Here is a 57149-nt window from a genome sequence, read left to right as displayed (position 1 = left end):
TTAGTTGATTTTCAAAATATAGCTACTGATGTCAAATTGTGATCTTTAATGAATAAAGGAAAGGACCTACTACGATATCTAAATCGTGATAGGTCCTTCTTTATTTATATGATTCTCCCACTCTTTTAGCTAGTCTATGAGTTGAAACATCAAGATCCCAGCAGCAACAGCTACATTTAGCGATTCGGCATGACCCTTGATCGGGATATAGAGATTGAGTGAAGTTTGTTGTAATAGTTCTGCACTCATACCGTTACCTTCATTGCCCATGATCAAAGCAAAATTTTGGTGTTGGCCAACTTCTTGATAGGAACGAGCGTCTTTGTTTAGTTCGCTTCCAAAAACAGGATAATTTTTGGCTTTGAAAGCTTGGACCCAAGTGGTCAGATCGGCTGTAATTAATTGAAGATGGAATTGGCTACCTTGCATTGAGCGGACGACTTTAGGTTGATACATATCAGCTGTCTTAGAGCCAAAAACGACACCTGAAAAGCCAGCTGCGTCAGCGGTACGCACCATAGTTCCGATATTTCCTGGATCTTGGACACCATCAAGTAATAGCCATGCTCCAGAAGCGGTAGTCGGATCGAGTTTTGTTTGCTCAAATGCTACTTCAGCAAAGATACCTTGTGGTGATTTAGTTTCGCTGAGTTGTTTGGCGATCGACTCACTGATCGAAAAATATTGGATCTCGGGCAAGATCTCTAAGTCAGCTAAATGTTTGAAACTCGGTGTGACTAGAATCTTTTGGATTGGCTTGTCAGAATTTAGTGCCTCTTTGACTAAATGCCAACCATCGAGCAGATAAGTTTGACTTTGTTGACGCCCTTTTTTAGTGGCAAGTTTTTTCCAAGCCTTGACTTGAGGATTGGAGACCGATGTAATTTCTTTCATTATCCGTGACCTCGTTTTCTAATTTACATAAAATTCAGTATAACATATTAACTATAACAAGGAGGAATGTTTTTAAAAACGATAGCTTATTATAAATTGATTATATAAGTTGTGGTTGATGGAATTTTTGCTTACTAAGGAATATAATACGGATAAAAAGTAAATGGGGGCGGTAGTTTGCCAACCTTATTAGAAAAGATCTACTTTGAAGAACAAGATCAAACAATGTTAGTTCTTAGTACAAAACAAAACTTTAAGGGCGCAACAGCGATCGTTGATGGAACAGACAAGTGTTTTATGATCGTTCGAGTTCATTTTCGAAGTCTCAAAAGTTATCGAGCTAATCGGATCATTGTGGTGGTCAAGGGAAACTATATCGCTGATAAGATCAAGGAGATCGTTTAGATTTTCTAGCGCACATAGGTGTGTTATTATGAGATAAATATGAATCAAGGAAGGTAACAGCGATGAATGAATTCGACCAACGTTGTCAACACTTACGTCAAAAAATGCAAGAAGCTAGTGTAGATGCTTATTTGGTGACTTCACCAGATAATATCTATTATTTAAGTGGTTTTACAGGGGATGCGGGAGTTCTGCTAGTAACAGAACAAGAACGCTATTTGATCACTGACGCACGTTTTGAGACGCAAATAGCTCAAACTAATCCGTGGTTAGAAGCTGTGATCACACGGGATTATTTTGGACAAGCCTTAGAGTTATGCGAACGTGAGCATGTTGTTGCTTTAGCTTTTGAGGAAAGTTTGAGCTATCAAGTTTATGATCAGTTAGATGAATATGCTCCGTGTGATCTAGTCGCATTGAGTGGCTTGATCGAAGTATTGCGCTCACAAAAATCTGCTGCTGAGATCGAAAAGATAAAAGCGAGTTGTCGCTTAGCTAAAGCTGGGTTTGAATATGTTTTAAAGACCGCTAGACCAGGCCTTGAAGAACGAGACCTAGCCTTGGAATTGGATCATTACATGCGAAAAAACGGAGCTAGTCAAGCCTCCTTTGAAACTATCGTAGCTTCAGGAACTCGTTCGGCTTTACCACATGGTGTCGCAAGTAACAAAAAATTAGCCTCAGGGGACTTGGTGACGCTTGATTATGGTTATTTTTTAGAGCATTATACTTCAGATGTGACCAGAACCTTTGCACTAGGTAAGGTCGAGCCTAGACTAGAAGAGATATATCATATCGTTTCTGAAGCTAAGCAATTGACGATCGAAGCAGTCAGACCTGGGATCACCGGAAAAGAACTTGATCGAGTCGGTCGTGAATATATCACCCAAAAAGGCTACGATAAATATTTTGAACATGGCATGGGACATGGGATCGGGTTAAATGTTCATGAAGGACCTTATATCGGCAAAACAAGCACAGAAGTTTTACAGCCAGGGCAAGTGATCACCATCGAGCCTGGGATCTATTTGCCTGATCTAGGGGGAGTACGTTTGGAAGATGATATTTTAGTCACTGAAACAGGCTATGAGAATTTGACCGATTTTTACCAAGAATATTATGAGATTTAAGCGAGATAGCGGGGATTAACTTGCATTTACAGCTGTTCTTTTGATATTATAAAGTGTATGAATTATATTTGGATAAGTGTGCTACTAATGAGATAGTGGGACTTATGTAATTATTTTAGGAGGACTAATATGATTTCAGTAAATGATTTTAAAAATGGCTTAACGATCACAGTTGATGGTGAATTATGGCGTGTGGTCGAATTTCAACATGTGAAGCCAGGCAAGGGTTCAGCTTTTGTCCGTTCTAAATTAAAAAACTTACGTAATGGTGCTGTTCAAGAAAAAACATTCCGTGCTGGTGAAAAAGTAGAACAAGCACAGATCGATCGCAAGAAGATGCAATACTTATACGCTGATGGTAATAACTATGTCTTCATGGATACAGATACTTATGAACAATTAGAATTACCAGGTGAAAGCTTGACAGAAGAATTGAAGTACTTGAAAGAAAACATGGTCGTTAGTGTTATCATGTACGGTTCTGAAACATTAGGGGTCGAACTGCCAAATACGGTCGATCTAACAGTTGCTGAAACTGAACCAGGTATCAAAGGTGATACAGCTTCTGGTGGTTCTAAACCAGCTACAATGGAAACAGGTGTTGTGGTCCAAGTTCCATTCTTCGTTAATGAAGGTGATGTATTAACGATCAACACAACTGACGGCACATATATCTCACGTGCTTGATCTGGTCAATTGAACGTTATTTTCGCCAAAAATCAACCATTTAGCAATTTTAGCTATTTTTTGTGACAGTGACCGTAAGAAAGATAATATGGGATCGGGATTGTCCTGGCATAAAAACTTGAAGACAGGTAAATTTTTAAAAAAGGATTTCTTGGTTGAATATTGGAAGTAAAAAAATTTAAGAAAGGAAATATATAATCTTTCTTGAGATATAGGGGAGTCCCTATATTTTTCCATATTTTATATAGCAGGTTTTAGATATGTCTGAAGATAATAATATTGTTTTAACAAGTAAAGAACCCAGCTTAGGTGAAGTTCGGTTAGCACCAGAAGTGATCGAAGTGATCATTGGGATCGCGGCAAGTCAAGTCGATGGTGTGTATTCGATGCGTGGTTCGATCGCCAACAGCTTTTCAGAACTCTTAGGCCGTCAAATTCGAGGGAAAGGTGTCAAAGTCAACAAAGATGAAGATCAATTGAAAGTTGATGTCTATGTCTTTTTGAACTATGGCGTCTCAGTTCCTAAAGTTGCAGCCCAGATCCAAGAAAAGGTTCGCCAACAAGTTCTCTTTATGACGGGAATTGAAATTTTAGGCGTTGATGTGCACGTTCAAGGGGTAATTCCTGAAAAACAAGAACAAACAATTGACCCAAACAATCTATTTGGGGAAGAGAATGGTGAAGAATAGTGAGTATTAGTAGACATGATACGCGTAAACTGGCTTTTCAAGCACTTTTTGCGTTGAATAGCAACCCAGATGCCTTACCACAAGACGTTTACGAAGCTTTGTTGGAAGATGAGGCGACAACTACAGTACCAGCCTACTTGCCTGAATTGGTAGAAGGCGTACTTACACACCAATCTGAATTAGACGCAAAGATCGATCAATATTTAAGCTCAAACTGGACGCTTGCACGCTTGAACAAGACAGATCTCTTGGTCTTGCGCTTAGCGATCTATGAAATGCTTTATGTTGATGATGTTCCAGCTAAAGTAGCTTTAGATGAAGCTTTGCAATTAGCAAAGGAATTTAGTGATGATAAATCACGGCGTTTTATCAATGGTGTTTTATCAAATCTACTTTAAAGATGAAAATGTCTGTACTAAAGTTTAGTGCAGGCATTTTATTTTTGAAAAAAATGTAGCTGAATGTGCTAAAATATTAGGTATACACTAAAGTTAAGGTTGTGATTTATATGACAGTGATGATAGACGGACGCGGAACTGCTGAAAAAATCCGCAGCCAATTAAAGCAAAAGACAGAACAGTTAAAACAACAAGGACTAGAGCCATGTTTGGCTGTTGTTTTAGTGGGAGATGATCCGGCTAGTCAGGTGTATGTCCGTAATAAAAAACGGGCCGCTGAAAAGATCGGGATCAAAACTAAAGATATCACTTTGCCAGCTAACACAACACAAACAGAGTTATTACAATTGATCGATGAGTTAAATGATGATGTAACAGTCCATGCGATCTTAGTGCAGATGCCGTTACCGACGCAGCTTGATGAAAATGCGGTGATCGAACGGATCGATCCTAAAAAGGATGCTGATGGTTTACATCCTGAAAACTTAGGGCATCTTTTTATGGGGCAACCTAAAGCCTTGCCATGTACTCCGCGTGGGATCATGGTCTTATTAGAAGAGTATCAGATCCCTGTAGCCGGTAAAAATGTTGTGATCATCGGACGCAGTAATTTAGTTGGACGTCCTTTAGCAGCTTTAATGATAAATGCAGATGCTACGGTCACTGTGGCACATAGTAAGACTAAAGAGCTTTCAAGCGTTGCTAGCCAAGCTGATATTTTAGTCGTTGCAACTGGGCGAGCTGAAATGGTCGATGAGACTTATATCAAGGAAGGCGCAACTGTGATCGATGTCGGGATCAATCGTTTGGCTAACGGTAAATTAGTCGGTGATGTCAAACAAGCCAGTGCTGAAACTAAGGCAACCTATTTGACGCCAGTTCCTGGTGGTGTGGGTCCGATGACGATCGCAATGTTGATGCAACAAACGCTTGAATTGGCAGAAAAGAGCAATAACTAATGGAAAAAGATCAATATTTAACTGTCACAGCACTAACTAAGTATCTACATCGAAAATTCAGTGCCGATCCATATTTGAATCGTGTCTATCTGACTGGTGAGATCTCAAATTTCCGTTTGCGTCCACGCCATCAATATTTTAGTTTAAAAGACGATGGTGCTAAAATAGATGCGGTCATGTTTCAATCAGCATTTAACAAATTGAAATTCAATGTTGAAGATGGAATGAAAGTCTTAGTGGTCGGAAGAGTAGATCTGTATGAACCTAGTGGGAATTACCAAATAACGATCGAAAAGATGGAACCAGATGGTGTTGGTGCTTTGTATCAAGCGTTTGAACAATTAAAAGCTAAATTAGCCACAGAGGGCTTGTTTAGCGCACCTAAGCGACCTTTAGTCCACTTTCCTAAACGGATCGCGGTCATCACTAGTCCATCTGGAGCAGTTATTCGTGATATCATCACGACTACTAGACGGCGGTATCCGATCGCGCAGCTAGTTTTATTTCCTGCAGTCGTTCAAGGCGAGAAAGCAGCTGATTCATTAGTAGGGCGATTAAAAGAGGTCAATGCCCGTGGCGATTTTGATACGATCATCATCGGTCGTGGTGGGGGATCGATCGAGGATCTGTGGCCTTTTAACGAAGAAAAAGTTGCTCGAGCGATCTTTGACAGTCAGATCCCGATCATTTCTTCGGTTGGACACGAAACGGATACGACGATCGCTGACCTAGTGGCTGATGTCAGGGCAGCAACCCCTACCGCAGCGGCTGAATTAGCGACGCCGGTTTTAGAAGACGAGATCTTGCGGATCAAACAAGATAAATTGCGCTTGATCCAAAGCTATCAAGCTATGCTAAAGTTACGGCGCCAACAGCTACAAAAATTGCAAAATTCTTACGTTTTTATGCAACCAAATCGTTTGTATGAAGGCTACCTTCAAAAACTTGATGGTTACCAGAATCGACTCAAACAGGCTTACCGTGAACAGTTGTACCAAAAAGAAAAGGTATTTTCAGAGCTGACGATGCGTTTGCAACGCTCTTCGCCAAAAGATACGATCAACTTGCATAAACAACAAGTGGTGCAGCTCAAAAAAGATCTATTTCGGGTGGCCGAAAAATATGTTGGTGATAGAGAGCAACGTTTGGTAAAGGCTACCGCTGCTTTAGATATGTTGAGTCCGTTGCGTGTTATGGGACGCGGTTTTTCTTACGTCACGGCAGATGAAAAGATCATCAAAAAGACATCTGATCTGTCAGTGGGGTCTGAGATCAAATTGCATTTAAGCGATGGTAGTGCTAAAGCTAAAATTACTAAAATTGATGGGATGAAGAAAAAATGACAGAAAATAATTTAACCTTTGAACAAGAATTACAAATGTTAGAAGCGATCGTAGGCAAACTTGAGCAAGGTGATGTTCCTTTGGAAGAAGCGTTAGCACAATTTCAAAAAGGGGTAGCTTTAAGTAAAAAATTGCAAGAGACCCTCCAAAATGCCGAGGATACTTTGACTAAAGTCATCAATGAAGAAGGACAAGAAGTCATCTTTGAAGCAAATAATGACTAATATTTAGTTGTGTATTGTGAGAAATTTAATGGGAGCAATACTGTTAAAGTAAACAAGGAAGGAATCTAGGGTTTCTTGATGATCCCATACCTAGAAAGTGAAAAATGCAGTTAGCAACTTTTCAAAATAAAATGATCCCATTACTTGAACAGCACATGCGACATTACTTGGCGCAATTTACTGAGAATAAGACTCTTCAAGCGGCAATGCAATATTCGCTTGAAGCAGGTGGTAAACGGATCAGACCTCTTTTGATCATGTTGATCTGTCAAAGCTTAGAAAAAAAGATCGATACAGATGTTTTGAGTGTGGCGGGAAGTCTAGAATTTCTTCACACATACTCTTTGATCCATGATGATCTACCTGAGATGGATAATGATGATCTACGGCGGGGAAAACCGACGAATCATAAAGTTTTTGGTCAAGATATAGCGGTTTTAGCGGGGGATGCCCTCTTAACTGAGGCTTTTGGCTGGTTAGCTAAAACAAAGCTTACGCCCAAAAAACGTATTACTTTGGTAGCTGCACTTGCAAAAGCTGCGGGAGCAAATGGGATGGTCGCAGGCCAAACCGGTGATATCTTAGGTGAAAAGACAACTTTGACCTTGTCAGAGTTGATGCAAGTCCATAAAAATAAGACAGGACAATTGTTGGAATATGCTTGTTTTGCTGGAGCTATTTTAGGTGAAGCAACACCAAAACAAGAACAGGCTTTAGTTACTTTTGGGCAAAAATTTGGTCTAGCCTTTCAGATCTATGACGATATTTTAGATGTGACGTCAACAACAGCCGAATTAGGTAAAACAGCTAATAAGGATGTGGCGGAAAATAAAAATACTTATCCGCTCCTTTTAGGGCTAAAAGGAGCCAAGCAAGCGCTAGTTGATACGTTGAAGCAAGCAAAAGATCAACTTGAGTTTTTGGATAAAAGTGGACTTGAGACTTCTCTTTTGCGTCAAGTGCTAGAGTATTTTAAATTATAAGTAAGGATGTAAGTATGAAAAAAGAACGTGTAGATGTATTATTGGTCAAGCAGGGGCTATTCGAGACACGCGAACAAGCAAAACGTGCAGTTATGGCAGGCGAGATCTTAGGTGAAAATGAGGAACGATTAGATAAACCAGGTGAAAAGATCGATCCAAGTGTCAAATTACATTTTAAGGGTAAAAAGATGCCTTATGTTAGTCGTGGTGGTTTAAAACTTGAAAAAGCGCTCAAAGTCTTTAAACTAAGTACCAAAAATAAGACAGTCCTTGATATCGGTTCATCTACTGGTGGCTTTACTGATGTTGCCTTACAAAAAGGGGCCAAGTTGAGTTATGCCCTTGATGTGGGAACTAATCAATTAGCTTGGAAGTTGCGTCAAGATCCGCGAGTCGTTGTGATGGAGAATACTAACTTTCGCTACAGTAAATTAGAAGATTTTACTGCTGGACGCCCTGATTTTGCGACAATTGATGTTTCTTTTATTTCATTGCAACTTATCTTACCGACTTTACATGCGATCTTAGTGCCAGGTGGAGACGTGGTGGCTTTGATCAAACCTCAATTTGAAGCAGGACGTGAAAAAGTCGGTAAGCATGGGATCGTTCGGGATGAAAAAGTCCATTTAGAAGTGGTCCAAGAGTTGATCGCTTTTGCTGTCAAAGCAGGATATGATGTCTTAGACCTTGATTTTTCACCGATCACGGGTGGGGAAGGAAATATTGAATTTTTAGTCCATTTGCGTGCAACATCAAAGAGTGCAACGATCAACGCTAATGTCGATCCAAGTATGGTGATCAAACAAGCCCATCAAACATTACTTCATCAAAAAGATAAGTAGGTAGGAAGGATGATTTCTCAGTGAGAAAACAAGATAGACAACGAATTATTAAAAAAATGATCCAGGATAATGCGATTTATCGGCAAGAAGACTTTGTTAGTCTCCTTTCAGTTAAAGGAATTGAAGTGACTCAAGCCACTATCTCACGTGATGTAAAAGAGATGCGGCTGATCAAAGTACCGACGCCAGATGGGTCGTATCGGTATAGTTTACCGACGACCAAGAAGGATAATACCGAAAAAAAACTAAGGAAAGTTTTGCGTGACGCCTATCTTGTTTCTGACTGTCATCGTGATCTATGTATGGTCAAAGTTTTGCCTGGTAATGGGCCCGCGCTTTCGAGTTTGATCTCGCAAATGAACTATGATGAAGTTTTTGCTACTTTAGGTGATGATGATACGATCATGCTTTTTGCACGCTCAAATGAAGATGCGTTGCAGATCGAGCGTAAATTATTGGCTTTGATCGATGATAAATAGGACTTTTAGATTTTGGGAAAGGAAAAACTGTTACTCTTAGCAACAGCAGGAAAGTACTTTGTTACAAGAATTAATGATCCGTGATTTTGCAATTATTGATCAGTTGACCGTCGATTTTGGAACGAATATGACGGTCTTGACTGGTGAAACTGGGGCTGGTAAGTCCATCATTATTGATGCTTTAGGTCTACTAGCAGGTGGACGCGGCTCGAGTGATTTTATCCGCAAGGGAGCTAATAAATCATTGCTCCAAGGACAATTTACTATCCCTAAAGCAACTCGAACATATGAGCTTTTAGATGAATTTGGGATCGAATGTGAAGATGATATTTTGATCTTACAACGCGATATTTATCGCAGTGGCAAAAATGTTTGCCGAATAAATGGCGTTTTGGTCAATCTAGGCACACTTCGGCAGGTGGGGCAAACATTGATCGATATCCATGGGCAAAATGAGCATCAAGAATTGATGGATCCTGAGCGTCATTTAGCTCTAGTCGATAATTATCAGCCTGAGATCTTAGCTAAATTAGCACAATATCAGATACTTTATGCCAATTATCGCCGTCTTTCTCAGGCACTAGAGCAACGTGAGAAAAATGCACATGAGTGGGCGCAAAGACTTGATATGTTACAATTTCAAGTTAATGAGATCAGTGAGGCGCAGCTGCATGAGGGTGAAGAAGAAGAGCTCCAAGAACAAAAACGTCAATTAGATAATTATCAAACGATCCATCACGCGTTAGAGATGAGTTATCAAGCACTGAATGGTGAAGAATTAGATGTGATGAGTGTTCTAGGAAATGTCATGAGTGAGTTAGAAGACGTGGCTGAGTTCAATTCTGAATTAGCTACGATCTACGAAAAGGTCTCTGATGCTTTCTATAATCTACAAGATGTAGCGCATGAAGTTTCAGGGCAATTAAGTGATCTGGAGTGGGATGAAGAATTGTTAAATTCCATCGAAGCACGGCTTGAAACGATCCATCAACTCAAGCGTAAATATGGTGATTCGATCGAAACGATCTTGGCTTATTACGATAAGATAAAACGCGAACTTGAAACGATGCAACAAAGCGATGAAAACTTAGAACAGCAAGTCGAGCAGGTCAAAGAAGCTCATAGCAAGGCAAAAAAATTAGCGTTAGAGATCAGTGAGTTGCGTAAGCAGACTGCTAAACGGCTTGAAGCTGAGATCCATCAGCAGTTGAGTGCACTATATATGGATAAAGCTGTTTTTGAAGTGCGATTTTTACCGGCGAATGGACAATTGACTGAAACTGGCCTTGATCGGGTCGAATTTTATATTCAAACTAATCCCGGAGAAGAAATGGGGGCTTTAGCAAGGATCGCTTCTGGTGGTGAATTATCGCGGATCATGCTCGCGCTAAAGACGATCTTTGCTCAAAATAAAGGTGTGACGAGTATTATTTTCGATGAGGTCGATACTGGGGTCAGTGGACGTGTCGCACAAGCGATCGCTGAAAAGATCAGCCAGATCGCAACTAATTCGCAGGTGCTGTGTATCACCCACTTGCCACAGGTCGCAGCTGTGGCAGACCACCATTATTTTATTGCTAAACATGTAGCCAATGGGCGGACTGAAACTTCGCTTACGATCTTAAATGATAAAGAACGGATCGAAGAACTAGCCCGGATGCTGTCAGGTTCTTCGATCACGACTTTGACACTAGAACATGCAGAAGAACTGCTAAAAATGGCTAAGGAAGGTAAATAGTTCTAAAAGATGCACTTTGAGGCATCTTTTTTTTGGAATTAAAAAAACTAGAAGTCTTTAAACTCCTAGTTACTAAAATACCGACTTTAGATCATATCACGGTAGAGTCCGATGACTTTGCCTAAAATTACGACATTATCCAAGATGATCGGATCCATCGTTTCATTTTCAGGTTGTAATCTAAAATACCCGTCTTCTTTGTAGAATCGCTTGCATGTTGCCTCATCGTCTTCGGTCATGGCGATCACGATATCACCATTGTCAGCAGCAGACTGTTTTCTAACGATAACTTGATCACCATCTAAGATCCCAGCATCGATCATGCTTTCACCACGGATGTTCAACATGAACAAATCATTGGCATCACTTAAATTAGGTGGTAATGGAAAGTAATCAGTTGTTTCTTCAACAGTTAAGATCGGCATCCCTGCGGTCACAGTTCCGATGACTGGGATCTCATTTAAAGTAGTTTTGATCCCTAGAGCTTCTAGACCAGCAAGGGTAACTTCCATTGCCCGTGGCTTAGTAGGATCTTTTTTGAGAAAACCTTTCTTAGTTAAGCGTGCTAAATGACCGTGTACAGTTGAGGTCGAAGAAAGTGAGACTGCTTGACAGATCTCGCGCACAGTCGGTGGATAACCTTTGCTCTCAACTGTATTGTAGATAAAACGCAAAATATTTAGCTGTCTTTTTTCGGATGCTTTTGTCATTTTGAACACCTCAATACATTTCTATAGGGTAATTATAACATAGAAAATCAGCAGTTACAAACAAGCGTTTGCTTTATCGAAAAGAAAGCGACTAAACTAATGACTTTCTTAAAATTTTGAGCTAGAATATAGAAGATAGATCATCTTGGAAAAGAGGAATTTAATATGGAAAAAGACGAAACATTAGAACAAACGTCAGAAAAGACGGAAGCAAAAAAAAGTGCGATCCCACAAGAGCTGATCGATCGTATCAATGAATTGTCTAAAAAGAAAAAAGAAGGCACACTAACAGAAGCTGAAAAAGAAGAGCAACAAGAATTGCGTAAGACTTACTTAGCGATGTTTAGAGAAAACTTCCGTAGCCACGTAGAAATGTTACAAGTCTACGATAAAGATGGCAATGAAGTTACTCCAGAAAAGGTGAAAAAGATCCAACGTGAACGTGGTTTGCGTGATAATTAAAGCTGTTTAGCGCTTTATTTTTAAGGATAATTTGTGTAGAATAAGTAGTTGAATGAATATAATGAGAAGGGGGTGCTGGAATGTCTACTGGAATTTGGATCGTACTTGTAGTCTTAGCGCTTATCCTTGGCTTTGTTGGTGGTTTCTTTGCTGCTCGTAAGTACATGGAAGACTATTTGAAGAAAAATCCGCCGATCAATGAACAGATGTTGCGGACGATGATGATTCAGATGGGGCAAAAGCCTTCTGAAAAGAAACTTCATCAAATGATGGCTTCAATGAAGCAAAATATGTCTAAAAAATAATTTAAAACTAAAAATAGGTTGTGACTTATGTGTCCAACCTATTTTTAGTTATTTTTTTGTTGCAGGATCGATGTAGTGGAAGCTTGGATCGATCGCTTTGTCCAGTTTGGTAAAGGCTTGTTCCATTTCATTGATGATCGCTGCTTGGGTCTCATCGGTCAACTTAGTTTTGCGATCAACATAGATCGGTCCACCAAAGCGAACAGTTGTCTTTTTACGGCTAAATAAAGCTTTTAAAGTCAAAGGGCCTTGATAAACAGCGGGAATGATCGGGACCCCAGTCATTTTAGCGATCAAAACGACGCCCCCTTTCATTTCCTGTGAATGCCTAGTCCCAGAAGGAAACATGATCAAAGAAAGATCACTTTTTTTTAGTAACTTAACTGGCGTCTTGATCACAGAGGGACCAGGATTTTTTCGGTCGACCGGAAAAGCGTTGGCATGTTTTAAGATAAACCGCAAAATTGGATTTTTGAAAAGTTCTTCTTTTGCCATGAAGCTAAACTTTTTGGGAGAAGCTGCTAGGGCAAAATACAAGGGATCAAACCAAGTGCGGTGTGGGCCAACCAAAATATAATTTCCTGAAGGTAAGTTTTCCTTGCCCTCAAAGTTTGGTTTACCGTTGATCAGATAAACAAGAAACCTAACCAGGCCTCGAATAAATGAATAAAACATGGTGTTTACTACTATAGATTGTGAGATATTTGAAAGTTCTATAGTCTTCCTTTCTTAGATAGTACTGCTGCTAGCCTGTTCACAGTTTAACTTTCAAGGGGCTTTAATACTTGGACAGTACTATTTATTTATTATATATTTTTTAGTATGCTAAATTTAGCTTAAAATTGCAAGTCACGTTAAGAGTAAAAGAAGGTGTTTTGATTTGAATAAAATCGAATTGAAAGAAGATGAACGGATCGACCAGCTATATGCTAACGATATCAAAATAATTCAAAGTTCAAAAGTTTTTTCTTTTTCTTTGGATGCAGTGTTACTAGCTCATTTTGCCGAGCCAACTAAAAAAGAAAATGGCAAGGTAGTCGATCTTTGCGCGGGCAATGGAGCAGTTGGTCTATTTTTAACAAGTAAAACTAAGGCTTCGATCGCGGCTGTTGAGATCCAACCTAAATTAGCTGAAATGGCTAAACGTAGTGTCAAATTAAATTCTTTAGAACAACAGGTGACCGTTTTGAATCTTGATTTAAATGACTCGTTGAAATATTTGAAAAAAGATAGCTTTGATACGGTCACATGTAATCCACCATACTTTTCAGATCTTCCGACTAGTAAAAAAAATCCTAATCCATATCTGGCGTTGGCTCGGCATGAGATCACGGTGACTTTAGCTCAAACGATCGAGATGAGTAGTGCGCTTTTAAAAACTAAAGGTAAAGCTTATTTTGTTCATCGTCCAGACAGGCTTTTTGAGATCTTTGAATGTATGCAAAAAAATCGGTTAGCCCCAAAGAAAGTCCAGCTAGTCTATCCTAAAGAAGGGCGTGAAGCTAATATGGTCTTAGTCGAAGCGATCAAGGATGGACGTAAAGGTGGTTTGCGCTTTTTACCTCCGATCACAGTTTATCAAGCAAATGATGAATATACACCTGAGATGAGAGGGATTTTATATGGAACAGCGGGCTAAACAGTATTTTTTCTATGTTTTACGCTGTGCTGATGCCACTTTTTATACGGGCTTTACGACTGACCTCAAGCAGCGTTTAATGACGCATAATAGTGGACGAGGAGCTAAATATACCCGCGTTCGGCGTCCTGTGAAAATGATCTATCATGAACAATTGGCGACTAAAAGTTTGGCACTGAAAAAAGAATACGCGTTCAAACAACTAACACGCCAGCAAAAGGAATGCTACTTACGCGAACATGGAGTTGCTGAGAAATATTTGTTAAAATAGACTTATGCTATAGTAAAAGTTGAAGTGCTAGCTTTAGATTTGAAGTTAAAATGTGAGATCATCAAGAAAAAGCTAGCTAAAATTCAAGAAAGGAATGCTGCATTTCTTCATTTAGATCCACATTTGGTGCAGCAGTTCGTTATGAAGTTTATTGCTTATAATGTACGTCAAGATGAACGTGCTTATTTTGAAAATTGGTCTCAAGAAAATAATATTGAAATAAAATTAGTTGCAGATGAAGTTACATCTAAAAACTTGAGCTTGTCTAAGGGGTACGATGCTGTCATCAGCTTTCAAACTGGTACCTATCCCGCTGAGTTTTTTGAGACTCTAGCTAGCTATGGCATCAAAGATGTTTCGATCAGAAATGTTGGGGTCGATAATTTAGACCTAGCTGAAGCTAAAAAATATGAGATCGCTGTAACTAATGTGCCGGCCTATTCGCCCAATGCGATCGCTGAATTTTCAGTAGCGATCTTGCTCCAATTGTTGCGTAATCAAAATATTTTCCGCAAGCGAATGGCTGCTAATGATTATCGCTGGGCTCCTTTTGTTGGTAAAGAGATCAGAGCTTTGACGATCGGGATCGTTGGAACAGGACGGATCGGTAAAGTAGCGATCGATATTTATAAGGGCTTTGGAGCTAAGATCTTGGCTTTTGACCCGTATCATGATCCTAAATTGGAAAGTGAAGGTATCTATATTGATACGCTAGAAGATCTAGTAGCTAAAGTGGATGTGTTGACCTTGCATATGCCAGGTTCTGACAAAGATGGCCATTTGATTGATGCTAAAATGATCGAAAAAATGAAAGATGGTGCTTATATCATCAATACGGCTCGCGGCTCTTTGATCGATGCTAAAGCTTTACTTACTGCTTTAAAGAGTGGCAAGTTAGGTGGTGCTGGTTTAGATACGTATGAATTTGAGACACCGATCTTTAACCATGATTTAAATGAAACGGGTGTTAAAGATGAGCTGTTCAAAGAGTTAGTTGCTTTAGATAACGTTGTGATGACGCCACACATTGCTTTTTACACTGAAACAGCTGTTGAAAATATGGTAAATATCGCATTAGATTCAGCTAAATCAGTGATCGAGACCGGAACAGCTCCGACCTTAGTTCAAACAAAATAAGCTTGATTTTTTAACAGAAACAATTGCAATTGCTCTAGGAGTAGGTTATAATATCAAAAGTGCCTATAAAGGTACAATTCACACCTTATGCGATGGTCAAAAGAGTGCTCATTTGAGTTTTTTGATCGTTGAACATAGGGGAGGATAATAAAAACTATTTTGGAGGTTAATTGTAATGGCTGTTATTTCCATGAAACAATTACTTGAAGCTGGTGTACATTTTGGTCACCAAACACGTCGTTGGAACCCTAAGATGAAGAAGTACATCTTCACAGAACGTAATGGTATCTACATCATCGACTTACAAAAAACGGTTAAGTTGATCGATGATGCTTACGATTTTATGAAAGATGCTGCTGCTAACGATGGTGTTATCTTGTTTGTTGGTACAAAGAAACAAGCACAAGATGCGATCGAAGAAGAAGCAAAACGTGCAGGTCAATACTACGTGAACCATCGTTGGTTAGGTGGTACTTTGACAAACTGGAACACGATCCAAAAACGTATCAAACGTCTAAAAGAGATCAAAGCAATGGAAGAAGATGGCACATTTGAAGTGTTACCTAAGAAAGAAGTTGCTTTATTGATCAAAGAACGCGATCGTCTTCAAAAATTCCTTGGTGGTATTGAAGATATGCCACGTATCCCTGATGTATTGTTCATCGTGGATCCTCGCAAGGAACGTATCGCTGTTAAGGAAGCACAAAAGCTTAACATTCCTATCGTTGCTATGGTCGACACAAATGCTGATCCAGATGAAATCGATGTTAAGATCCCATCAAACGACGATGCTATCCGTGCCGTACGTTTGATCACATCTAAGATGGCAGATGCAATTATCGAAGGTCGTCAAGGCGAAGATGATGCACCTGTTTCAGAAGAAACTTTCCAAGCTGCTAACGGCGAAGAAGTTGAATCCATCGAAGAAATCGTTGAAGTTGTTGAAGGCAACAACGATACAGATGCTGAATAGTTAATAAACTTAGGCTGTCTCAGGTTTTAGGTAGGCATTTTGGCCTTAGTCTTGAGATGGCCTTTTTTTAAAATTATGGTTTGAATACACCATGGTGTTTATACCACAAAAGTATTTTAAATTAATCACTCTAAGGAGGCCACTAGGCTATGGCAAAAGTTACTGCTGCTCAAGTAAAAGAATTACGCGAAAAAACTGGCGTAGGTATGATGGATGCTAAGAAAGCTTTAGTTGCTGTTGATGGCGACATGGACAAAGCTATTGATTTCTTGCGTGAAAAAGGTATGGCAAAGGCTGCTAAGAAGAGCGACCGTGTTGCTGCTGAAGGTTTAGCTGATGTTGAAGTTGTAGGTAACACAGCTGCAGTTGTTGAAATCAACGCTGAAACAGACTTTGTTGCTCAAAACCAACAATTCAAGGACCTTGTAAAACGTGTTGCAGGTTTGATCGCAGAAAATAAACCAGCTGACTTAGAAGCTGCTTTGGCTATCAAGACTGACAAAGGTACGATCAACGAAGAAATCATCGAAGCTACACAAGTTATCGGTGAAAAGATCACATTGCGTCGTTTTGAATTAGTTGAAAAAGCTGACAATGAAAACTTCGGTGCTTACCTACACATGGGTGGTAAGATCGCTGTTTTAACTGTGGTTGAAGGTGCTGATGAAGTGGCTGCTAAAGACGTTGCAATGCACGTTGCAGCTATCAATCCTAAGTACGTGAACCGCGACCAAGTGCCTGCTAGTGAAGTAGAACACGAAAAAGCAGTTTTAACTGAAGAAGCTAAGAACGAAGGCAAGCCTGAAAATATCATCGAAAAGATGGTTGCAGGTCGCTTGAACAAGTTCTTTGCTGAAGTTGCTTTGGATGATCAAGCATTTGTTAAGGACCCAGACTTGACAGTTGCTAAATTCATGGCTTCTAAAGACGGAAAGGTCAAAGCCTTTGTTCGTTACGAAGTTGGTGAAGGTATCGAAAAGAAAGCTGATAACTTTGTAGAAGAAGTTATGAGCCAAGTTAAATAACACACGCTTATTTTAACGCCAGGACCCTTGATATATCAGGGGTCCTTTTTTTGTACTTATGGGAAAAATACATTCAGTGGGCAAATGGTGGGCAGAAAAAAATGATCACGTTATGTGTGATGCCACCCGAATAAGTATGCGTGCTGTTTTTAATTATTGCGCGCAGTAAAGAAAACGAGAAGCTTAGCATAGTACTTGACAGTAGTAGCTTTTCGGAAGAAAATTTAGTTAGTTTTAGTATAATGGACATCTATGGACAATAATATTTTTAGAGAAAGTATTGATATTTTAGATAAGTGTTGGAAATAAAAAAATTAGATTTAAATAAATAGGGCAAGATTTTTAAAAAGATGAAGTAATGACCAATTTGATCTAGCAGCTATTGTTTAAAACTAAGACCGGTTATGTAATTATGGAATGAACTTATTAAGCTATTTAATAATAATTTATTTCTAGTGTGGTATTACTCAAATTCTGGATCATTTCGTTCTTCCTCGAGCTTGTTGCCTATCTTCTAGGTGCTTTAGTCTTTTGCGCTGTTTTTATAGAGCACTATTTTCTGAGAACATAATGATAATTTGTGATGTATTTAACACAACGGTTCGCAATTCATAGTATTTTTAGGTAAAATAGAAAAAGAAGTTTTTAGTCAGAATAGTTAGGGGTCATAATAATAATGTTAAAAGATTTAATTGGACGCACTATCACTGCCATGGTCATTGATGAAAATGCAGACTATGTTTTTGCTCAAAAAGAAGGAATGACATTTAAGATCGCCAAAAGTGAACTTTTGAAGTTACCGAAACCAGGAGCTATGATCTCAGGCTTTGCTTATGAAAATGAAGCTCATGAATTACAGTTAACTAAAAATGAGCCTAAGAGTGGTTTTGATCGTTATGCCTGGGGAGAAGTAAAAAAGGTCCAACGTGGCTTAGGGGTTTTCGTTGATATTGGTTTACCTAACAAAGATATTGTAGTTTCGACCGATGCTTTACCTGAATTGCAAAATCTTTGGCCTAAAGCAGGTGACCGTTTGATGATCGCTTTACGTGTAGATGATAAGGGACGGCTCTGGGGCGAATTAGCTACAATGGAGATGTTTAAAGCTGTAAGTGATGTTGCAAGTCAAAAGATGATGAATAAAGATGTGATCGCAACGATCTATCGTTTGAAGATGGTGGGTTCATATGTTATCACTAAAGATTATCAATTAGGCTTTATTCATCCGTCAGAACGTGATCAAGAACCACGTTTAGGCCAAGTAGTCAAGGCCAGAGTGATCGGAATAAGACCAGACGGGACATTGAATCTTTCATTGCGTCCCCGTGCTTATGAAGCTATCAGTGATGATGCCCAAATGCTTTTAGCCGCTTTACAACATAATGCAGATGGGCGTTTGCCATTTACAGATAAGAGTGATCCGGCTGAGATCAAAGTCTATTTTGGGATCAGTAAAGGTCAATTTAAACGCGCAGTCGGACATTTGATGAAAGCTGGTTTAGTTGTGCAACGAGATGGATATTTGATTTTAGTCAAATAGAGGATAGAAAGGAAGATGACCTTGGATCAGTTAGCAAAGATCGAACAAAAGTTACATGCACAAGGCTTTAAGTTAACGCCTCAAAGAAAGGCAACGATCGCGGTGTTACTTGAGCATCAAACTAGGCATCTTTCGGCCGAAGAGGTTTATTCTTTACTCCATCAAAAACATCCTGAAGTTGGTTTAGCAACTGTATATCGTACATTGGACGTTTTAGCCGAGATCCAGATCGTCAATAAGATCAGTTTTGAAGATGGGATCGCTCGCTTTGACCTAAAAACAAGTGATAAGGGACACTTTCATCATCATCTTGTCTGTAGTGTTTGTGGTAATGTAACTGAGATCTATGAAGATATGTTGATCGACGTTGAAGAACGGCTCGCACGGCAATATCATTTTGAAGTTACAGATCATCGGCTGACTTTTTTGGGTATTTGTCAAGATTGTCAACGAAAACAAGTGATCAAGGAAGTGAAAGACGATGCCACCAACAGCTGAAGTGATAGCTGATTATTTACACTATCTTAGGGTCGAACGTGGTTTATCTAAAAATACACTTTTGAGTTATGGACAAGATCTGCGCCAGTTTGCGGCATTTTTAGAACAAAAAAAAATTACGCTGACTCAGGTCGATCGTGATCTGATCATGTTGTATCTAGAGAGCCAACTACAACATCAAAAAGCCAGAACTTCGCTCAGTCGTTGTATTACGAGTTTAAGACGCTTTTTTCGTTATTTGATGCAAGAAAAACTCGTCACTAAAGATCCGATGCAACTGATCGAATTGCCTAAAAAAGAAAGCCATCTACCAGAAGTATTGTCAATGTCTGAAGTTGAAATGTTGCTTCAAACACCAGATGTAAAAAAGCCGTTGGGGTTACGTGACCGTGCGATCTTAGAATTGATGTATGCGACTGGTTTGCGAGTCAGTGAAGTCATCAACTTAAAATTAGCTGATCTGCATTTAGAATTAGGGATCGTCCAAACGTTAGGTAAGGGGCAAAAAGAACGACTCGTTCCGATCGGAGATACAGCTGTAATGTGGGTCCAGCGCTATTTAAAAACGGCGCGTCCTAAGTTATTGAGAACACCAAATGATTATTTATTTGTAAATTTTCATGGAAATCAATTAACTCGTCAGGGGATCTGGAAAAATTTGAAACAGCAGGTCAAATTGGCGGGGATCAAGAAAAATGTGACACCACACACGTTGCGACATTCATTTGCGACCCATATTTTAGAAAATGGAGCTGATCTGCGGATCGTCCAAGAACTATTAGGCCATGCAGATATTTCAACAACGCAACTCTATACGCACTTATCTAAGAAGCGCTTAGCTAAGATCTATAATGAAGCTCATCCGCATGCGTGATTGTCTTTCGCATGAATTTGTGGTAATCTAGCATAATCAGAAGAGCAATTGGCTATTGGAGGAAAAAATGCTTTATAAATATAAAAGCGACTATGAAAAAATCGCAATGGGATTATTATCGTTTATCCCTGATTTAAAAGAGTTCGCTAATTTGAAGACGGAAATTGAATGGTACGAAGCTGACAGTTCCCATGTGCTATATTTATGGAAGAATGAGAATCGTGATTTTGTTGGTGTTTTAGGGACCGAAATAAATGAAGATTTTATCATGATACGTCAAATAGCAGTAACACCAACGGAAAGAAGTCAAGGGTTGTGTTTTTTGATGCTAGATGACTTAGCCGAACTTTATCCAGATAAGAAAATCATGGGTAATATTGAAGCTTCAGCCTTGATAGCTAAATGGGAGCACCATAATGAAAAATGAAGCGACGCCAAATGTAAAAGGATTACTATTTAAAGTTCCTGATTTTGAAGGACCTTTAGATCTATTGTTGCATTTGATCAAGAAAAATCAAATGGATATCTATGATATTCCAATGGCTGAAATAACTACCCAGTATATTGACTATTTGCACCAGTTAAAGGAAATGCAATTAGATGTTGCTGGGGAGTATTTGGTTACAGCTTCAATGCTGGTCAATATCAAAAGTAAAATGCTTTTACCAAATGAGCAAGCTAGCTTACAAACCGATGATGAAATCGAAGATCCACGTGAAGGTTTAGTACAACAATTGTTATTACATCAAACATTTCAAACGGCTGCTCAAAATATGCGTGGCTATGCTGATGAAAGAATGAAGCTGTATCCGCGTGAACAAGCACTTGTACCAGCTGATGCTAGTTTAGGTAAACTTGACCCTGATAGTTGTGATATAACCGCATTGCAAAAAGCTTTTGCGCGCTTGATACTCAAACGTAAGGTCCAAAAACCCGTCATGCGCAAGATCGAATCCGAACGTTATTTTTTAAAAGATCAGATCTCGCGGGTCGAAAAATTGGTCAAACAAGCAAAAGAGCCACTCGAATTTGATGATCTATTTGCAGCAAACGCAGCCTTAGAGTTAGTGGTGACGACCTTTTTAGCACTTCTTGAATTGGTCAAACAAGGAGTGATCAAAGCCACGCAAGAAGATATTTTAGGACCAATAAAGTTAGTAAGTGGTGAAGTAAATGCTATCTAATCAAGCTAAAATAGAAAGTTTGCTGTTTGTAAGTGGAAATGAGGGAATAACAGCGCGCGAGCTTTCCCAGTTGACGGGGATCATGAAGCCGGCTGTCTTAGAGCAGTTAGCTTTGATCGAAAAAAAATATAAACAGGACGCCAATACTGCCCTAAAGTTGATCCATGCAGAAGAGCGTTATCGGTTGGTGACCAAGAAAGCTGTAACTGAGCTAGTTAAACAGTATTTTGAATCACCAGCAATGACGGAATTATCATCAGCTGCCTTAGAAACGCTGGCTGTAGTGGCTTATAAGCAGCCTGTGACTCGGATCCAGATCGATGAGATCCGGGGAGTGCAATCAAGTGGAATGTTACAAAAGTTGTTGGTGTTAGATCTGATCAAAGAAGCTGGACGGATGGATGCTCCTGGGCGTCCGATCATGTATGCAACGACGGAAAATTTCCTTAATTATTTTGGGATCGAGTCACTAGCACAGTTACCCGAATTACCACAAGACGACGAAAAAAATGAAGCTACTTCAGATGATCTGATGTCATTATTTAACGACGCATTAGATGACGAAGAGTAGTTGAAAGTGAAAGGAAAAAAACTGCAGTTGTTGCAGTAGGTGACTAAAAATGGCAGAACGACTGCAAAAAGTAATGGCAAACGCTGGGGTAGCTTCTCGGCGTGCCAGTGAAAAAATGATCTTGGCTGGACGAGTTCGAGTTAATGGGAAGGTCATCAAAGAATTAGGTCAAAAAGTTGACGGAAATGATGTGATCGAGGTCGATGGACACTTGATCGAACGAGAAGAAAAGGTCTATTACCTTTTCTATAAGCCACGTGGTGTCATCAGCGCGGCTAAAGATGATAAGGGCCGTAAAGTGGTGACGGATTACTTTACTGATCATAGCGAACGCGTTTATCCCATTGGCCGGTTAGATTATGACACTTCTGGTCTGCTTTTATTGACCAATGATGGAGAACTTGCTAATCGTTTGATGCATCCGCGTTATAAAGTTAATAAGACCTATGTAGCTAAGGTCAAGGGGCTCGTTCAAAATGAGGCTTTAAAGCAATTACGCGTAGGTGTACGTTTAAAAGATGGCAAAAAGAGTGCTCGGGCTAAGGCTAAGCTTTTGTCTTTAGATAAAAAAAATGATACATCGATCGTATCATTGACGATCCATGAAGGGCGAAATCATCAGGTCAAGAACATGCTTCAAGCTGTCGGGCATCCGGTCAAGAAACTCAAACGTGAAACATACGGCTTTTTGACTCTAGCTGGGTTGACCTCAGGACAATATCGTGAGTTGACACGTGAAGAAGTAAAAGCCCTTTATGAGCTGGGAAATAAGTAAGTTACTTGTTTTTTAAAAGGTAGTATGTTAAACTAGCTGTGAAAATATTTTAGGTTTATCTTCAGGGCAGGGTGTAAATCCCGACCGGCGGTAAAAGTCCGCGACTCCTCGTTTATTGCGGGGACTGAACTGGTGTGATCCCAGTACCGACAGTTAAAGTCTGGATGAGAGGAGATAGGGTTTTATATACATGGGTGGAGTGGATACTTTACCGATGAAATAGGCCGCTGTTGCTCAAGATGAACAACAACGGTCTATTTTTGATATAGGATCTACTGTGAGATGGACCTCTTAGGAGGAATTAGTTTTGACAGTAAAACGTTGGGTAGTAGCAGCATGCTTGGCTGCTATTTCGTATCTTTTGATGTTTCTATCATTTGTGATAGTTCCGATCGTACCGTTTATGAAGTTAGATTTTTCGGATATTCCGATCTTACTAGCTTTCTTCATTTTGGGACCATTAGGTGGGCTACAGGTCGCATTTTTACGCTCCTTGTTGTATTTTATGATCTCAGGACCGTCATTACCGCAATTGATCGGAGTCAGCCTGAGTTTTGTGGCTACGTTAGCGTTTTGTTTACCACTTTACTATTTGCTTAAAAACAAGTCATTAATATGGCAAAGTGTTGTGAGAGCTATTTTAGGGGCAACATTGAGCTTAACAGTTATGTTAGCTTTACTTAACTGGCTCGTGACGATCCCGCTATATATGAGCTTGTTAGGGATGAAATTAAATATTCCTTTGGGACAGATGATCTTATTTGGGGTCGTACCATTTAACTTGATCAAGGGGATCGTGATCGGTACAACTTTTATTTTGATCTATAAAAAGTTAAGTGTTTGGATCGAACATAAAAAATATCTTCATCCATAGTAAAAGATCACATAGCGAAATCATTTTGGTATGGGTCTATTCAGTTAGAGAATATAAAATCTAAACAGTATAAAAATATCCGATCAAATTTCATTTTTGGGAAATTTGATCGGATATTTTTAATCTAAGCTAGTAGCTTTTCAGCCTACTTATTAAGAATTAGTCGTTATTATTTGCTTGGTGAGCAGCTAATTTTTCAGCATAGCGCTTATTACCTTTGTATAGTTCATACATGGTCCAGATCAAAAGCGCTGCGATCACAACGGTCAAAGCATAGGCGATCCCGTTAGCTAATTGAAGTTGAGCAGCCGATGGATCATCACCGAAGAAACCAGCTACCGCATCTGGTAAGCCCTTGAAATCAAGGATCGTTAATACTAATACGGAGAGCCACCCAAGAACTTTGACCCAAAGTGAGTTTTTGAAACGTTCGCCCATTTCAGCTTTACTATTTGTCATCATCAATAATGGTAACATTGAAAATGGTAAGGCTAAGGACAAGAATACTTGAGAATTGATCATCAAGTTGTTGAGCGCTTCATGTTCTTGTTCAGCGCTTTGACCAGCTGAAAGTGAAACACAGATCAAAACTGGGATAACGGAGATCAAGCGTGTGATCAAACGACGTGCCCAAAGTGGCATCTTCAAATGAACAAAACCTTCCATGATAACTTGACCAGTCAATGTACCTGTGATAGTTGAGTTTTGACCAGAAGCAAGCAAGGCAACGGCAAAGAGCACAGAAAGGATCCCAGATTTAGCGACCGAGATCAAGAGTCCGTTGCTAAGCATTGATGTATCAGATAAAGCTTCGTAAAGACCAAAGAATGATGGATCATCTACGGCACCGCTTTTGAAGACCGCAACCCCCATGATCAAAAGTAATGAGTTAACGACAAAAGCAGCACTTAATTGGATGTTAGAATCCCAAGCTGAGAAACGTACGGCTTCGGCAACGTCTTCTTCATTGTTGTGATCGATCTGACGAGTTTGGGAAACAGCAGAGTGCAAGTACAAGTTATGAGGCATAACTGTCGCACCGATGATCCCTAAAGCACCGTTCAATGGTGTCATACCATGAACTTCAGGAGAAGTTGCAAAAGTCTGTGAAGTAGGGATGAAACCTGCAAAGACCGCACCCCAATCAGGATTAGATAGTGCAACTTGGTAGGTGAAGACGAACAAGATAACTAAAATTAAAGCAACAACGATCGCTTCGATTTTTCTAAAACCGATTTTTGTCAATAAAAGCAAAAGTAAAACGTCAAATACGGTAATAAATACAGCAAATACTAGTGGGATACCAAATAAAAGATATAAAGCGATCGCAGCCCCGATAACTTCAGCGATATCAGTAGCCATGATAGCTAACTCAGTCAAGATCCATAAAATGATCCCGAGCGTCTTACCTGTTCTGGCACGGATCGCTTGGGCTAAGTCCATCCGGCTCACGATACCAAGTTTGGCAGCCATGTATTGTAAAAGCATCGCGATCAAACTTGACATCAAGATAACGGACATTAATAGGTATTGGAAGTTTTGTCCACCGGTGATGGAGGTTGACCAGTTACCTGGATCCATGTAACCTACCGCAACTAAGGCACCTGGGCCAGAGTAGGCAAACAAGGTCCGCCAAAATCCTTTCCCTTTAGGCACTGTAACAGTACCATTGATTTCCTCTAATGAGGGACCATTCGCATATTCAACGAGTTTGTGTTTTTTATCCACAATAAAAACCGTCCTTCCTTTTTTAGGTACTTAGACATTGTACACCTTATTAAGTCAAATTAAAAGTATTTTTTAGGTGCACCTTACAAAAAATATTTTTAACCTAACTTATGTTGCTTGAAACAAATTTAAAAGAATTATTCAGATTTAGCAAAAAAATATCAAATTTAGCGTATATTATAAGTGAAGACTTTTAATGTGAGGTGAGTATATGGATTATGGATCAGAAAAATGGCTACTTTATTTCTCCGAGAGTCAGCCGAGACGCCCAGCTGTTATTCGCCAACTCTTGAGTAACCATTTAACAACTTCGGCTTTATTTTGGGGGAGGGCATATGGACTTTTGGATATTATCGCTTTACCACTAGATGTAAATAATTTCGAACCTACATTAGATGAGTTATGTCAAAAAAAGTTGCTATTGGAGACTTCTAAGGGGATATGCTTGACTGTTAAAGGTAGATCACGGGTCGAAGAATTGAAAAATAAGCACCAATTTTTGCGCGAACCAGCCTTTTTTAATGGGTTTGATCTTAAAGGATGGGAAAAGCAATTTTATTTATTGGTTCAAGTTGCGTCAGAATTGAGTTATCAAAACAATAAATATTTTGCGATCACCAATGATCTTAAAGCGCAGCAACTTTTCAAAAACTGGTTCAGACGATATGGAAAAACTACCTTATTAGGAGAAATAACTACATCATTGACCGATTTTTTAGCACATGAGCCTGAATTGAATGCGCAACTTTTTTGTGAGCAATTAACTGGACACGGGCGTTTAGGTCAGACTAAAGCGCAATTAGCTAAAAGCTATCAACTACAAATAGCTGAGATCGAAGTAGGATGGCGTGATCTGTGTGCCCGATATGCTAAATATTTGCTTGATCAAAACTTTGAGCTGGCAAAACTTGTTATGCCTTATAAACGTCTAACTAACTTGCCGGCTAGTACAGAAAAGACCTATTCTTTGTTTTTAGCGGGTAAAAGTATTGAAGAGATCGCAGATTTACGAAAAATACGGAAGAGTACAGTTCAAGAACATCTCTTGAATGTAGCTATTTTAGCGGATGATTTTCCAAGAGAACGGTTATTGTCACCAAAGATCAAAAAACAGATCATGGATTTTTTTGCAAGCTGTCCGGTCTTAGACTGGAAGTTTCAACAATTACATGAAAGCTACCCTGAGATCTCATTTTTTGAGTATCGTTTATGCCAAATAGAAAGGATAATTGCAAGTGAAAGAAAAGCTTGAAGCCATCTTGAAAAATGGATTTGGCTATCCAACATTTAAAACTGGCCAAAAAGAGACGATCGAGTCTTTATTGGCTGGCAAAGATACTTTAGCTATTTTGCCGACGGGAACAGGAAAATCTCTGTGCTATCAGTTTGTAGGAAAATACTTAAAGCGTTCAGTATTGATCGTTTCACCACTGATATCACTGATGCAAGATCAAGTTGAACAACTACAATTCAATGGTGAAAAAGCAGTGGTGGCTCTAAATTCACGCTTGAGTTTTGCTGAGAAGAGATTTGTATTACAAAATATTGCCAGTTTCAAGTATATCTATGTTTCACCGGAAATGTTAGGCTCGGCTGAGGTTTTGAGCGCACTTGGCCAATTAGAGCTAGGGCTATTTGTCATTGATGAAGCCCATTGTATTTCGCAATGGGGTCCTGATTTTCGACCTGAGTATTTAAATTTAGGCAAAATCAGAAAAAAGCTACATAGACCACTAACTCTAGCTTTGACTGCAACGGCAACCTCTAAAGTAGCACAAGATATAACTACAAGTCTGGGATTATCGCAAACAGGAAATGTGATCCGGTATCCCGTTGATCGCTCCAATATTTATCTAGGGGTACAAAATTTTGCAAATGAGCAAAAAAAACTTGATTATCTCCTAGCATTACTGCCTAAGCTAGCTGGGAAAGGGATCGTCTATTTTTCAAGTAAGAAGAAAGCTGATGAAATAAATGAAAAGTTGGTGACTAAGGGATTTAAGAGTGCAGTTTATCATGCTGATCTAGAGCTTACAGAACGTTTTTTGGTACAACAACAGTTTTTAAATGATCAATTAGATGTTATTTGTGCGACTAGTGCTTTTGGGATGGGGATCAATAAGCCTAATATCCGTTATGTGATCCACTACCATATACCAAATGATCTTGAAGCTTATGTACAAGAGATCGGACGTTGTTCGCGCGACGGTAGACCAGGGATCGCAGTGTTATTATATGAACCTAGCGACCTAAAACGTCAGGAATTTTTGATCGAAAAAACTTTGCCTAACTCCCAACAGATCAAGTATTTCATTAAACACCAAGAATTGCTCCAAAATTTCCCCAGTGAAGAAACACAATTGTTAGCCCGGCTGTTAGCTAATGGTTATCAAAAAGATCAGATCGAAATACTAGTGAAAAAACGTCAAACTGAGCGTAACGATGCCTTACAAAAAATGTACCAATATCTTAAAACTGGTAGCTGTAAACGTCAATTTATCGCACAATATTTTGGTGATAGAGTTGAAAACGTCCATAGCTCAGACACTTGTTGTGGAGCTGATCAACCACTTCCATTAGAAAAACTTGGTTTGTTAGGAGAGTCCGTAGTAAGAGCGGATGGAAAAAAGGAACAGGACTATCGCGAGATCTTACAGCAATTGTTTAAAGAAACCTAACTAATGAGAACTTCAAGCGATTATTTATATATTTTTAGGAGTATTTATGCTATTATATTCTGTAATATTAGTAGTTTTGTGAGTACTATGAGCTAATTATAAAAACAAGCTATAACTTATGAATGTTAGCTAAAAAGTTAGAATGTGGAACTGACATTTGATTACTTTGATATTGTTTTATATTGTTATCGGCGGTATCATAAATTTATATAGCAAACTCTAAGATATATTATGTTTTATAGTTGCTTCTAAACTATATAGTTTGCCATGCATATATGACATTAGCAGTAATAATAATTTTTAGAAAGGAAAAAACTATATTTCTTTTTGATCGTGAGACTAAGTGATCTTAGTAACATGATTCCATATTTATATAGTGGGGATTTTAATAAAAATGAGTCGAAAGAATAACGACCACACCAAAAAGCCTTGGGAAAAGACCTTTGAAGAGATAAAAGATGATAAGGGAAACTACTCGCGAAGAGCTAGTCGACAGAGCAATAGACGAAACACGATGTTGACAACGATCTTATTAGGCGTTTTTGTAGTCATCATTATCAGTACGATCGTATTTTATTTTGTTTCACAACGGGCTTCTAAGCAAACTGTAAGTAACGATGATTCGATCGAAGTGGTCTCTTCAAGCGAAAAAAAATCTGTAGCAAAGAAGAGTTCAAGTAAAAAGAAGACTACAAAGAAAAGCTCAGATACTCGGTCTGACAGCACATCACAAGCAGTAGCACCACAAGATACAACCCAAGCACAAGCAAGTAGCGAACAGCCTGCAGATCACGAAAATCAAGCCAATGCTGAACAACATGCATCCGAAAGCTCACAAGAATCGCAACATTCAGAAGAACACTCTTCAGAACAATCTTCCCAACAAGAGCAGTATATCTCTGTTCCGGCAGGTCAAGGCTTGTATCGGGTCGCGGTCAATAATGGTTTGACGCTAGATCAGTTATTACAGTTGAATCCAGGTTTAACAGCTAATTCGAGTATTTCACCAGGACAACAGATCCGTGTAAAATAAGCTTTAGAATAATAAAAGAGAGGAAAAACAATAAAAATGTGTCCTTATTTTTCTTGGGACACATTTTTATATGTTTAAATGGGATATATTATAGTATGCAAACAAAAATGCAAATTGCGATCGATGGTCCTGCTTCTGCAGGTAAAAGTACCGTTGCAAAGTTGGTCGCTAAAAAATTAAATTACATTTATTGCGATACAGGTGCAATGTATCGCGCCACAACTTGGAAGGCACTACAAATGGGTGTTTCACTAGATGACGATCAAGCTCTAGGAAAAATGCTTGAAACGATGGAATTAAGCTTTAAGCCTAACGAGCCAGAACAATTAGTATTTGTCGATGGGACAGATGTGACTACTGCGATCAGGTTGCCAGAGATCACTAATAATGTTTCACTTGTCTCAGCTCAACCTAGCGTGCGCAAAAATTTAACTGAGCGTCAGCAACAGATTGCAAGTGAAGGTGGGATCGTGATGGATGGGCGTGATATTGGTACAACTGTTTTGCCAAATGCTCAAGTAAAGATCTTTTTAGTTGCGAGTGTACACGAAAGAGCTTTACGTCGCTTTAAAGAAAATCAAGCTAAGGGTATCGATACACCATTAGCTAAACTAGAAGCTGAGATCGAAGCGCGCGATTATAAGGACTCACACCGTGAAGTTTCGCCATTGATCAAGGCAGATGATGCGATTTTATTAGATACTACTTCACTAGATATTGCGCAAGTTACCGATGAAATCATGAAAATTGTTAAAAATACAGAGAAATAGGTAATTTAACTAGCATTTTGAACTGCTTTCAGTTAAAATGGTTATTAGAGTTAGTCGTTAAGGAGGACAAAGTCCATGAGTGAATCAGAAAACAAGGATTTATTAGAAGCTTTAAACAGCGTTAAACCAGTTAAGGTTGGCGACGTTGTCAAAGGCGAAGTGTTGGCATTTGATGATAAAAAGCAAGTTATCGTAGGGATCGAAGGCACCGGTGTTGAAGGTGTTGTTCCTGCACGCGAATTGAGCGTTAAAGCAGACGAGATCGAAGATAACATCAAAGTTGGCGATGTGCTTGACTTGGTTGTTATCTCTAAGATCGGTTCTGACAAAGAAGGCGGTAGCTACTTATTATCACAACGTCGCCTCGAAGCCCGTAAAGTATGGGATGAAATCGAAAAGAAATTTGAAGCAGGTGAAACACTCACAGTTCCTGTAACTCAAATTGTAAAGGGTGGCTTAGTTGTTGACGCTGGCGTTCGTGGCTTTGTCCCTGCATCAATGGTTTCTGACCATTTTGTTGAAGATTTCAACCAATACAAGGGTCAAGAACTTGAACTTAAGATCGTTGAGATAGAACCAAGCGAAAACCGTTTGATCTTATCGCATAAAGAAATCGTTCAACAAGAACGTGAAGCTAAGAAACAAGAAGTTATGTCACAACTTGCAGCAGGCGATGTGCTTGATGGTAAAGTTGCACGCTTAACTAACTTTGGTGCGTTCATCGACCTTGGTGGCGTTGATGGCTTAGTTCACGTTTCTGAAATTTCTTACGAACGTGTAGGCAAGCCTTCTGATGTCTTGAAAGTTGGCGAAGACGTTAAAGTTAAAGTGTTAGCTGTTGATCCTGAAAAAGATCGCATTTCACTTTCTATCAAACAAACATTGCCACAACCTTGGGACGATATTGAAGAAAAAGTTGCTGAAGGCGACGTTCTTGATGGTAAGGTAAAACGTTTGACAAGCTTTGGTGCATTTGTTGAAGTATTCCCAGGTGTTGAAGGCTTGGTACACATTTCACAAATTTCACACAAACATATTGCTACACCAAATGAAGTTTTGACATCAGGCCAAGACGTTAAAGTCAAGGTCTTGAATGTTAACGGTGAAGATCGTCGTTTAGCATTATCCATCAAAGCTTTACAAGAAAAACCAGCAGCTGATAAAAAAGAAGTTGAAGTTGTCGAAGAAGAACATGTTGAGATCCCAGAAGAAGATACAGGTTTTACTTTAGGTGACTTAGTCGGTGACGACTTGAAAAATGAAGACTAATCTCACGTATTGAGATTCATTTTGACTGGCCCAAGCGTAAAAGGTTTTGGGTCAGTTTTTTTGCTAAAACATTACTATAAGGAGTGAATTAAAATGGCTAATCCAGTCGTTGCGATCGTTGGACGTCCGAATGTAGGGAAATCAACGGTTTTTAACCGGATCGCTGGTGAGCGGATCTCTATCGTTGAAGATACCCCTGGTGTGACCCGTGATCGTATTTATGCGAAGGGCGAATGGCTCGGACAACCCTTTAATTTGATCGATACAGGTGGGATCGATATGGGGGATGAACCATTTTTAGCCCAAATTACCGAGCAAGCTCAAATCGCGATCGATGAAGCTGATGTGATCGTCTTTGTGACTAGTGTCAAAGAAGGGGTCACAGATGCTGATGAAAAAGTAGCAAAGATTTTGTATCGAACTGATAAACCAGTTATTTTAGCGGTAAATAAAGTGGATAATCCTGAACTTAGAAGTGAGATCTATGATTTCTACTCATTAGGTTTTGGCGACCCAATGCCACTTTCTGGAACTCATGGGATCGGTACTGGTGACCTATTAGATAAGGTCTGCCAGGCATTTCCTAAAGATGGAGCTAAAGAACAGGACGATTCGATCAAATTTAGTTTCATCGGTCGACCTAATGTGGGTAAATCTTCTTTAGTCAACGCAATTTTAGGTGAAAACCGCGTGATCGTCTCTAACGTTGAAGGGACAACACGGGATGCGATCGATACGAAATTTGTTGCTGAAGATGGAACGGAATTTACCATGATCGATACTGCAGGGATCCGTAAAAAAGGCAAAGTTTATGAAAATACGGAAAAATATTCTGTTTTACGGGCCATGCGTGCGATCGATCGTTCTGATGTGGTTTGTGTTGTTTTAAATGCTGAAGAAGGCATTCGTGAACAAGATAAACATGTAGCCGGCTATGCACATGAAGCGGGACGTGGGATCATCATCGTTGTCAATAAATGGGATACTTTGAAAAAAGATAATCATACGATGAAAGAGTTTGAAAAGACGATCCGGCAAGAATTCCAGTATTTGAGTTATGCGCCGATCGTGTTTGTTTCCGCTAAGACTCATCAACGCTTAGAACAATTACCAAAATTGATCGAGCGGGTAAATCACAACCATGAACGTCGCATCTCATCGGCTGTTTTAAATGATGTTATCATGGATGCGATCGCGCATAATCCAACCCCAACAGACAATGGGCGCCGCTTACGGGTCTACTATGCGACTCAAGTGGCAACTAAGCCACCAACATTTGTCGTCTTTGTAAATGATCCAGAATTGATGCATTTTTCATATGAACGTTTCTTGGAAAATCAGATCCGAGCAGCATTTGATTTTGAGGGGACACCGATCCATGTGATCGAAAGACGACGAAAATAAAAAATTGATATGCTTCCCTAGAGTATTCGCAGAATCTATTATTTCTGGGTCCACTCTAAGGGGAGCATATAATTTACGCCACCTTTTCAATCAAAAAATGGGTGTCCGTCAACTGATATCGATGACCCGCACAACACTTCCTACAGAAATGTGGGGAGTTTTTTTGCTACTTAGAATGCTATATAAAACTACAATTTGATAATTACAAGTGTATCTTTAAATAAAATTATTTAACTAAATATAAATTTATAAGATAAGTTAATAAATGATATTGCAGGAAATGTTATAATATAATGGCATGTTAATGAAAACGCGTACTTTTAATTGTGCAGAACGATTTAGGAATTATTAGGAGTAGGAGGTAAGGTATTTGGTGGATAGTATAACTATCGTGTTACTTTTAGTGGTTATCGCATTGCAACTATGGAATATAACTAAGAAAAGCAATATTGAAGAACTAAAAGCTATACTACAGCGTACTGCTGAAGAACAACGTGATGGAGTTCGAAAACAAATCGAAAGTGGTACAACGGAACAGTTCCAACGTTTTGAAGTTATTCAAGCAAGTATTCAAAAAACATTATCCGAAAATCGCCATGAATTAAATAGGCAGCTTAGCGAATTTCAACAACAGATGGAACAAAGATCAGCAAACATTCAAGATGTGAGTGTCGAAAAAAATGAGCAGATCAGAAAGACAGTAGTGACTGCTTTGCAAGATAGTCGTAAAGAGCAAAATGATCAATTTCATGTGTTTAGCGAAAAAGTAGACAGTCGTCTTTCAGCTATTCAGCGTGCGAATATCGAAAATATCGAGAAAATCAATATGATCCTTGAGAATAAGATGAATTCTTTGCAGGAAAGTAATGAGAGAAGACTTGAACAGATGGGACAAAGATTAGCAAACATTCAAGATGTGAGTGTCGAAAAAAATGAGCAGATCAGAAAGACAGTAGTGACTGCCTTACAAGATAGCCGTAAAGAGCAAAATGATGAATTTCATGTGTTTAGCGAAAAAGTGGACAGGCGACTTTCAGCTATTCAGCGTGCGAATATCGAAAATATCGAGAAGATCAATACGACCCTTGAGGATAGGATGAATTCATTGCAAGAAAGTAATGAAAAAAGGCTTGAGCAGATGCAAGGCATAGTGGATGAAAAATTACAGAAAACACTTGAATCACGTTTGTCTAAGTCTTTTGAAATAGTAAATAAGCAGCTTGAAAGTGTAGGGCAGGGTCTAGGAGAAATGAAAGCTTTGGCGGCCGACACAAAGTCACTGAAAAATGCTCTGACAAATGTTAAAGAACGAGGCACATACGGTGAAGTTCGCCTTGAAAAGTTACTTTCGGATATTCTTGCGCCTAATCAATATGAGATGAATGTTGAAATCGCAAGTGGTAAACGAGTGGAATTTGCTGTAAAGCTCCCAGGCAACGGGGATGTACCGTTACTTTTGCCAATTGATAGTAAGTTTCCAATAGAAGATTATAATAGGTTACTTGATGCAGGAGATAAAGCTGCGATCGATATAGCAAGACGATCGCTTACTGCCAAGATTAGAACTTTTGCCAAAGATATTCATGATAAATACATTGTTCCTCCGAAAACGGCAGATTTTGCCCTTATGTTTCTACCGACAGAAGGACTATACGCAGAAGTTATACAGAATGTGGCACTTTTTGAGGAACTACGTGATAAATATAAAGTCACAGTAGTCGGTGCAACAACACTTTCAGCATTTCTTGCATCTTTGCAGATGGGCTTTAAAACGCTTGCTATTGAGCAACGTTCACAAGAGGTGTGGGAAAAGTTGCGAGCTGTTAAGTTAGAATTTGATAAATTTGGTGGCGTACTTGAGAAAGCACAGCGACAGCTTCAAACTGCCGATAAAACTCTTACTGAAATTGTTGGTAGACGTACAAGAGCTATTAATCGTACATTGCGTGGTGTAGAGGAACTGACGGAAAACAACTATTCGTCGAAGAAGCCAGTGGAAGATAGTGGGAATAATTAAAACTATCTACGCTTAGAATTAAATGATAAATCTATAGTCAAAAACAGATGAGACCGCTCTGCACCAAGTCTTAATAAAACTGTGGTACAGAGCGGTTTTTACTTTATATACAATTTTCGGCAGCATAAATGATCTCATATTCTTTTCCTAATTCTTGACAAAGTTGAGCGTACGCAAACTTTTGTTTTTTATTAAACATGAGTTCATCTTCACCGGTCCACCAAGGAGATATAGCTGGCGCATTGTCCATATCCAGCATAGTATCATAATAAGCCACTAGATACCAAAGTAAATCTTTTAATTTATGAGAAATCGGTAGTTGTCGTTCATCAACAACATCCCTAAACTTAATTTCTGCAGCTTCATTTGTGGACCAAAGGCAGACCCCACTACCCCATTCGAAGGAGTATTTCATTTGGTATTTAGCCATGTGTAGTTACCCTCTTTTCCATAATAAGTGATAAAAATAGAACTGATTTTATAATTATAAGCATATCATAATGTATGGTCTAAAAAAAGGTTCAGCCAATGTTGGTGACTTTTATCATACTTAACAATTAGCTTTTTGTTAGTGTTTGAAGATGTTAGCAGATGCAGGAGAACTTTGGTTGAAAGAACATTATTAGGCTGTCATAACTGTGGTAACTGGGTCTGAGTAAGTGTATTTTGATTATATTGTCCATTAAAGAGAAAAATAACACGATTTGTCGAATGTAATTTAATTACTTTATAATGTTTTTGTGATTTTCGATATTCAAAGTTTTTAATTATATCTAAAGTTGTATTCTTTTTCAAAAAAAAGATTAAAAACGTTGCTATATTAGGCTTTCTATGATATCTTATTAACTGAGCAATGATTTGTTAGTCATTGTTTCACCATTTCTGGCTAGTTTAGAAATGGACAAGAAGATATGTCTATATCTTTATCTTCACTTGAGGAGGTGAAACACATGGCAAACAAAGCACAATTGATCGAAACTGTTGCTGAAAAGACAGGTTTGACAAAGAAGGACGCAACTGTTGCAGTTGACGCAGTTTTTGGTTCTATCCAAGACTACCTTAAAGAAGGCGAAAAAGTTCAATTGATCGGCTTTGGTAACTTTGAAGTTCGTGAACGTGCAGCTCGTAAGGGTCGCAACCCACAAACTGGTAAAGAGATCCAAATCCCAGCAAGCAAGGTACCTGCATTCAAACCAGGTAAGGCGCTTAAAGATGCTGTTAAATAAGATTGACTTATTTTAGCTAGGACCCTTGATTTATCAAGGGTTTTTTTGTATAAAAAAATACTGAAGCTAAAATGAGTAAGAGGCGTTACATATATACACTAATACTAAGATCAAAAGAATTTTGCACTTAATATATGAATTTTTTCATCCATTAGAAAGTGTCTTGTTTATACAGCTAGCTTTTTGTGCTATGCTAAAATTATTTGATAAATGCTAGGGGTTGGAAAGATGAGCAAGAAGATCGTTTTTGGTCCAAAAAAAGATTTTATTTGGATCGATATCAAAAAAGATGATGAAAATGTGGTCCAGGAGTTAAAAAATCAAGCCAAGCTCGATCAAGAACTATTGAGTTATGCTCTTGATGAACACGAAAATGCTCACGTGGAATATGATGCAAAAGAAGAGCTTTTGTTGATCGTTTTTAATGTGATCAAAAAACATAGTGAACGTTATGAAACGGCACCGGTGGCTTTTATCGTCAAGCAAAATGAGCTGTACAGTTTTACGACAGCTAAAACAGCTTATGTGACTGAGTTCATTGAAGGTTTGATCACACGTCAGCCTGCTCTCAGTTGCTTGAGTTTGATCTTTAAGACGCTTTATCAGATCGTGGGAGCATTTTTCCCAATCATCAAAGAGATTGGAAAAAAACGTTTGATTTTGACAGAAAAATTAAAAACTAAGACGACCAATCGTAATTTGTTGGAACTTTCAGATCTAGGAATGGGGTTAGTTTATTTAGTCAATGCAACACAGCAAAATTCATTGCTACTGGCACAATTAAAAAAGCTCTCACTTTACCGCTCTTTGACAGAAAATGAACAAGAAGAGCTGGAAGATGTTGAGATCGAAGCAGATCAGTTGGTGGCAATGGCTAATTTATCCGATCAGATCTTAGGCCAGATCTCGGAGACCTACAATAACTTGTTGAATAACAATTTAAATGACACGATGCGTTTATTGACGATCTGGTCGTTATTATTGACGGTCCCGACCATTGTGACAGGCTTTTTTGGAATGAATGTTTTATTACCATTTAAGGATAGTCCATTTGGCTGGCTCATAATTATTTTTATCAGTATGTTTTTATCGATCGGCCTGTTATTGACGATCTTAAAACGTATAAAGTGAGGTGGTCATATGGAGACTATTTATATAGTAGAAGACGATGCAACGATCATTCAAGTCGTCAGCGAGAAATTGAATTCTTGGGGTTATGATTGTAAAGGTGTGACTGATTTTCAAAATGTACTAAGTGAATGTTTAGAACTTGGTCCACAATTGATCTTGTTGGATATTTCATTGCCTTATTTTAATGGCTTTCATTGGTGTCAAGAGATCAGGAAACATTCGCAGGTGCCGATCATTTTTATCTCATCAGCTGCTGATCAAATGAATCAGATCATGGCGATAAATTTAGGGGCTGATGATTTTATCGTCAAACCATTTGATCTTAATTTGTTAGTGGCGAAGATCCAAGCATTATTACGGCGAAGTTACCAGTACAATCAAGTACAGACAGTCGATGCTTACGATCTACAAGGATTTACTTTTACGCCTGAAGAAAACGTGATCGCAAATGCTGAGAGTAAGTTGAATCTATCGCCCAATGAAACTAAGATCTTGGTTATTTTATTACGTGAGCGTGGCCAGATCGTCTCAAAGACACAGATGGTCGAAGCGTTATGGCAAGCCGATGACTTTATCGATAGTAATACGTTAGCGGTCAATATCACCCGGATCCGCAAGAAATTAGCCTCAGTCGGGATCAAGGATCTGATCCAAACGGTCAAGGGAAAGGGGTATTTGATCGAGAATGAAACAAGTGCTTAAATTGACCAAAGCTTTTATATGGGAGCATAAAGCGACTTATCTAGTATGGGTATTATTATTGGGAACTCAAAGTCTGACGTTATACCTATATGATCAGACCCAAGTGATCTTAGGCGATACCCTCCTGTTTAGCTGTTTGATAATTTTTAGCTATACGTTAGTTGCCTTTAATCGGTGGCAAAAAAAGCTCAGGCAGTTACAACTTTTACAGACTAATTTTTCACATGAGCTTTTACCCTCAAGCACCAGTCAGGTAGAAATACTTTATCAACAGATCGCTGAAGAATTAGAGCAAAAATTAGTAGCAGAATTAGAACATAGCCGTTTGAAAAAACAAGAGATGTTAGAAGATTTTGGGATCTGGTTGCATCAAGTCAAAACACCAGTATCGGCCTTAGACCTTTTGATCCAAGCGCAAGGAAACGATCCTAAGATGCGAGCTGAGTTGTTCAAAGTCAATGAGTATCTTCAGCTGATGTTAAATTATTTGCGCCAACAATTGGATAATTCTGACCTTGTTTTTGAGCAAGTTGCTTTAGATAAAGTGATCAAGGAAGTCTTGAAAAAGTATGCACTCTTTTTTGCGCAAAAAGGGCTACGCGCGGAATTTATCGACCTTGATACCACCACAGTTACGACTGATAAGAAGTGGTTGATCTTTATTTTAGAGCAATTGATCTTCAATGCGATCAAATATACCAACACTGGAACGATCACGTTTATTTTTAACGGTGATCATTTGGCGATCAAAGATACTGGGATCGGGATCCAGTCACAGGATATTCCACGTGTTTTTGAAAAAGGGTTTACCGGTTATAATGGACGTCAAGATCAACGTGCAAGTGGTCTGGGCTTATATTTGAGTCAAAAAGTTGCGCTCAAATTAGGGTGTAAACTCGAATTGACATCTAAAGTTGGCCAAGGAACGACGGTCAAAATTTATTTCCCAAAACATTATAAATAAGTTGTTACTTTAACTTTAATGTTATTTAAAAATGGCAACCTTACAAAATTGTAAGGTTGCCATTTATTTTGTAAGTAGGCATAAGTAACGGGGCTTGTTATGATTAATATATCAATTAGAACAACGGAGGAAATAATCATGAATGAATTACTAAAGATCGAACATGCACGCAAAGTTTATCAGAGTCGTTTTAAGGGTGTTCAAGTTGAAGCTTTAAAAGATATCCAACTTGAAGTCAATAAGGGCGAATATACAGCAATTATGGGTGAATCTGGTTCTGGGAAGAGTACCTTGTTGAATATGATCGCCACTTTGGATAAACCAACATCAGGTAAATTGTATTTGAACGGTGACGATCTGACACAGATCAAGGAGAAAGCTGCAGCAGCATTTAGACGTGAACATTTGGGTTTTGTTTTCCAAGATTTTAACTTATTAGACACGATCTCTGTCAAAGATAATATCTTACTCCCATTAGTTTTATCACGTAAAAGTATCAAAGCTGCTAAACCTAAATTACAAGAATTAGCAGAAAAATTAGAGATAACTACTTTATTAGAAAAATATCCGTACGAATTATCTGGTGGACAAAAGCAACGTGTGGCAGTCGCCCGGGCGATCATTACCGATCCAGCACTACTTTTAGCCGATGAACCGACGGGGGCGTTAGATTCAAAGACCTCAGATCAATTGTTAGATATCTTTGAACAGTTAAATCAAAATGGTCAAACGATCTTGATGGTCACCCATAGTTCATTAGCTGCTAGTCGGGCTAAGCGGGTCTTGTTTATCAAAGATGGGATCGTTTATCATCAACTTTATCGAGGTGAACTTGACGCCAAGGCTTTCTTAGAAAAGATCAATATGACGATGGCGTCATTATTGCCACGTTAGTCAGGAGGGGATCTGTATGTTTTATGCTAAATTAGCTTTTCAAAATATTCGTAAAAATAAACAGGCCTTTGTACCATTTTTACTGTCAATGATCTTTTTGACGGCCTTAAATACTTTGATGTTGATGGTCGCAAATGATCCAGGCTTGGCTAAACTCCAAGGTGCTGAAGCGATCACCCAACTTTTTGGTTTTGGTTCTGTGATCGTATTGATCTTTTCAGTGGTATTTGCTACTTATACGGAAACGATATTAAACAAACAACGCAAAAACGAGCTAGGTCTGTACAATGTTTTAGGTATGGGCAAACGTGAACTATATAAGTTGACCTTCTTTGAAAAAGTGATCAATTTGGTTATAACAATTGTTTTAGGTGTCACAAGTGGTGTGATTTTTTCTCGGCTAGCGTATCTGATCATCAAGAAATTGATGGGGATCGGAAGTGAATTCAAATTTACTTTGAACACTTCGATCTTGACGCTCACGATCTTATTTATCGCTGGCGTTTACGCATGGTTATATTTGATCAACGCTTTTAATATCTTTAAAAGCGATCCGATCGAGTTATTACATGCTGATCAAAAAGGTGAGAAAGAACCTAAAGCTAAATGGTTCTTGGCTTTGGTCGGTCTAGTCACTTTGGCTTGGGGGTACTGGATCGCACTTACGATCAAATCTCCAGTTTCAGCGGTCACTAATTTCTTTATAGCAGTACTTTTAGTGATCATCGGGACTTACTTAATATTTACAGCCGGAAGCATCGTTGTTTTAAAATTATTGCGTAAAAATGAAAACTACTACTATAATGTTAAACATTTCATTCCTGTATCCGGGATGATTTATCGGATGAAACAAAATGCGGTCGGTTTGGCTAGCATCTGTATCTTATCAACGATGGTCTTAGTTACTGTTTCAACAACAGCGGGGCTCTTTTTTGGAGCAAACGATCAAGTTCAACAGATGTTTCCACGCGATATCATGATCAATTCTGCGGAGCCACTGACAAAACTCAAACAAGTAGCTAAAAACTATGCTACTAAAGAAGATGTTAAATTAAGTGATATGCAATATATCCGGACTAGTCAATCTTTATTGTTTACAAAAAAAGCTAATGATTTTAAAGCTGCTGACCGTATGAATTATTCTGTCTCAAATGTTGATAAGGCTGCTAATGTAGTCTTGATCAGCTTGAGTGAATATAATACTTTGACAAAAGATAGTTTATCTTTAACTAAACCAAATGAGATCTTTATGTATACTACCGCGCAAAATTATTCTGAAAAAACAATGATATTAAATGGACATAAGTATCAAATCAAGCAACAGGTCAACAAATTGAAAGACACAGGCTTACTTAATGTCTCACCGGTAGATTCCTATATTGTAGTTATGAAAGATCAAAAACAGATCGAGGGATTATTAAAAGAATTATACAAAACTAAGGAAACAGCCGCCTACTTAGCCCCTGCTTATCAATTAAATTTCAATATTGAGCTTAAAGATCAAGCTAAACGTAAAGCGTTCATCCGGGGACTAAGCAAAGAGTTTGCTAAAACTGCGGATAAACAAGGGTATTCCTTTCAGGACAAGGATAGCTATCGTGCAAGTGTCAAGCGCTTTGATGGTGGGTTCTTCTTTTTAGGGATCATTTTAGGGATAGCTTTCTTATTAGCTACGACATTGATCATCTATTACAAGCAAGTGTCTGAAGGGATGGATGATCGCAAACGTTTTGTGATCTTACAAAAAGTTGGGATGGATGAAGCTGAAGTCAAACGTGTGATCCACAGTCAGATCATGATGGTCTTCATTTTCCCATTAGCTTTTGCGATGTTACACGTTGCTTTTGCTCTTCCACTGATCAAAAAGATGTTGGTCTTATTTGGGATCACCAACTGGCAACTATTCTTAGTTGTTACGCTCGTGGTTGCACTGATCTTTAGTATTCTGTATTATGTTGTGTATCAACTAACTGCTCGGGTCTATTATCGTCTAGTTGAACGTTAAGTAGTAAAAATGCAGCAGAGAAAGAAGATGAGTTTTCTTAAAAAGGGCTAACTGGTTATCAGTTAAAAGTTTTAGCAATGATCTTTATGTTGGTGGATCATTTGAATATGTATTTTGGGCCAGAGTTACATTGGCCTTTATGGATCAATTTCTTAGGACGTTTAGTCGCCCCAACATTTTCATTTCTATTAGTCGAAGGGTATTTTCACACGCGCAATAAACGGCGGTATTTAAAGCGTTTATTGATCGGAGCCTTAGTTGTCGGGATCGGTAACATTGTCTATGATCTCTTGACTAAGTCATATATCGATCCGTTCGATCATCAGCCAAATTACTTACTGTTTCTTGGACCACATAATATCTTTTATCCAGTTCACCTTTGGATCATTTACTTGATCAAAGCCTTTGTCTAAACAAAAAATAGTCTGGGAGAATGGAAACTCCTAGGCTATTTTATTAGACTTAACTATTTTTGCGTAGATCGATAACATTCAATACTGGAGTCAATTCCCCTGAACTGTTACCTACAAGTCGCAAAGTCATATTTTGTGGATTTAATTTGAGCTGCATGACTTGATCTAAATACATGTCAGAGTAGCTTTTGTAGTATACATCACCAAGCTCAGTCGTTATTTTCTCGTTATAGTCGTGGATGTCTTCAGTTTTATCAACGATCACTAATTGAAAGGCTTGGTTTAAAGAACATACACCCACTTTGGAAAAAGGACCAACACCATCATCAAAATCGAGTAGAACAAGGGCATTTTGATCTTCAAAAAATGGACGCAATTTATTAGCTGCTTCATCTGTAATGGTTAACTTCATTTTAAAATACCTCCCTTAACTGATATGTATATTATCTACCACTTGCTAATTATTTACAACATATATGCTTACAAAAAGTTAGCTGTATGAAGATAGAATTATTTACATGTTTCGCTTATAATTGAATTAGTTAGAAAATTTAAGAAAGGCCAGGTGATAATATGTCCTTGACCATTAAAAATGAAGGTAGTATCTGCCTTGAGTCTAAGCAAACGATCATACTTGATCCGAAAGAAAAAGTGGCTTTTACAACGGGCGATGTTTACTTGTTTACGCATTTATCGACTGATCTTTTGCGGATCTTAGCCGATAAGCGACGCAAAAATCTTGTTTATTTACCACAGATGTTACTTAAACAGCTGCAAAAATTAGTTCAAGCAGGTTTCATCAGACCTTTGAATTTTAGAAAAATAAAGTGCTATCCCTATAATTATCCCGTTCAGATATCAGATCTTTGGGTCACGGCGTTTCCAAGTGATGATGGTTTGAATGGAGCGGTCAGTTTATTACTTGAACATGAAGGCAAAGCGCTTGGCTATACGGGTCGATTTATTACACGTGGGGCACATAAAAAGCGGATCAAAAAATGGAAAAAAACTTTTCAGACGGCTAAGTTAGATCTGTTGTTATTAGATAGTGCAGCTTTACAGACCAGTGAAGTTTTTGTATCAAACACTAAAAAGTTCAAACGTTTCTTAACAAATCTGTCCCCGACAGACTTACCAGCTTTAAAATTATCAAAATTAGCCCCAGAAGAGATCCTAGAATATCAAGAAATAGCTAAACAAGCAGGCAGAACTTTATTGCTTGCACCAGATCTTGCTATTTTAGCTAAATTATTATTCCCATTTGATGATTTTACAGCTATAACGCCAACTAATTTAAAATTAGCCGCGGAAAAGCCAGAAAAATTCATAATGCAAGCGGAAATGACTAAGCAAGCTACGGTCGTTTATAATAAGGATAGTATTAAAGATATAGATGTGATCGCGGCAGATCAAAGTGAGAGCGAATTAAAAGAGGTCGTGCATGTGATCGCACCGGCTCAATGTTTGAGCTATGGTGAAAAGACATTAGAGGGGATCGAACCCTTGACTAAGGCAGTTAGTTTTTCATAAGAAAGGGTGTAGTAAATGTTAGTTGTAACAACAGAACATATTCCAGGCAAACAATATGAAGTGCTCGGTACAGCATTTGGGGTGACGACTCAATCGCGCAATATTGCCAGTGATTTTGGTGCAGGCTTAAAGAGCATCGTTGGTGGTGAGATCAAGGGATATACGAAGATGTTAAATAATTCTCGTCACGAAGCTATTGAGCGTTTAAAACAAGAAGCCAAGGCTATGGGAGCTGATGCTGTTGTCATGATGCGCTTTGATTCGGGCTCGATCAGTGCAGATATGCAATCAGTGGCTGCATATGGTACTGCTGTAAAATTTATTGACTAATAAAGTAAAAGGTATTTAAGCATATAAAGATCCCCAGTAGAAGTTGGTAGATAACTTCTGCCGGGGATCTTATTTGATTCAAAAAGTAAAAAACTATATTTTATAAATTAGCGTCGGTCTTGAAGTTCAGTGGTGAAAGATCTGTTGCTTCAGTGATCAGTTCAGCGGTCAGTTTCTGCGTTTCGCTTAAGCCTAATGCCTGCATCTCAAGGGATGCTTTAGTTAATAATTCACTTAAAGCAAGTGGATCATTTAACGTCAATGCTTTTTTATCTGTTTGTTTGATGATCTGGGTGAATTTGACAGCAAGTTCTTTTTTTAGATCCAAAACTTTTGGTCCAAATTGTGCATAGTGAGGATCGACTAAGACGCCAAGCAATTTATAGACCCAGTAAGCCGAGTCACTCGAATACGTCTTTTGTCCGACTTTGTAAGCGGGGTGGACCTCAGTGCTACCTGCATAGACGGGGACAAAAACACTTTGTGCAGTAACCCCCATTGCGACCCAGTGAAGACCAGCGATCTCGACTGGTAAGTTTGGGCGAAGTTGGAGCAAGTGTGATTCTTGTGTTTTAGCTAAGCTGATCGGTCTAAATTTGTTTTTTTCTGGAGCCTTGCCTAGTGGATCGTAAGGTGTATTTTGGAAATGTGCGCCTAAGACGTATTTTAGATCATCCATATACAATAAGTGGTCAGCTCTTTGAATAAATGGTAATTCTTCGCTCATTGGATCTTGTTTGACACTAGGTGTTAGGTAACGTTGGCCATCCCAGACCCGTGGAGTACTGTAGATCTCATCGGATAATTCGTGTGTTCCAAAAATATTGCGGAAATTAAAGCATGTTGGATCAGGATTTAAATGGTTAGTGGCTACAAATTCTTGGATCCCAGTTGAAAAGATAAAGTTAGCCGGATCGTTAAAATCGATCTCTTGGATCGCTAGTTGGTTAGCCACTACAGCATAACAATCATCGGGGATCCTTTGCGCAACAAAGTGGTGACCTGAACCGGTTTCTAAATACCAAACTTCTTCTTGATCAGCAAATAAGATCCCGTTAGACTCGCAAGTACCGTATTTTTCAATGATCTGTCCCAGGCGTTTTACACCTTCGCGGGCTGTTTTAATATATGGCAAAACGACCGTGACCATGGCCTCTTCGCCGATCCCATCTTTGACAAGTGGATCGTAGCCTAAAACGCGTTCGTTGGCATAGGCACTTTCGGTGGCACTCATGGCTACTCCGTATTCATTGATCCCATCTTCTTCAAATAAGCCAAATTCGGCTGTCCACTCTGGTGTGGCACTGTATTTGAACCGAACTTGTGGTAGTGGCATTTTAAAGCCGTTATCTTTTGAGATAAATTCTTGTGGAGCATCAAATTCTTGATGGGGATGGATGACCATGTGTTTAGGCCAAGCACTTTTGGCATCTTCATTGCGTCCGATCACAGTCGAACCATCAGCCATCGCTTTTTTTCCGACTAAGATGCTAGTGCAAGCGGAAAATTCGAAACTTTTATAAAGTGTCATAAAGAGACGTCCTTTCATCAGGTGATTAGTTTTATTTTAGCAGACTGACAGAACTAAAAACAATTGCACTTGTACCAAAACTTTGTCATAATTAACATATTAACAAAAAGGAGATGACGATAATGCCATTAGTTCATATCGAACTTATCGAAGGTCGTAGCCAAGAACAACTCAAAAACTTAGTTAAAGACGTAACTAAGGCCGTGGTTGAAAACACTGGTGCTCCAGCTGAACACGTTCACGTTGTATTAAATGAAATGCAAAAAGATCGTTACGCTGTTGGCGGTGTGTTAAAGAGCGACGAAAACTAAAATAAAAGTCGAGATCTCGGTCTCGACTTTTATTTATTCTAAGCTAACTTTAAATATTCTTCTAAGTAATGTGCTAAGCCATCTTCTTTATTGGTCAAAGGCGTAATATCGTTAGCCAATACTTTGAGTTTATCCGTCCCATTTTGCATAACTACGCCCCAGCCAGCATAATCGATCATTTCAGCATCATTATGTTCATCGCCAAAGGCCAGAATGTTTTTACGGTCGATCTTAAAGGTATCGGCTAAGAATTTGACCCCATGAGCTTTATTGACGCCCTTAGGTGATAGTTCTAGGATCGGGTTAGGACCGCCCCAAACGCCAACGTTGATCTTGTCACCAAAATTTTCTTCTAGAGCAGAGACCGTTTTAGGCAATTGAAGCTTATCAACTAACATCGTCATTGCTGATGGATTTTCTTGTAAGTTTATCTTATTTAAGACTTCATTAGCTTTCAACGTTACTGGAAAGAAATCATCGATCACGGTATTGGGAACATCAGCTAAGGCCATATTTTTACCTTCAGCTGCAACAACTTTGATCCCAAGTTGCTCTTTAGCAGCTAAGATCTCAAAAGCGATATCACGGTTAAAGGTCAAAGCATATTCTTTATCCCAAGTTTGATGGGGAATATGACCCACGGCACCATTAAAGTTGATCATTGGTGATTTAAGGCCTAAAAAATCATAATAGTTTTCTGAGATCCGATTAGGGCGTCCAGTTACGATCGAAACGATATGTCCTGCTGCTGTAGCTTTGGTTAAAACTTCTTTAGTTTTAGGTGTTATTTGACTATTTTCATTTAATGTCGTGCCATCAAGATCGATCGCGATCAGTTTTTGTTCCATAGAATCAATCCTTAAAAATTTGTAGTATATCTGCTTAAAGTTATCACAAACTTAAATAAAAAACAACGGATAAGGAACTAATTTTGCGATCATTTTGAAGATAATAGTGTATAATTTTAAGGGAAAGATCAAGAAGGGGGGATTATGATGATCGAGATCATCACAAAAAAAATCGAGGGTTTACCAGTTTTAGAAGTCGTAGCTAAAAAATATCGCACCCAAAAATTACCGTTGATCGTTTTTTATCACGGTTGGACTGGTTGCAAAGAACGAGTCTTAACAGAAGGTTACGAATTAGCTAAACGTGGCTTTAGAGTGGTCTTACCAGATGCTAAGTTTCATGGTCAAAGACAAAGCGGACCTGTTACTAGACATCGCCAAGAATTTTGGCAGATCGTAGCTAGTTCGGTCAAAGAGCTACCACTTTTGGTAAATTATTATCGCCAAACGAGCGGGATCAAAGATGATCTAGTTGGTGTCAGTGGACTTTCGATGGGAGCGATCACGACCTGTGCTTTATTGACCGTGTATGATTGGATCAAAGCAGGCGTAAGTTTGATGGGCTCACCTTGTCCGACGGCGTTTGCCCGTCAGTTACTGGAAGAGTTACCAGTTTTAGCAGATATTCCAGCTAGTTTTGTCGATCAGCAATTAGCTCAACTTGAGCTGATCGACCTATCAAAGCATCCTGAACGGATCGCGGGGCGACCAGTACATTTTTGGCATGATACTGCCGATCAAATAGTGCCATATGCGCCAGATAAAGCATTTTTTGACAGTATCCAAGGGAAAGATTATGCTAAAAATACATCATTTACAACGACCACAGGGCAAGGGCATAAGGTAAATTATGCAACTGCGGTCGAGATGGCAGAAAAATTTGAAGAGTATTTTGGAGGAATCGATGATGGAACCACGAAATAGTGAATTGATCAAAAAAGATATTTTAGATGCCCTTGAAACGGTGATCGATCCAGAATTAGGGGTGGATATCGTCAACTTAGGCTTGATCTATTCTGTCGATCTAAAAGAAGATGGTCTATGTATCGTTCAGATGACTTTGACGACGATGGGCTGCCCCTTGACGAATTTATTGGCTGATATGGTCGAACGTTCGCTGAATGGGATCGCTGAAGTTAAAAAGGTCGAAGTCGAATTTGTTTGGGAACCAGCCTGGACAATGGACCGTATGACTAGTTATGCTAAGATGGCGCTAGGGATCCACTAACGGAGGCGTTTTTGTGTTAAAAAGAAAAATCGTTGTTGTGTTGTATATTGCCTTGATCTCATTTTTTTGTGTCTATCTATTTTTTAAGATCCAAGAACGTGACTTGATCATTCAATTGAATAATAACAACCTCTCTTTAGATGCGTATAAGATCACGCTCAAGCAAGATATCTCACTGGCAGAACTTGATCAAAAGATAAAGGACAATGATAAATTAACTGATGTCCAGCTCCATTACCAAGCTAAAGATCAGCGTAATGTGACTTATTTTTACGGTAAGGGAAATTATACGCAACCACCATTACTTTCGGGGCATTTCTTTTCAAGTGCTGACTTTGAATCGGATGTTCCATTGGCAGTCGTTGGAAAAAATTATGAAAAAAAACTGTATGAACCTAAAGATCAGGCATATTTGAAACTAGATGGTAATTATTTGCCTGTGATCGGTGTGATGGGCGACAACTATCACTCAGATCTAGATGATCAGATATTTATTGCAGCTTCGACCCAAAAATTAGCCACAGCACAGACAAATGATTATCGAATCGTTTTGGATAGTTTGACCCCGATCGATGCTAAAGTCTTAAAAAAAGAGCTTGGCTTACTATCAGCTACTAGATTAGTCAAAAAGAATTTCATCATTTCGGATGAATCGTGGTTAGTCTCACATTGGGCGCAAGTTCTGGGATTATTTGCGGCAGCGGTCGGCTTTCTAGCGCAAATGGCTGTTTGGTTGATATCATTACGGCATCGCTATAACGAAGCTGTATTTTTGCAAGCTGATCCTGCTAAATTTGCTTTTGAAGAATGGCGCACATATTCGCTCTGGGTAGGGCTAGGTACGCTCATTGGGGGCATGGCAGGGATGTTTGTTTTCCAAATGACGACGTATACTTATCTGTTACTGACGATGGGTTCGATCTATCTGGGAAGTAGTCTGCTATTTTATCTATTGATCGTTTCAAGGTTGAAAAAAGAGTGAGGATTTAATCCAAAATAAGTTACAAATAATGAAAAGCTATGTTATATAGCAGAAGAGGTTTTTTAAGAAGTGAAGTTACCAGAAGATTTTAAGAAAAAATATCAAGCTCTGTTGGGTGCCCAAGCCCCAGCCTTCTTTGAAAGTTTATCTGGCGAAGTACAAAAGGGCTTTCGACTTAATCCGTTAAAAGATAACTATAAAAAAGTTACTAATTCACTGGACGAACCGGTTGAATATGTTACGACCGGTTATGTAGGCGAAGTTAGTGGAAAGACGTTGGAGCATCAAGCAGGGTATATATATAGCCAAGATCTAAGTGCAATGTATGTCGGTGAGGTGGTCAAAGCTAAGCCAGGCGAGAAGATCTTAGACCTTTGTGCTGCACCTGGGGGAAAATCGACGCAGATCATTGAAAAGATGGCAAATCGAGGTCTATTAGTTTCAAATGAGATCAATAAGAAACGGGCTTTGATCTTAGCTGAGAATATGGAACGGACTGGGGCACGAAATTCGATCGTCTTAAATGAAGATCCAGCTACCTTGGCTCAAAACTTTAAAGCCTATTTTGATAAGATCGTAGTTGATGCGCCTTGCTCAGGTGAAGGAATGTTTCGCAAAGATCCACATGCGATCACATATTGGCATGCAATTTATCCAGCGCAATGTGCTAAGCGTCAGCGTGAGATCTTAACTGAAGCGGTAAAAATGTTAGCGGTTGGTGGTGAATTGATCTACTCAACTTGTACATTTGCGCCTGAAGAAGATGAACAGATCATCAGCTGGTTATTACAAGAATATCCTTACTTTGAGATCGTGCCTTTACAAAAGTATACTGGCATGGACAGTGGGATCCCAGCTTGGGGCAATGATGAGCCCACACTAACAGGGACCATTCGCTTGATGCCACATCACTTTAAAGGTGAGGGGCATTTTATCGCTAAATTACGTGATACGCGACCAGTACAGGTTGTAAAAACTAAGAAAAATAAGCGTAAAAAGCAAAATAAAGCAAGCTTGACCCAAGAGCAAGTTGCTTTATGGAAAGAATTTTCAGCTAATTTCTTAAAGCAAGATCTCTTCAAAGTAACTGAATTGCAATGCTACGGCGACCATCTTTATTATTACAATAAAAATTGGCCTGACATATCACGCTTAAAGTTTATGCGTCCGGGGTTATTGCTTGGCATCTTTAAGAAAAAGCGTTTTGAACCTAGCTATACACTGGCTTTATCCTTAAGTGCAACGGAAACAGATCAAAAATTAGCGTTGACCTATGAGCAATGGCAACAATATGTGGCAGGTAATACAGTGACTGTGACCACGCCCCATAAGAATGGGTGGTATTTATTGATCTGTGATGATAAACCCTTTGCATTTGGCAAAGTCGTCAATGGTACGGTCAAAAACTTCTTCCCTAAAGGCTTACGTTTTAGTTTTGAATAAGACAAGGTAGTCATGCTGTATAAATAATGAGGGACCTATCAGGATGCAAACACATCGTGATAGGTCCCTCATTTTTGCTAGTTTAGATATTTTTCTTTGAGGTCTTTTATAACTTCAGCGGTAAACTCAGCATCGAATTTTTGACTGATAAAATAACCTACGAAATACGGTGATACGATAAAACGTGGAACTACTTTACAGTAGAGTTTATCGGTCAATTTATAAAAGAAGAGGTTATAAGCTTCGCAACGGCCATCATTAAAGTCAGCGAGTAAATATGAAACGACTTCTTTGATATAGTCAGCTGCAGGTGTGATACTTTTTTCATCAAAACTGATGTTAAATTCCAAGAAGCCCATGATGGGGTGATCGGAGATGTTAAGCGTTGCCCCAGCTTTAGTTGCGACCGTATCACCACTAAAGTAAGCTGGGGCGATCTCCCGGTAACCATCGGCCTCTAAAAGTCCAACGATCTGCATGTGCGGGTGTGAAAGCGAACCGCCAGAAAGTTTACCATAGTTTTTATACAGCAAAACACTTTTATATTTAGGATCATTATAAAATACTTTCCACTGTTTGATCGCATAAGCTAGAATATTTTGCCATTCTTCAGGCTCATAATTAGAGATATTACCATCGTGTTTAGCAGATTCGATCAAAACGAATTGATCGGTCTTTTCGAGTGTAGGATATTTATTTTTTAAAAAAATCATCGCACCTTGTTGATCGTAAATATCAGTTAAATGTCCAACGTCACAAAAAGGACAACTGGACTCAGCTACTTTTGATAACCGCTTCTGTTTACCGATACTACGATTGAATGTCAACAGACTATTTGTTTCCATAAAATATTCACCTGATCCTTACTTGTCATAGGCTAAATTATAACATAACTTAAAAAGTTTAAATACGTGAGGAAATGATTTGATTGTGTAAAACCTAAATAATAATTGTATTTTTTTGTAAAATGTTGTAACATAATTGTAATAATTCAATTAGAGGTGCGATATGAAATACAAGACCAAAGTTATACTCTATGTTGGAATTGCGATGTTAGCTTTTATTGGTGGTGCTTATTTTATCTATCAACAGCGGACCCATTTCAATGAAAATGTTACGATCAATGGGATCAATGTTGGTGGCTTGAATGCTAAAGAGGCACAAGAAAAGCTAGCTGCAGCTAAAGTTGAAAAGAAGGTCTATCTTAACAAGCAATTGATCTATACAGCAGAGCCGACCGAATCAGAATTTAGCTCAAAAGATCTAGCAAAATTTGAAGCTATCTTGAAAAAACAAGCCACGACTTTACCAAATGACAAAAAGATCAATTATACTTTGACTCCAGCTAAAGTTGATGGTAAAAAAGTGGCTTCGCTAAAAGCAAATGTAGAAGCAAAACTAAATGAGGCTGATCAGTCACGAAAAGCACCAGTTGATGCTTATGCGATCTTAGAAGGAGATAAAGTCAAGGTCGTCAAAGAACAAACAGGAAACAAATACGATGTTTCAGCGATCTTAAAAGAGTTCAGCCAAAAAGAAGGCAATAAAGATATCTATCTGACAGCTAAATACTTAAAGCCAGTCAAAGAAAACAGTGCGATTGTTAAACAAGAGGAAAAGAAACTAAAAGAATTGACCGGTAAAAAGATCACGTACACGGTACAAAAAACAGAATATGAGTTAACGACAGCGGATATTTTAACCTCAGCTCGGTATCAAGCTGGGAAATATCAATTCGATACGCAAGCGTTAAAGAATAAAGTGGTCGAGATCAATCAAAAACAAGCCACCTTAAATAAGAGCTTAGCTTTTAAGACAAGTGAAGGAAATGAGATAAGCGTTCCGGCTGGGACCTATGGCTGGGCGATCAGCGCTTATAAAGCTGAAAAGACTTTGACAAAAGCTCTGGAAAATGGTGAAACAAAAGTTGATGCCAAGCGTGATATCTACGGTGAAGGCTATGACACACGTGGCACAGGCTACGATACAACAACTAATGGTGGGATCGGTAACACTTATGTTGAAGTTTCGATCGAAAAACAACATTTGTGGGCTTATCGTGATGGTCAACAAGTCGTTTCCATCGATGTTGTGACGGGGACCCAAAGTACACATAATGATGGCACTATGTCCCGTCAAGTATACAGATCAAATAGATAAAAATTTTAGGCGGCTTGGTTGCGGAATTGTTCCGCGGTCAAGCCGTTTTTGCTTGTGTAAGCGCGTTTGGTATTAAAGTATTCAATGGCTCCTTTGACGAGTTGTTCTAGCTCTGCTAGCGTCTTAGGACGAGGGTGTTTGTTAATCCAGATTAGCTTGAAGTCATTCCACCAACGCTCTATGGGTGAGTTTTCCCAAGGATGACCGGGGTGCGACATACTATGAATACAATTTTTAGAGGCTAAGTAGTCGTTGAACATACTTGAGCAGTAAGCTGACCCGCGGTCAGTATGGATCATTGGTTGCGCATCAGGTTCAACCGTAAAAGCACGATTAAAGGTTTCAATTACTGCTGATGAAGTTTCTGTGTCTGAAATATTGTAGCTTAAAGCGTAACGACCATATAAATCTAAAATAACGTGTACTCGTACTTTATGAAGTGTGTGTTCGCCGTAGGCTACTTCCGTTGTGTCGGTAACCCACACTTCATTTTTAGTTTCACGGTCGAATTGTCCCTGCAATAAGTTGTCATTGATGTATTCTTCATGGCGTTGAATTCGATTGCGCTTCTTCTTCCTAATATTTGCTCTAATTCCATGCTTACGCATGCAGTTAGTTATTCGTTTTAATCCAGCGGTAAAGCTTAAACGGTTTTCAAAGCTTAACTGTGTAGTCATCGCTAAATATCCCAGCGTCCAATTATGTTCTTCTTCTAACTCTACAATCGCTTCAAGTAACTCTGCTTGCTCATTATGATATTGACTTGGCTTTCGATTGAGCCATTTGTAATAACCATCTCGCGAAGAATCAGCTATTTTACACAACTGGCTAATTGACCATCCATTTTCTTGATTTAGTTCTTTGATGGCTTGGTACCGGAGTCCTTTTCCACCTCCCGATTGCGTATTTCTGTTAATTTTTTTGCGAATGCAATCTCCATCTCTTGCTTTTCTAGCTGAGCCCTTAATAAGCGATTCTCTGCCTTGAGTCGGTCAACTTCCGTCCACTTCTCTTCTGGCTTAGCTTTGCCTCGGCGATCACGAAGTGATTCTGGGTCATTACCGCTTTTGCGATACTTTTGATACCAGCCATAAACTTGTTGGTAACTAATATGGTATTTTTCAACTGCCCAATTGTAGTTCACATCATGCTTAATCAACTCTTCAATGATAGTAAGTCGTTCTTCAAAGTCAGTCTTTCGTCCACTCATTTTTGAATCTCGCTTTCTTGGCGTATAGGCCTTTAAGTTAGATTCATTATACTGCATAATCCAATCTGATAGTTGTGTTTTGGACTTTAGCCCATGCTTGATCGCGAATATTTCAAGCGACGCGTCTGATTTTTGATACTGTTGGACCAAAGATAATTTAAATTCCTTTGAATATCTATGATTATTGTGAGTAGATCGTAAGCCATCAATGCCCTGATATTCATATAGATACCCCCAAGTTCTAATAGTTTTCTTGCCCACTGCATACTTTTTAGCCACCTCACTAATATTAGAACGGGTTAGTTCATTTAGTATAGCTAATTTTTGTTCTGCACTGTATCTTGATTTCCTAGACATATAAAATACCCTCCAAGTATAAGATGAATTTTCTATTTCATCTGTATACTTAGAGGGCATTATAGCCGATACACCTAAGGGAGTCTTTTATGTTATGTATAAACAAACAAAGACGATCTTACGGGGATCAAGAGCTGATGGGGCAGCTTATGCTAGTCCAGTAGAATATTGGGTGCCATTTACTTTAGACGGTTGTGGTTTTCATGATGCAGATTGGCGGAAAAATTGGTCAAACACAGCTTATCTTAAAGAAGGTTCTTTAGGGTGTGTCAATATGAAACCAAGTGAAGCGGCTAATGTTTTCAATAATTTGAGTCAAAGTGAACCAGTTGTTATCTACTAAAAAATAATGCATGAGACGATACGATCTGTGCTATATAAACGACCAGGCCTCCATGATGGATCTGCATCGTGGGGGCCTGGTCGTTTGCATTGTTTGTGAAGATCTTATCTGTTTATGAGTGTTTTTGATACCAAGCTAGTGAACTGAGTGCTTGCGCTACATTTGACTGTTGCACTTTAAGTAAGTTTACTCGGGCAAAGATCGCATGTTTAGCTAAGTTGATCTCGCGAGCTAAACCAGGTTCGGCTAATTTAGGTTCAAAGAAAGTGTTGAAATCGGCATAAAGTTCGGGTGAGCTGAGCGTTTTGCCGATCACGGTGATATAGGTAGTAAATTCCATGTCTCCACCTACAGTTTCTTCTAACCAATTCCAATTTTGTTTGAGCCAAGCCCAAGCCAGTTTTTGCCCGACCGGATTGGCTAAGATCTCTTCTAGCCAAGCTCTGAGATCTTGGGGCTTGATGACAGCCGGATCTTTGAAATTAGCTAATAATTCGGTCAATTGCGCTACTTTAGGTGAGCTAGTCAAAGCTTGTCTGAGATCTACCTTATAGCTAGGATCGACACTTTGTTGGTATTCCTTGAAAAATTCAGTGAAACAAGCATCTGAATTGTGATTTACTAGCATATTTTTAAGTGCCACGCCTCGGATCTCAGCTGGTAGTTTAGCCCAATCAGTCTTAGTTGGAGGGAAATATAATTGTTCATCTACGACCTGCTTGACTTTAGCGTAAAGTTCAGTCTTTAAAAGTAGTGGTTGTATCAATTCTTGGTCTAGCTGAGAAAAACTCGCTGGTTCTTGGCTAAGGCTGGCCTTTAAAATACTTGTAAAACTGACCACTAAAGTACACAGCTCATCATGTGCAGTAGTGTCTGAGCCAACAAAGAGTTTTAAGAGATCTAATAATTGCAGTAAAGCTCGTGTAACTAATTGGCTATGATCATTTTTGAAGTTAGCCGCTAATTCAAGGACTTGGGGCAATGAAATAACTTGAGCTTGAGCCAATAAAACTAGATCTTGCAGTAAACTAAAACGGGTGAGTGTATCCGTTTGGGGTGATTTTTTTAGAAGATCACCTAAGAGCTCAGGACTGTAAGCAACGATAAAATGTGCGTTATTGTTCACATTTAATTGTAAAGTAGAGCCATGTTTTTGTCTTAGACTAGTATAGTCTTTGAGGATCAAACGTTTTTGAGTCATTAAAGCGGGTAATTCAGGGTAATTACTCATCAAGGGGATCGGCCATAGTTGGTCGGACGTTACACTAGGATCAGTAAAGAATTGCCGCTGTTCGAGCAAAAGATCGTTCCCTATTTTTTTAACACTAACTACCGGATAACCAGGGCAATTGAGCCAAGTAGACATTATTTTTGGAAGATCAAGCTCTGTTTTTTGCGTTAAAGCTTGCCAAAGATCAGCCCCAGTGGCGTTACCATAGGCATGACTGGCAAAATATTGTTTTAATCCTAGGCGTAAGGCAGTATCACCGATCAAGGCGCGGACCATAACAAGCATGCGGGCTCCTTTAGCATAAACGATCGCACTATCAAAGAGTGCATCGATCTCGGCCGGATCTTCGACTGGCGTATAGATGGACTGGACTCCAGCTAAAGCATCCCGGTTCAAAGCTAATGGGACTTCGGTACTTTGAAAAGTTTGCCAGATCTTCCAGCTTGGTTCTAGCGCATCGATGCAAACATACTCCATCATATTGGCAAAGCTTTCATTTAACCACAGATCATCCCACCATTTCATCGTTACTAGATCGCCAAACCATTGATGTGCCAATTCATGTGCAATCACAGTTGCGACCCTTTGTTTGGTCTCTAAAGTCGTATTGTCGGGGTCTAGCAAAAGATAGGCTTCTCGATAAGTAATGATCCCCCAATTTTCCATCGCACCGGCTGAAAAATCTGGCAAAGCCACTTGCCAAGAATGTGAGAGCGGATAAGGAGTTTGGTAGTAGTCTTCAAAGAAATCAAGGGCACGTTTGGCAATATCTAAAGCAAAATCTAATTCTTTTGGCTGGTGAGCTTTAGTTGAAAACACACCTACTTTGATCCCAGAAGTAGTCGTAGTGGTTTTGCTTTGCAGTTCTCCTAAAACAAAGCAGACAAGGTAAGTTGACATTTTAGGAGTCGTTTCAAAATAATGGACCCCAGCGCTAACACTTTTTTCTGGCATATTGCTTAAGACTTGTTCACCTGGCTGTTCATCGAATTTTATAGCCAGATCAAAAGTCGCTTTGGCGTCAGGTTCATCGACACAGACAAAGGCTTCTCGGGCTGCATCAGTTTCAAATTGCGTCCCGATCAATTGCTTTTTTTGCCCTGCTAACTCGTAGTAAGAAGGGTAGATCCCCATCATTGTATCAGTCAACTTTGCAGTATATGTAATTTCTAAAGTGACTTTTCCAGTAAAGCCAAGTTCTAGATAAAGGGCATCTTTTGTTTCATCAAGGTTAAAGGCGTGAGGTTGCCCATTGACTAAGACTTCAGTGATCTGAAGTTTTTTTTGATGAAGCCAAACGGTCTCAGTTAAAGCCAAACCAGTGATCGTTGTTTTACCAAAGAAATGTTTTTGTTGGCGATCTAAGTCAAAATAAAGATCGTAGTTTTGTGGTTTGAATGTTGTTGCAAAATGCATAAGCTCACCTTCTAAATATAAGTTAGTGCCAATTATATTCTTTTTTTGTCAAAATTAAAAGTAACTCTTTAAAATATAAAAAAACCGCTCCAGTTAGGAACGGTATTACTTTAAAGTTGTGATCTGAAAGCCAGTAATTCAGCTGATAAAACGTAAGGCGCTTGTTGTAATTCAGTAATATTTTTACAGCCTACTAATAGCATGATCTGCGCCAATTGTTGTTTGAGGTCTTCGATCAATGCGATCAAACCGGTAGTGTCTTCTTTTAAGAGAGTGTGTAAAAATAAGCCTGAGATCCCCACATTATCTGCTCCTAGCGCAATACATTTAGCGATATCTAATGCATTTCTGATCCCACCAGAAGCTGTAAAAGAAAAATCAGCTTT

Annotated in this window: 63 protein-coding genes and 1 riboswitch (1 of these 64 cut by a window edge); of the genes, 50 read left to right on the top strand and 13 right to left on the bottom strand. The window is 39.0% G+C overall.

Annotated elements, in window-relative coordinates; all coding sequences use genetic code 11:
• Nucleotides 1–129 precede the first annotated feature (129 nt).
• Nucleotides 130–894, bottom strand: a complete 765-nt coding sequence (locus CPS94_RS04035) for a TrmH family RNA methyltransferase (protein WP_112194909.1) — start codon at nt 892–894, stop codon at nt 130–132.
• A gap of 177 nt (nt 895–1071) precedes the next feature.
• Here CPS94_RS04035 and CPS94_RS04030 point away from each other — a divergent pair, with 177 nt between their 5' ends.
• The 12 genes from CPS94_RS04030 (at nt 1072) to recN (ending at nt 10771) form a co-directional block, all read left to right on the top strand.
• Complete coding sequence (locus CPS94_RS04030) at nt 1072–1299, top strand: hypothetical protein (protein ID WP_112194911.1); 228 nt, start codon at nt 1072–1074, stop codon at nt 1297–1299.
• Between the two features lie 62 nt (nt 1300–1361).
• Complete coding sequence (locus tag CPS94_RS04025) at nt 1362–2429, top strand: M24 family metallopeptidase (protein WP_112194913.1); 1068 nt, start codon at nt 1362–1364, stop codon at nt 2427–2429.
• Nucleotides 2430–2558: 129 nt separating this feature from the next.
• Nucleotides 2559–3116 carry an elongation factor P gene (efp, locus tag CPS94_RS04020; protein ID WP_004047589.1) on the top strand — a complete coding sequence of 186 codons (558 nt, stop codon included), beginning with the start codon at nt 2559–2561 and terminating at the stop codon, nt 3114–3116.
• A 260-nt stretch (nt 3117–3376) separates the two neighbouring features.
• On the top strand, nt 3377–3805 hold the full coding sequence (locus CPS94_RS04015; protein WP_004047591.1) for an Asp23/Gls24 family envelope stress response protein: 429 nt from the start codon (nt 3377–3379) through the stop codon (nt 3803–3805).
• Nucleotides 3805–4203, top strand: coding sequence for a transcription antitermination factor NusB (gene nusB / locus CPS94_RS04010; protein WP_004047594.1), 399 nt, complete (start codon nt 3805–3807; stop codon nt 4201–4203). Before CPS94_RS04015 ends, nusB begins: the two co-directional genes overlap by 1 nt.
• A 110-nt stretch (nt 4204–4313) precedes the next feature.
• Nucleotides 4314–5162, top strand: coding sequence for a bifunctional methylenetetrahydrofolate dehydrogenase/methenyltetrahydrofolate cyclohydrolase FolD (folD, locus tag CPS94_RS04005; protein WP_112194915.1), 849 nt, complete (start codon nt 4314–4316; stop codon nt 5160–5162).
• On the top strand, nt 5162–6505 hold the full coding sequence (gene xseA, locus CPS94_RS04000) for an exodeoxyribonuclease VII large subunit (protein ID WP_112194917.1): 1344 nt from the start codon (nt 5162–5164) through the stop codon (nt 6503–6505). Before folD ends, xseA begins: the two co-directional genes overlap by 1 nt.
• Nucleotides 6502–6729 (top strand): exodeoxyribonuclease VII small subunit, encoded by a 228-nt coding sequence (locus CPS94_RS03995; protein ID WP_004047599.1) that lies wholly within the window; start codon nt 6502–6504, stop codon nt 6727–6729. Before xseA ends, CPS94_RS03995 begins: the two co-directional genes overlap by 4 nt.
• 104 nt (nt 6730–6833) lie before the next feature.
• The gene (locus CPS94_RS03990; RefSeq protein ID WP_112194920.1) at nt 6834–7712 is read left to right on the top strand and encodes a polyprenyl synthetase family protein; all 879 of its coding nucleotides are present in this window, start codon (nt 6834–6836) and stop codon (nt 7710–7712) included.
• A 14-nt stretch (nt 7713–7726) separates the two neighbouring features.
• Nucleotides 7727–8554 carry a TlyA family RNA methyltransferase gene (locus CPS94_RS03985; RefSeq protein WP_112194922.1) on the top strand — a complete coding sequence of 276 codons (828 nt, stop codon included), beginning with the start codon at nt 7727–7729 and terminating at the stop codon, nt 8552–8554.
• A 20-nt stretch (nt 8555–8574) separates the two neighbouring features.
• Entirely contained in the window at nt 8575–9033 is a 459-nt protein-coding gene (locus CPS94_RS03980) for an arginine repressor (RefSeq protein WP_112194924.1), read from the top strand.
• Between the two features lie 58 nt (nt 9034–9091).
• Complete coding sequence (recN, locus tag CPS94_RS03975) at nt 9092–10771, top strand: DNA repair protein RecN (RefSeq protein WP_112194926.1); 1680 nt, start codon at nt 9092–9094, stop codon at nt 10769–10771.
• A gap of 86 nt (nt 10772–10857) precedes the next feature.
• Here the strand turns inward: recN and lexA are convergent, their stop codons facing one another.
• Nucleotides 10858–11481 carry a transcriptional repressor LexA gene (lexA, locus tag CPS94_RS03970; RefSeq protein WP_004047608.1) on the bottom strand — a complete coding sequence of 208 codons (624 nt, stop codon included), beginning with the start codon at nt 11479–11481 and terminating at the stop codon, nt 10858–10860.
• Between the two features lie 165 nt (nt 11482–11646).
• Here lexA and CPS94_RS03965 point away from each other — a divergent pair, with 165 nt between their 5' ends.
• Both CPS94_RS03965 and CPS94_RS03960 read left to right on the top strand, forming a co-directional pair.
• A complete protein-coding gene (locus CPS94_RS03965) occupies nt 11647–11943 on the top strand; it encodes a DUF896 domain-containing protein (RefSeq protein ID WP_112194928.1) in 297 nt (98 codons plus the stop codon).
• Between the two features lie 80 nt (nt 11944–12023).
• Complete coding sequence (locus CPS94_RS03960) at nt 12024–12248, top strand: YneF family protein (protein ID WP_004047611.1); 225 nt, start codon at nt 12024–12026, stop codon at nt 12246–12248.
• A gap of 48 nt (nt 12249–12296) precedes the next feature.
• Here the strand turns inward: CPS94_RS03960 and CPS94_RS03955 are convergent, their stop codons facing one another.
• On the bottom strand, nt 12297–12923 hold the full coding sequence (locus tag CPS94_RS03955; protein ID WP_056958638.1) for a lysophospholipid acyltransferase family protein: 627 nt from the start codon (nt 12921–12923) through the stop codon (nt 12297–12299).
• 205 nt (nt 12924–13128) lie between these two features.
• Here CPS94_RS03955 and CPS94_RS03950 point away from each other — a divergent pair, with 205 nt between their 5' ends.
• From CPS94_RS03950 to CPS94_RS03890, 13 genes are all read left to right on the top strand, one after another.
• Nucleotides 13129–13887 (top strand): tRNA1(Val) (adenine(37)-N6)-methyltransferase, encoded by a 759-nt coding sequence (locus tag CPS94_RS03950; RefSeq protein ID WP_004047615.1) that lies wholly within the window; start codon nt 13129–13131, stop codon nt 13885–13887.
• Entirely contained in the window at nt 13871–14158 is a 288-nt protein-coding gene (locus tag CPS94_RS03945; RefSeq protein ID WP_004047616.1) for a GIY-YIG nuclease family protein, read from the top strand. The genes CPS94_RS03950 and CPS94_RS03945 overlap by 17 nt, the downstream gene beginning before the upstream one ends.
• 141 nt (nt 14159–14299) lie before the next feature.
• Entirely contained in the window at nt 14300–15295 is a 996-nt protein-coding gene (locus tag CPS94_RS03940) for a D-2-hydroxyacid dehydrogenase (RefSeq protein ID WP_162626459.1), read from the top strand.
• 175 nt (nt 15296–15470) lie between these two features.
• Entirely contained in the window at nt 15471–16268 is a 798-nt protein-coding gene (rpsB, locus tag CPS94_RS03935; protein WP_004047620.1) for a 30S ribosomal protein S2, read from the top strand.
• A 149-nt stretch (nt 16269–16417) separates the two neighbouring features.
• Entirely contained in the window at nt 16418–17293 is an 876-nt protein-coding gene (gene tsf / locus CPS94_RS03930; protein WP_010688964.1) for a translation elongation factor Ts, read from the top strand.
• 676 nt (nt 17294–17969) lie between these two features.
• Entirely contained in the window at nt 17970–18833 is an 864-nt protein-coding gene (locus CPS94_RS03925; RefSeq protein WP_112194932.1) for a CvfB family protein, read from the top strand.
• 15 nt (nt 18834–18848) lie between these two features.
• Entirely contained in the window at nt 18849–19331 is a 483-nt protein-coding gene (gene fur / locus CPS94_RS03920) for a ferric iron uptake transcriptional regulator (RefSeq protein ID WP_004047625.1), read from the top strand.
• Complete coding sequence (gene xerD, locus CPS94_RS03915; RefSeq protein WP_112194934.1) at nt 19315–20205, top strand: site-specific tyrosine recombinase XerD; 891 nt, start codon at nt 19315–19317, stop codon at nt 20203–20205. The genes fur and xerD overlap by 17 nt, the downstream gene beginning before the upstream one ends.
• Before the next feature lie 67 nt (nt 20206–20272).
• Nucleotides 20273–20632, top strand: coding sequence for a GNAT family N-acetyltransferase (locus tag CPS94_RS03910; RefSeq protein ID WP_112194936.1), 360 nt, complete (start codon nt 20273–20275; stop codon nt 20630–20632).
• A complete protein-coding gene (locus CPS94_RS03905) occupies nt 20622–21389 on the top strand; it encodes a segregation and condensation protein A (protein ID WP_112194938.1) in 768 nt (255 codons plus the stop codon). The genes CPS94_RS03910 and CPS94_RS03905 overlap by 11 nt, the downstream gene beginning before the upstream one ends.
• A complete protein-coding gene (gene scpB / locus CPS94_RS03900; protein WP_004047631.1) occupies nt 21379–21960 on the top strand; it encodes an SMC-Scp complex subunit ScpB in 582 nt (193 codons plus the stop codon). Before CPS94_RS03905 ends, scpB begins: the two co-directional genes overlap by 11 nt.
• Nucleotides 21961–22009: 49 nt before the next feature.
• Entirely contained in the window at nt 22010–22735 is a 726-nt protein-coding gene (locus tag CPS94_RS03895; RefSeq protein ID WP_056958628.1) for a pseudouridine synthase, read from the top strand.
• A 53-nt stretch (nt 22736–22788) separates the two neighbouring features.
• Nucleotides 22789–22915, top strand: a riboswitch (FMN riboswitch).
• A gap of 127 nt (nt 22916–23042) precedes the next feature.
• Nucleotides 23043–23609 carry an ECF transporter S component gene (locus CPS94_RS03890; RefSeq protein ID WP_112194941.1) on the top strand — a complete coding sequence of 189 codons (567 nt, stop codon included), beginning with the start codon at nt 23043–23045 and terminating at the stop codon, nt 23607–23609.
• 159 nt (nt 23610–23768) lie between these two features.
• On the opposite strand, the gene CPS94_RS03885 is transcribed toward CPS94_RS03890, so the two are convergent.
• Complete coding sequence (locus tag CPS94_RS03885; protein WP_112194943.1) at nt 23769–25337, bottom strand: Nramp family divalent metal transporter; 1569 nt, start codon at nt 25335–25337, stop codon at nt 23769–23771.
• A 211-nt stretch (nt 25338–25548) separates the two neighbouring features.
• On the opposite strand from CPS94_RS03885, the gene CPS94_RS03880 reads away from it, so the two are divergent.
• From CPS94_RS03880 to rmuC, 7 genes are all read left to right on the top strand, one after another.
• Nucleotides 25549–26589 carry a helix-turn-helix domain-containing protein gene (locus tag CPS94_RS03880; RefSeq protein WP_004047638.1) on the top strand — a complete coding sequence of 347 codons (1041 nt, stop codon included), beginning with the start codon at nt 25549–25551 and terminating at the stop codon, nt 26587–26589.
• Nucleotides 26573–28015, top strand: a complete 1443-nt coding sequence (locus tag CPS94_RS03875) for a RecQ family ATP-dependent DNA helicase (protein WP_112286373.1) — start codon at nt 26573–26575, stop codon at nt 28013–28015. Before CPS94_RS03880 ends, CPS94_RS03875 begins: the two co-directional genes overlap by 17 nt.
• 394 nt (nt 28016–28409) lie before the next feature.
• The gene (locus CPS94_RS03870) at nt 28410–29048 is read left to right on the top strand and encodes a LysM peptidoglycan-binding domain-containing protein (protein WP_004047641.1); all 639 of its coding nucleotides are present in this window, start codon (nt 28410–28412) and stop codon (nt 29046–29048) included.
• Nucleotides 29049–29143: 95 nt separating this feature from the next.
• Nucleotides 29144–29818, top strand: coding sequence for a (d)CMP kinase (gene cmk, locus CPS94_RS03865; RefSeq protein WP_004047643.1), 675 nt, complete (start codon nt 29144–29146; stop codon nt 29816–29818).
• Nucleotides 29819–29893: 75 nt separating this feature from the next.
• Nucleotides 29894–31087 carry a 30S ribosomal protein S1 gene (gene rpsA, locus CPS94_RS03860; RefSeq protein ID WP_004047645.1) on the top strand — a complete coding sequence of 398 codons (1194 nt, stop codon included), beginning with the start codon at nt 29894–29896 and terminating at the stop codon, nt 31085–31087.
• A 93-nt stretch (nt 31088–31180) separates the two neighbouring features.
• Nucleotides 31181–32491, top strand: coding sequence for a ribosome biogenesis GTPase Der (gene der, locus CPS94_RS03855; RefSeq protein ID WP_004047646.1), 1311 nt, complete (start codon nt 31181–31183; stop codon nt 32489–32491).
• 373 nt (nt 32492–32864) lie between these two features.
• Nucleotides 32865–34508 carry a DNA recombination protein RmuC gene (rmuC, locus tag CPS94_RS03850; RefSeq protein ID WP_238145402.1) on the top strand — a complete coding sequence of 548 codons (1644 nt, stop codon included), beginning with the start codon at nt 32865–32867 and terminating at the stop codon, nt 34506–34508.
• A gap of 103 nt (nt 34509–34611) precedes the next feature.
• Here rmuC and CPS94_RS03845 read toward each other — a convergent pair whose 3' ends face one another.
• Nucleotides 34612–34938, bottom strand: coding sequence for a hypothetical protein (locus CPS94_RS03845; protein WP_112286371.1), 327 nt, complete (start codon nt 34936–34938; stop codon nt 34612–34614).
• Between the two features lie 520 nt (nt 34939–35458).
• On the opposite strand from CPS94_RS03845, the gene CPS94_RS03840 reads away from it, so the two are divergent.
• The 7 genes from CPS94_RS03840 to CPS94_RS03810 all read left to right on the top strand — a co-directional run bounded on the left by CPS94_RS03840 (nt 35459) and on the right by CPS94_RS03810 (nt 41843).
• Nucleotides 35459–35734: an HU family DNA-binding protein gene (locus CPS94_RS03840; RefSeq protein WP_004047651.1), complete on the top strand. Its 276-nt coding sequence runs from the start codon at nt 35459–35461 to the stop codon at nt 35732–35734.
• Between the two features lie 228 nt (nt 35735–35962).
• Nucleotides 35963–36865: a magnesium transporter CorA family protein gene (locus tag CPS94_RS03835; protein WP_112194957.1), complete on the top strand. Its 903-nt coding sequence runs from the start codon at nt 35963–35965 to the stop codon at nt 36863–36865.
• Nucleotides 36866–36874: 9 nt separating this feature from the next.
• The gene (locus CPS94_RS03830; RefSeq protein ID WP_112194959.1) at nt 36875–37567 is read left to right on the top strand and encodes a response regulator transcription factor; all 693 of its coding nucleotides are present in this window, start codon (nt 36875–36877) and stop codon (nt 37565–37567) included.
• The gene (locus CPS94_RS03825; RefSeq protein ID WP_112194961.1) at nt 37551–38531 is read left to right on the top strand and encodes a sensor histidine kinase; all 981 of its coding nucleotides are present in this window, start codon (nt 37551–37553) and stop codon (nt 38529–38531) included. The genes CPS94_RS03830 and CPS94_RS03825 overlap by 17 nt, the downstream gene beginning before the upstream one ends.
• A gap of 138 nt (nt 38532–38669) precedes the next feature.
• Complete coding sequence (locus CPS94_RS03820; RefSeq protein WP_112194963.1) at nt 38670–39425, top strand: ABC transporter ATP-binding protein; 756 nt, start codon at nt 38670–38672, stop codon at nt 39423–39425.
• Between the two features lie 16 nt (nt 39426–39441).
• On the top strand, nt 39442–41430 hold the full coding sequence (locus CPS94_RS03815) for an ABC transporter permease (protein WP_112194965.1): 1989 nt from the start codon (nt 39442–39444) through the stop codon (nt 41428–41430).
• 86 nt (nt 41431–41516) lie between these two features.
• Entirely contained in the window at nt 41517–41843 is a 327-nt protein-coding gene (locus CPS94_RS03810) for a TraX family protein (protein ID WP_162626408.1), read from the top strand.
• 49 nt (nt 41844–41892) lie between these two features.
• Here the strand turns inward: CPS94_RS03810 and CPS94_RS03805 are convergent, their stop codons facing one another.
• Nucleotides 41893–42255, bottom strand: a complete 363-nt coding sequence (locus CPS94_RS03805; RefSeq protein WP_112194978.1) for an iron-sulfur cluster biosynthesis family protein — start codon at nt 42253–42255, stop codon at nt 41893–41895.
• 161 nt (nt 42256–42416) lie between these two features.
• Here CPS94_RS03805 and CPS94_RS03800 point away from each other — a divergent pair, with 161 nt between their 5' ends.
• Both CPS94_RS03800 and CPS94_RS03795 read left to right on the top strand, forming a co-directional pair.
• The gene (locus tag CPS94_RS03800; RefSeq protein ID WP_112194980.1) at nt 42417–43373 is read left to right on the top strand and encodes an MBL fold metallo-hydrolase; all 957 of its coding nucleotides are present in this window, start codon (nt 42417–42419) and stop codon (nt 43371–43373) included.
• Nucleotides 43374–43388: 15 nt separating this feature from the next.
• Entirely contained in the window at nt 43389–43703 is a 315-nt protein-coding gene (locus CPS94_RS03795) for a heavy metal-binding domain-containing protein (protein ID WP_004047669.1), read from the top strand.
• Between the two features lie 100 nt (nt 43704–43803).
• Here the strand turns inward: CPS94_RS03795 and CPS94_RS03790 are convergent, their stop codons facing one another.
• On the bottom strand, nt 43804–45234 hold the full coding sequence (locus tag CPS94_RS03790) for a C69 family dipeptidase (protein WP_112194982.1): 1431 nt from the start codon (nt 45232–45234) through the stop codon (nt 43804–43806).
• 122 nt (nt 45235–45356) lie between these two features.
• On the opposite strand from CPS94_RS03790, the gene CPS94_RS03785 reads away from it, so the two are divergent.
• Nucleotides 45357–45545, top strand: coding sequence for a 2-hydroxymuconate tautomerase (locus CPS94_RS03785; protein WP_004047673.1), 189 nt, complete (start codon nt 45357–45359; stop codon nt 45543–45545).
• A gap of 38 nt (nt 45546–45583) precedes the next feature.
• On the opposite strand, the gene CPS94_RS03780 is transcribed toward CPS94_RS03785, so the two are convergent.
• A complete protein-coding gene (locus tag CPS94_RS03780) occupies nt 45584–46393 on the bottom strand; it encodes a Cof-type HAD-IIB family hydrolase (protein ID WP_112194984.1) in 810 nt (269 codons plus the stop codon).
• Nucleotides 46394–46540: 147 nt separating this feature from the next.
• Between CPS94_RS03780 and CPS94_RS03775 the strand changes: the two genes are divergently transcribed.
• The 4 genes from CPS94_RS03775 (at nt 46541) to CPS94_RS03760 (ending at nt 50046) form a co-directional block, all read left to right on the top strand.
• A complete protein-coding gene (locus CPS94_RS03775) occupies nt 46541–47317 on the top strand; it encodes a dienelactone hydrolase family protein (protein WP_112195935.1) in 777 nt (258 codons plus the stop codon).
• A complete protein-coding gene (locus CPS94_RS03770; protein ID WP_039935972.1) occupies nt 47301–47621 on the top strand; it encodes a metal-sulfur cluster assembly factor in 321 nt (106 codons plus the stop codon). The genes CPS94_RS03775 and CPS94_RS03770 overlap by 17 nt, the downstream gene beginning before the upstream one ends.
• Nucleotides 47622–47634: 13 nt before the next feature.
• Nucleotides 47635–48603, top strand: a complete 969-nt coding sequence (locus CPS94_RS03765; RefSeq protein WP_112194986.1) for an ABC transporter permease — start codon at nt 47635–47637, stop codon at nt 48601–48603.
• Between the two features lie 69 nt (nt 48604–48672).
• Nucleotides 48673–50046, top strand: a complete 1374-nt coding sequence (locus CPS94_RS03760; RefSeq protein WP_112194988.1) for an RsmB/NOP family class I SAM-dependent RNA methyltransferase — start codon at nt 48673–48675, stop codon at nt 50044–50046.
• A 77-nt stretch (nt 50047–50123) separates the two neighbouring features.
• Here the strand turns inward: CPS94_RS03760 and CPS94_RS03755 are convergent, their stop codons facing one another.
• A complete protein-coding gene (locus CPS94_RS03755) occupies nt 50124–50891 on the bottom strand; it encodes a DUF4931 domain-containing protein (protein WP_112194990.1) in 768 nt (255 codons plus the stop codon).
• A gap of 163 nt (nt 50892–51054) precedes the next feature.
• On the opposite strand from CPS94_RS03755, the gene CPS94_RS03750 reads away from it, so the two are divergent.
• Entirely contained in the window at nt 51055–52206 is a 1152-nt protein-coding gene (locus tag CPS94_RS03750) for a L,D-transpeptidase family protein (RefSeq protein ID WP_238145382.1), read from the top strand.
• 5 nt (nt 52207–52211) lie between these two features.
• Here CPS94_RS03750 and CPS94_RS03745 read toward each other — a convergent pair whose 3' ends face one another.
• Together CPS94_RS03745 and CPS94_RS03740 are read right to left on the bottom strand one after the other, a co-directional pair.
• Nucleotides 52212–53123: an IS3 family transposase gene (locus tag CPS94_RS03745; protein WP_112193163.1), complete on the bottom strand. Its 912-nt coding sequence runs from the start codon at nt 53121–53123 to the stop codon at nt 52212–52214.
• Nucleotides 53060–53773 (bottom strand): helix-turn-helix domain-containing protein, encoded by a 714-nt coding sequence (locus CPS94_RS03740; RefSeq protein WP_191981800.1) that lies wholly within the window; start codon nt 53771–53773, stop codon nt 53060–53062. The genes CPS94_RS03745 and CPS94_RS03740 overlap by 64 nt, the downstream gene beginning before the upstream one ends.
• A 94-nt stretch (nt 53774–53867) precedes the next feature.
• Between CPS94_RS03740 and CPS94_RS03735 the strand changes: the two genes are divergently transcribed.
• Nucleotides 53868–54116 (top strand): L,D-transpeptidase, encoded by a 249-nt coding sequence (locus CPS94_RS03735; protein WP_407936377.1) that lies wholly within the window; start codon nt 53868–53870, stop codon nt 54114–54116.
• Nucleotides 54117–54228: 112 nt separating this feature from the next.
• Here the strand turns inward: CPS94_RS03735 and CPS94_RS03730 are convergent, their stop codons facing one another.
• Nucleotides 54229–56763, bottom strand: coding sequence for a M1 family metallopeptidase (locus tag CPS94_RS03730; protein WP_112194994.1), 2535 nt, complete (start codon nt 56761–56763; stop codon nt 54229–54231).
• A gap of 110 nt (nt 56764–56873) precedes the next feature.
• Nucleotides 56874–57149, bottom strand: partial view of a type 2 isopentenyl-diphosphate Delta-isomerase gene (gene fni / locus CPS94_RS03725; protein WP_112194996.1) — the end only. The gene runs 747 nt beyond the window's last position; the window shows 276 of its 1023 coding nt (coding positions 748–1023); its start codon lies off the right edge, out of view — the gene reads right to left on this strand; the stop codon is at nt 56874–56876.

The sequence above is a fragment of the Ligilactobacillus murinus genome (genome assembly GCF_003288115.1).
GTDB classification, from domain to species: Bacteria; Bacillota; Bacilli; order Lactobacillales; family Lactobacillaceae; genus Ligilactobacillus; species Ligilactobacillus murinus.
The sequence above is the reverse complement of the archived record's forward strand: the minus strand, read 5'-3'. Positions and strand labels throughout refer to the sequence as shown.

Bases quoted from the DNA above. Each gene is read 5' to 3' on its own strand.
- efp (WP_004047589.1), top strand. From the start codon at position 2,559: ATGATTTCAGTAAATGATTTTAAAAATGGCTTAACGATCACAGTTGAT.
- CPS94_RS04035 (WP_112194909.1), bottom strand. From the start codon at position 894: ATGAAAGAAATTACATCGGTCTCCAATCCTCAAGTCAAGGCTTGGAAA.
- CPS94_RS03805 (WP_112194978.1), bottom strand. From the start codon at position 42,255: ATGAAGTTAACCATTACAGATGAAGCAGCTAATAAATTGCGTCCATTT.
- CPS94_RS03830 (WP_112194959.1), top strand. From the start codon at position 36,875: ATGGAGACTATTTATATAGTAGAAGACGATGCAACGATCATTCAAGTC.
- CPS94_RS03820 (WP_112194963.1), top strand. From the start codon at position 38,670: ATGAATGAATTACTAAAGATCGAACATGCACGCAAAGTTTATCAGAGT.
- xseA (WP_112194917.1), top strand. From the start codon at position 5,162: ATGGAAAAAGATCAATATTTAACTGTCACAGCACTAACTAAGTATCTA.
- rpsB (WP_004047620.1), top strand. From the start codon at position 15,471: ATGGCTGTTATTTCCATGAAACAATTACTTGAAGCTGGTGTACATTTT.
- folD (WP_112194915.1), top strand. From the start codon at position 4,314: ATGACAGTGATGATAGACGGACGCGGAACTGCTGAAAAAATCCGCAGC.
- CPS94_RS03955 (WP_056958638.1), bottom strand. From the start codon at position 12,923: ATGTTTTATTCATTTATTCGAGGCCTGGTTAGGTTTCTTGTTTATCTG.
- CPS94_RS04015 (WP_004047591.1), top strand. From the start codon at position 3,377: ATGTCTGAAGATAATAATATTGTTTTAACAAGTAAAGAACCCAGCTTA.
- CPS94_RS03790 (WP_112194982.1), bottom strand. From the start codon at position 45,234: ATGACACTTTATAAAAGTTTCGAATTTTCCGCTTGCACTAGCATCTTA.
- CPS94_RS03785 (WP_004047673.1), top strand. From the start codon at position 45,357: ATGCCATTAGTTCATATCGAACTTATCGAAGGTCGTAGCCAAGAACAA.
- CPS94_RS03730 (WP_112194994.1), bottom strand. From the start codon at position 56,763: ATGCATTTTGCAACAACATTCAAACCACAAAACTACGATCTTTATTTT.
- CPS94_RS03825 (WP_112194961.1), top strand. From the start codon at position 37,551: ATGAAACAAGTGCTTAAATTGACCAAAGCTTTTATATGGGAGCATAAA.
- CPS94_RS03835 (WP_112194957.1), top strand. From the start codon at position 35,963: ATGAGCAAGAAGATCGTTTTTGGTCCAAAAAAAGATTTTATTTGGATC.
- lexA (WP_004047608.1), bottom strand. From the start codon at position 11,481: ATGACAAAAGCATCCGAAAAAAGACAGCTAAATATTTTGCGTTTTATC.
- xerD (WP_112194934.1), top strand. From the start codon at position 19,315: ATGCCACCAACAGCTGAAGTGATAGCTGATTATTTACACTATCTTAGG.
- CPS94_RS03905 (WP_112194938.1), top strand. From the start codon at position 20,622: ATGAAAAATGAAGCGACGCCAAATGTAAAAGGATTACTATTTAAAGTT.
- CPS94_RS03735 (WP_407936377.1), top strand. From the start codon at position 53,868: ATGTATAAACAAACAAAGACGATCTTACGGGGATCAAGAGCTGATGGG.
- CPS94_RS03800 (WP_112194980.1), top strand. From the start codon at position 42,417: ATGTCCTTGACCATTAAAAATGAAGGTAGTATCTGCCTTGAGTCTAAG.
- CPS94_RS03945 (WP_004047616.1), top strand. From the start codon at position 13,871: ATGGAACAGCGGGCTAAACAGTATTTTTTCTATGTTTTACGCTGTGCT.
- CPS94_RS03910 (WP_112194936.1), top strand. From the start codon at position 20,273: ATGCTTTATAAATATAAAAGCGACTATGAAAAAATCGCAATGGGATTA.
- CPS94_RS03880 (WP_004047638.1), top strand. From the start codon at position 25,549: ATGGATTATGGATCAGAAAAATGGCTACTTTATTTCTCCGAGAGTCAG.
- rpsA (WP_004047645.1), top strand. From the start codon at position 29,894: ATGAGTGAATCAGAAAACAAGGATTTATTAGAAGCTTTAAACAGCGTT.
- CPS94_RS03840 (WP_004047651.1), top strand. From the start codon at position 35,459: ATGGCAAACAAAGCACAATTGATCGAAACTGTTGCTGAAAAGACAGGT.
- CPS94_RS03795 (WP_004047669.1), top strand. From the start codon at position 43,389: ATGTTAGTTGTAACAACAGAACATATTCCAGGCAAACAATATGAAGTG.
- der (WP_004047646.1), top strand. From the start codon at position 31,181: ATGGCTAATCCAGTCGTTGCGATCGTTGGACGTCCGAATGTAGGGAAA.
- CPS94_RS03990 (WP_112194920.1), top strand. From the start codon at position 6,834: ATGCAGTTAGCAACTTTTCAAAATAAAATGATCCCATTACTTGAACAG.
- CPS94_RS03960 (WP_004047611.1), top strand. From the start codon at position 12,024: ATGTCTACTGGAATTTGGATCGTACTTGTAGTCTTAGCGCTTATCCTT.
- CPS94_RS03770 (WP_039935972.1), top strand. From the start codon at position 47,301: ATGGAACCACGAAATAGTGAATTGATCAAAAAAGATATTTTAGATGCC.
- CPS94_RS03870 (WP_004047641.1), top strand. From the start codon at position 28,410: ATGAGTCGAAAGAATAACGACCACACCAAAAAGCCTTGGGAAAAGACC.
- CPS94_RS03995 (WP_004047599.1), top strand. From the start codon at position 6,502: ATGACAGAAAATAATTTAACCTTTGAACAAGAATTACAAATGTTAGAA.
- CPS94_RS03755 (WP_112194990.1), bottom strand. From the start codon at position 50,891: ATGGAAACAAATAGTCTGTTGACATTCAATCGTAGTATCGGTAAACAG.
- CPS94_RS03925 (WP_112194932.1), top strand. From the start codon at position 17,970: ATGTTAAAAGATTTAATTGGACGCACTATCACTGCCATGGTCATTGAT.
- CPS94_RS03965 (WP_112194928.1), top strand. From the start codon at position 11,647: ATGGAAAAAGACGAAACATTAGAACAAACGTCAGAAAAGACGGAAGCA.
- CPS94_RS03845 (WP_112286371.1), bottom strand. From the start codon at position 34,938: ATGGCTAAATACCAAATGAAATACTCCTTCGAATGGGGTAGTGGGGTC.
- CPS94_RS03740 (WP_191981800.1), bottom strand. From the start codon at position 53,773: ATGTCTAGGAAATCAAGATACAGTGCAGAACAAAAATTAGCTATACTA.
- CPS94_RS03775 (WP_112195935.1), top strand. From the start codon at position 46,541: ATGATCGAGATCATCACAAAAAAAATCGAGGGTTTACCAGTTTTAGAA.
- CPS94_RS03940 (WP_162626459.1), top strand. From the start codon at position 14,300: ATGAAGTTTATTGCTTATAATGTACGTCAAGATGAACGTGCTTATTTT.
- CPS94_RS03750 (WP_238145382.1), top strand. From the start codon at position 51,055: ATGAAATACAAGACCAAAGTTATACTCTATGTTGGAATTGCGATGTTA.
- CPS94_RS04025 (WP_112194913.1), top strand. From the start codon at position 1,362: ATGAATGAATTCGACCAACGTTGTCAACACTTACGTCAAAAAATGCAA.
- tsf (WP_010688964.1), top strand. From the start codon at position 16,418: ATGGCAAAAGTTACTGCTGCTCAAGTAAAAGAATTACGCGAAAAAACT.
- CPS94_RS03815 (WP_112194965.1), top strand. From the start codon at position 39,442: ATGTTTTATGCTAAATTAGCTTTTCAAAATATTCGTAAAAATAAACAG.
- CPS94_RS03810 (WP_162626408.1), top strand. From the start codon at position 41,517: ATGTTGGTGGATCATTTGAATATGTATTTTGGGCCAGAGTTACATTGG.
- CPS94_RS03780 (WP_112194984.1), bottom strand. From the start codon at position 46,393: ATGGAACAAAAACTGATCGCGATCGATCTTGATGGCACGACATTAAAT.
- cmk (WP_004047643.1), top strand. From the start codon at position 29,144: ATGCAAACAAAAATGCAAATTGCGATCGATGGTCCTGCTTCTGCAGGT.
- CPS94_RS03895 (WP_056958628.1), top strand. From the start codon at position 22,010: ATGGCAGAACGACTGCAAAAAGTAATGGCAAACGCTGGGGTAGCTTCT.
- CPS94_RS03985 (WP_112194922.1), top strand. From the start codon at position 7,727: ATGAAAAAAGAACGTGTAGATGTATTATTGGTCAAGCAGGGGCTATTC.
- fur (WP_004047625.1), top strand. From the start codon at position 18,849: ATGACCTTGGATCAGTTAGCAAAGATCGAACAAAAGTTACATGCACAA.
- scpB (WP_004047631.1), top strand. From the start codon at position 21,379: ATGCTATCTAATCAAGCTAAAATAGAAAGTTTGCTGTTTGTAAGTGGA.